Source organism: Nonomuraea longicatena (assembly GCF_039525605.1).
In the GTDB taxonomy this organism is placed as follows: domain Bacteria; phylum Actinomycetota; class Actinomycetes; order Streptosporangiales; family Streptosporangiaceae; genus Nonomuraea; species Nonomuraea longicatena.
The window spans coordinates 170,627-228,297 of record NZ_BAAAHQ010000035.1 but is presented as its reverse complement, the minus strand read 5'-3'; the positions used below and the strand labels follow the sequence as shown (position 1 = coordinate 228,297).

The following is a 57,671-nucleotide window of genomic DNA, read 5'->3' as shown; positions in this document are numbered from 1 at the left end:
GCCTCTGTGAACACCTGGTACGGGTGTGCCGCCTCGGGCACGTAGAAACCGGTCTTCCTTCCCGTGTCGCCCAGCTCCGCGTGGCTGGTCAGCACGAGCAGAATCTTCGTCATGATGGCGTCCCTTCGGATAGCGGTGGTGGTGACCGGGCCTCAGACGACGAGGTCGGGGACCTCGGCCAGGTCCAGCGGATGGATGTCGGGGTGCGCGCCGTCCCTGAGGTCCTCCGGCGTGTGGTAGCCCCAGGTGGCCCACCTCGCCCGGACCCCGACCGCCGCGACCCGGCGGACGTTGGTGAGACTGTCGTCGACGAAGACGGCCTGCGCCGGCCGGATCCGGCGCCGCGCGCACAGGTCGCGCACGGCCCCGGCCTTGTCGGCGCACTCGCCGACGACCTCCGTGACGGTGTGCTCCAGGCCGTGCCGGCGCAGGATGTCCCGCACCGACTCCTCGTCCTTGGCGGTCACGACGGCGACCCGGCCGGAGTGCCGTTCGAGCAGGGCGGAGATCCCCGGATAGAGCGTGTGCATCCCGAGCCAGAAGTCGGGCTCCTCCTCGCGGATCCTGCGCCGGGCGGCCGAGGCCGCCGCCGTGAAGTCGCGGACGTAGTCGCGGGGCAGAGCTCGGAAGATCCGCTCGAAGTCGCGCCGCTCCCTGATCCACTGCGCGTCCGGCAGATGCGCCAGCACGAAGTGGTCCAGCGTGCGCGCGTAGTCGCGGATCATCCGAAAGCGCCGCACGAACGACGGTGGTACCCGCCTGAGCTCGGTGCGGCCGGGCGACCACGGCCGGTCCCGGTGGCCGCCCAGCCAGGTGACGAGCGCGCACTCGGCCAGCGCGTCGCACACCACCCCGTCGAAGTCGACGATCAGCACTGGCTCTTGTCCACGGTCTCGAAGACCGCGCGCATGAAGGCCCCGACGTATGCGAAATACGAGCAGGTGATGATGTTGCCGTCCACGATGACGTCGCTGTCGACGACCTCCGCGCCGGCGTTGACCACGTCGTCGCGCAGGCCGATGTAGGCGCAGGCCCGGCGGCCCTTGAGCACCCCGGCACTGACCATGATCCAGGGGCCGTGGCACAGGCCAGCGACGACCTTGCCCCCGGCGTCCATGTCCCGGACGAAGCGCAGGACGTCCGCGTCCTGGCGCACCCGGTCGGGCGCCTCGTGCCCGCCGGTGAGCAGCACCGCGTCGTAGCGGGCGGCGTCCAGGTCGTCGAAGGAGACCAGAGGCTTGGCGGTCTTGTCCATGGGCAGCGGTACACCGTACTTTCCGGTGACCTGCTCGCCGCCCTTGGTGGCGACGTCGGCGTGCCAGCCCTCCTCCAGGAGGCGGTAATAGGTGTAGACGACGTCGTGGTCCTGGAAACCCGGCCCGGTGATGATGACCGCGCTGCGATTCATGAGCTCACGTCCTTTCGTCAGTGGTTACGGGTGATCGAGAGGTAGTAGTTGTCGGGATTGGGACGGCGACCGTCCCCGGGCAGGCTGGTGAGGATCTCCACGTCCGACAGCACGACGCCGGACAGGCAGAGCGGGACGTAGAACAGGTCCGCATCACGACGGCGGTAGAAGACGTCCATGCCGGTGCGGATCTCGAAGGCGAACCGTCCGTCCGGCGTGCTCGGGCGCATGCGCGCGTGCGGCAGGTACGGCACCTTGCGCATCGGATGCTCGGCCGGGCGCGAACCGGACTCGTAGGATGTCCCCGCCCGGTTGTAGCCGTCGGCCAGCCGGATCAGGTCCAGCTTGTTGCGCGGCGCCTCCACCTCGATGAGCACCAGCTGCTCGCCGCCCGTGTTGCGGGTGAGATGGAACGCTCCAGGAGCGATACGCAGGATGGATCCGGCGGAGACGCCGACGTCGCCGTTGAGCGTCGCGGTGACACCGCGGCCGGCGAGGCAGAGCAGATAGGTCAGTTTCCTCGGGTGGACGTGCATCGACGTCTCGTGCGCGGGCTCCAGATGCAGCGTCCAGAAGTCGAAGAAGTCGTCGACGTAGGCGCGATACTCATGGCCCCACGGCTTGGGAATCACCTCGTCGAGATGTGCGTCCTCGTCGAACTGCTCGTTGTACGAGCGGACACCGCTCCGGACGATTCTGTTGAGTTCTGAAACGTCGGCCGGACCGGCGGATATGGAGACGACCTGTGGTAAGGCCGTCCTGGGTGTGGCAGGTACGAGAACCGGCATGCGAAACCCCCTGATTCTTTGTGCAACCCCGTGTGAATAGGAATAGCAATCCCGGCTCCGCCTGAAAAATAACCAGACGGTGGTCCAGCCATAAGTTCTCCGATGCCCCCGGGTCAGGCGTTGAGCAGCGGGCACAGACCGGCTTTCGTCAGCAGATGTGAGTGCACGCTGGACAGCACCCCGTTGGTCGCCGCGCCGCTGCGTACCGCGAGGAAGAGCGTGTTGAGCGGGCGCAGTTCGGGCTCGTGCAACACCTCGATCTCGCCGCGCTCCAGCTCCCCGGCGCACAGGTAGGCGGGCAACACCGACACCCCCGCACCCGCCTTCACGGCGGCGAGGACCGCGCGCAGGTCGGGCACCACCACCTGCGCGCTGAAGTCCGGGCGCTGCTGGAAGACCGTCATCCAGTAGCGCCGCACGATCGGCAGGTTCTCGGCGTAGGACAGGATCGGGACGTGGTCGAGGGCCTGCGGCCCCAGCGCGTCGATCAGCTCCGGGGCGATCCGCCGCGCCTCCTCCGGCGAACCGACGAGGGAGAACTCCTCGTCGATCAGCGGTGTCGCGACGATGCCCGCTGTCCTCGGCTGCTTGGTGGCGACGACCAGGTCGTGCAGGCCGACCTGCAGGCCGTCCAGCAGTTCGTCCGTCAGGCCCAGTGTGACGCGCAGCCGCAGGCCCTCCCTGATCAGGTCGGCGAGCGCGGGCAGCATCCACACCGAGATCACCTCCGCCGGACCGGCGAGGGAGATCGTGCGCTCGCTCAGGTCCAGTGGCTCCTTCCTGCGCACCAGGGCCGCCTCCAGGGCGTCGAGGTGCGCGCCGGTCTCGCGGGCGAGCTCGTGCGCCGACTCCGTCGGCACCGCGCCCCTCGGGGTGCGCAGGAAGAGCAACTGGCCGAGGTCCTGCTCCAAGTTGCGGATCTGCGACGTGACCGCCGGCTGTGAGATGGACAGCAGCGCCGCCGCCTTGGTGAACGAGCCTGTTCTGTGTACGGCGAGGAACGAGCGGAGCAAGGTCAGGTCCACCAACCTCTATCCTTTCGCATGGCGAGATCTGCCTTCCGGGCACACGGCCCGTCCGGTGTCTTTTCCGGAGCCGGGCGAAACGGCCACGGGGCCGCGAATGCGCACGCGAATGAGACCCCCGTCGCCCGGACCTCCGGGCGTCGCCGCTTCCGGCGGATGCGCGTCAGCGCATGAAATGCACGTGAGATGCCCGGCCGGTTCTGGGCACGCACCCCCGCGCCCGGCCGCGCCCTCGTCAGGTCGTAACCCGCAGCCTCCCCCGCAGCGTCGTCATAACCGTGCTCACTGCCCCCAGCGGACGGCGGATGAGGACCTCGCCCCAATGGCTCCTCGCCGAACCCATTGACATTCTGGCAAGAATTAAACTGAACCTACAAGTAGGCGGCATATCTGGTTATATCGCTGGACTCTGCGATTTTTCGGGTATGGGGGATGGGGTGGGGTCTGTTTCAGGACAGGCCGTATTTCCGTCGGATCGAGATGGCCTGTTCCTCGGTCACCTCGCTCGGGGTACGCATCAGGGTCTCACGCAGTTCGTCCATGATCGCGCGGGCGGAGGTGCGGGCGCGGGTGCTGTAGTGGGTGAGCTGGGCGTCGAACCGCGTGGCGGCCGGGCCGGTCCAGACCCTGCCGGTACGGAACATCCGGCTGGGCCGGTCGAGGTCGGCGTCGATCTGCTCGATCATCGGGCCGATAGTACGGATGGCCTGTTGAAGCGCTTCGTGGAGCGGGTTGCGGACCATCTCGGCCATGGCTCAGCCCTTCGCCTTCTTCGCGGGAAGCAGTTTCGGAGCGACCAGCCTCATCAGAGCGACCACATCGGCGGCGTTGTCCCGCCCCTTGACGCCTCGAACCAACTCAACGATCAAGCGGTCGTTGTCTCGCATCAGCACCGCGATGGCCTGGGTGTTGTCGGCGCTGCCGTCCTGGAAGTAGAAACCGGCCGCACCTGGAACCATGTCCGGCAGACGCTTGGCGCCTCTTTGGATTCGATACTCGACCTCCTGCTTCGACCCGGCCGGTGAGAGGTTGACGTCCAGCACCCGGGGCCTGCTACCGGTCCGCTGGTAGGCGAAGCAATTGCCGCTTCCCCAGTTCCCGCTGGTCAGGTCGAAGTTCCCGGTGACGATGGGCTCGTTCACGCCGGTCATGAGCCGCACCGCGTCAAGAGGTATGTGGTCGCAGATGTACGGTGCGTTGGCGACCGGCGGCAGAGGTGTCCGGTTCACCGGAGTCTCCTGCTGGCATGCGGTCAGCAGGAGCGATGCGCTCAGAATCACGCCATGGAATGCGAGGAGTGCCTTCTTGGTCACTTGTACTCCGAGAATCCTCGTTGAAAGCCGGAGTCCAGCTCGCGACGAGTCCTTTCCCACTGCTCTCCGGCGAGTTGGTCGTTGAGCCAGGTCTCGTAGGCTTGGAGCCGCGGGTGATTGCCATGGTCATACGGTGCCATCTCCTGCCGGGTCATCAGGGATTTCCCGTCCTTCAGGAAGTTGAAGCGTGATTCTTGCGGGTCGCCCCCCTTGCTGACCCCCGGTAAGGACGCCCATGGGTGGCTATCAGCAGGCGGGTCGGCGCTACCGAACAAACCATGTCTGAGCATGGCGTCCGCCGCCAGCTGATCGAGCAAGAACTTCGCCTGGTCCTTCGCGGTATTGGCATCGTATGTCGCCTTGACCGTATTCTTCTCGCTTTTAGCCAGGCTTTCGATCAGGCTGCTCCACGCGCTCGTTGCCCCGGCTGTTATCGCCCAAGGGGGCGTCTGCGGAATCGCGAGCCCGGTGTTCACCACCGCCAGGAAAATCTTCAGGTTGCGCTCCTGGCTCTCATCCAGGTCCTTGCCCTTCTGAATGGTGGCAAGCCCGCTGGCATCCGTGATCAAGCCGAAGCCCGCGCCGACTTCTCTCGCGTTGACCGCCAGGGCCCTGCCGCCTTCGGGGCCGGTCGCCTGGGCGGCGCCATGGTCCAGCAACTCTCTCGACCACGCGGTCTGCGCCGCCGTGACCGTGGCCAGCGCCTTCGGGTCGGACGCGAACGCGTCTTTCATGACGGCACGCAGATCCTCCTTCTGAAACTGCGCGCCCCAGACCTGATGTTCTTTCGGCATGTTGGCCCGGGTCATCTCGAAGACAGAGGAGCCGTCGCGACTCGTCGCGTCGGCGACGCGGTTGACGTCGTTGATGTAGGCGCCCAAGATGCGGGCCGTGGTGGCGGTGGTGGCGAAGGACGGGCCTGCGGTGCCGGCCATGACGCGCTGCGCCTCCCAGCGGATGAAGTCGGCGGCGATCTTGGCCGAGACGAAGCCGGGCGACGGGTTCTGCGGTGTCCCGTCCCGATCCCGGTACGTCATCGTCGCCGCCTCCAGCGCCTTCCCGAACGCCGCCCCGTCGTCGTACATGGCCCGCTCGGTCACGAAGCGCTTCAGCACGCCGGGATCCCCGCCGAAGAAGTCCTGGGCCGCCTTCGGGTGGGCGGCGAGCGCCTTCATCACGCCGATCAGCGGATCGTGCGGCACCCCGCCCAGCAGGTTGTCCTGCGTCGTCCGCCGGTCCAGCGCGTCCAGGGTTCTGGCGGCGGCCACCAGGAACTCGCGGTTGAACGTCCCGAACGGCAGCAGTTCCGCGAGCGCGTGCTGATCCACCGGCACCCGCAGGCTCTTGAACAACTCCTCCCGCCACGGCGTGCTCAGCCGCGAGCTGGCCGAGCCCAGCGCCTTGCCCAGCGCCGCCTGCAGTCGCTGCCTGCGCTCGTCCTTCTGGTACACGAGCGCCGCCATGAGGTGACGGAACCGCTGGGTTCCGAGGGCGTACAGGAACCGGGTGGCGAAGGTCGGGTCGTCAGCGAGGCGTTCGAGTGCGGCGACGGTCTTCTCGTCCGGCTTGCTCGACGGCTGGAGCCCGCCCAGCCGGGACGCGGCCGCGTACACGTCGGCGTCGCCGGCCGCGTCGTGGAAAAGGGTCTCGTCGAAAGGCCGCATTCCGTCGGGAGCCCGCGGCCCCCATTCCGTGCCGACCGCCTGGATGGATTCGTTGCGGCGGCGTAATTCCGGTCGGGTGGAGCCGATCCAGTCGCGCAGTTCCTGAAACGCCGTCAACCGGGAGGTGTCAAGATCGAGGTTTTGCAGAGTGCGGCGGATCTGCGGCTCGTTCCGGCCCAGTACGGTCTCCGCCCGCCCCAGCCCGCGCTCGAAATCGCTCATCAGTTTCGGGTCGATTCCCGAATATCCCCAGTCGGGCGCCGCCGGCGCGGGAACCGGCGGTTGCTGGGGAGCCGGTGAGGGCGTGGTCATCATGGCGGGTCTCCGGCATGCTCGACGACAAGCCGGATCCTTTCACAACCGTATTCACGCGGCGAGGCGTCACTCCCAGGCGCGGCTCGATTGCGCGCGCAGCAACGGCAGCGGGCTGTCGCTTTCGTCGCGCAGGCGTTCGTCGAGGCGGATCAGAGTTTCGCATCGGGCGAGGAATACCCCGGCCGCGACGGTTTCCGGGGTGTGGCCCGCCCCGGCCGCGATCAGGGCCGCCGCCCGCGCGCCGACGGAGATCGCGAGACCGGCCACGTCCAGGGCCGGGTCGGCCACGAGGGCGTCCGTCCAGTCGAGGACCCCGGCGAGGGTGCCGTCCGGCCGTACCAGCAGGTGTTCGCCCTTCAGGTCGGCGTGGACCAGCACGGGCGGGACGGCCGGCGGCGCGGGCGCGCGCAGCGGTTCCCGGTGGTCCAGGCGGTGGCGAGCGGCCTCGGCGTCGGCGGCGAGCCGCTGCCAGGGGATCGGCTCACCGGCGGGTACGCCGAGTTCGGCGAGCGGGCCGGCGGGGATCGTGCGCAGCGCGCGCAGCAGTGCGGCGAGTTGCCGCGTGCCGTCAGGGGAGAGTGGGCGGTCCTCTCCGGACGCGCCGTCGAGCCGGGTGTCCACGGTGAAGTCGCAGCCGGGCGCCCATTCGCCGTGGCCAGCCGAGCGGGGGAGGGGGACGTCCGTGTACGGGCGGATCAGGTCGCGGAGCGCGAGTTCGCGCCGCAGGCGGAGGCCGGCCTCGCGGTCAGGGGCGAGCCGGGCCACGTAGTGGTCGTCTACCCACCACGAGTGGTGCTCACCGCCCTCGCCGATCGGACGGAGGACAGGCGGCCGGTCGAGGCCGAGGGCGGACTGGATGAGGGTGGCGACCGACATCCCCGCATTCTGCCGAACGCGGCGGGTGGTCTCACCCGGTTTTCCCGGCCGACGCGGGAGGTCGCCTGCGGGCCTGCCGGTGGGAGGCGATGCGGTGGTCGCGGGGAGAGCACGGTTCCATGCTCGCGGACGATGACCGCGACGAGGCGCTGTGGCCCTGGAGACCCGTCGCGGCACCAGGGCGAGATCGACGCTCTCCGCACCCTCGCGGAGCTCGAATGGAGGAGGCCGGCGGGCCGCCGATCGATCGGCGGCCCGCCGGAGAGGGGTCAGTTCACGGCGTAGGCGCGTGTGATCGTCTGGGTCGTGCGCACGCCGTCACCCTGGACGAGGTTCGCCCTCAGCGAGACGAACCCGGCCGTGTCGGGGTTGCGGACGCTCGCCCGGTAACCGGCGGACGTCCTGACGAGCTTGACGGCCTGCCAGGTGGCGCCGTCGTCGGCGGAGACCTCCAGTTTCAGCGAGCGCACCGAGTTCTTGGAGCCCGGGTTGTGCTCCAGCCACACCGGCACCCGGGTGGTGGTCCCGGCCTTGGCGCGGTTGTGGTCGTCGAGGCCCTCCGGCGCGTACCGCACGGCGGTCAGCGGCAGCGCCTCGGCCGCCCGGGTGCGCGCGGACGGGAACGTCCACACCGCGTCCACGCCGGTGGACAGCGTGCTGTGCGGCACCTGGCGGCGGGCCGAGGCGGTCAGCGTGTAGGTGGCGCGATCCTGAGGCAGGTCGGCGCTCAACCGGCACCAGAGCGTGACGAACACGGTGCAGCCGGCGAGGTCGGCGCGGGCGAGCACCCGGCCGTCCTCGGCGAGGGTGACCGTGCCGGTGGCGGCGGTGTCCGAGCCGTGGCGGCCCTTCACGCCGTCGCTGAACAGGTTGCCCGCGTGGAACGTGAGCGCGTCCCCCGTCCGCTCGCCGGCGCGAACCGGGAAGGCCGGTCCGGAGACCGCGGCGTTCCACACCTCCCGCGTACGGCCCGGCCGGGACTCGACGGCCTCGCCGACGATCTCGCCGGAACCGGAGAAGAGCCCGCCGTGCCAGCTCACCCCGGGGCTGCGCAGATAGGTGACGGTCGCCGGAAGCGGGACGGTGCCGACGGTGGAGTGCAGATAGCCGAAACCCATGCGGAGCGCGACGGTGGACATGGGCTCGCCCTCGCTCGCCACGCCGGAGGCGCGGTAGGTCGCGGTCACCTCCGCCAGTTCGGCCCGCTTGGCGTGGTAGGCGGGATCGTCGGGGATGCCGTTCTCGTCCCGGTGGGCGAGCTCGTAGACCTTGTCGCTCTTCCAGACCGTCTCCAGCGTGTAGCGAAGTCCCCGTTCACGCCGGGGGACGACGAACAGGTCCCGGTTGGGGTCCAACCCGAACCAGCCGCCGGCGCTGCTCCACTGGCCGTGTTCTACGCTGAGGTTGTACGCGCCGACGCGGGTAGCGGCTGTGTCGTCCACCGTGCTGCGAACCTGCCGCCCCTGCCGGGTGTCCAGAACCACGCGTCCGCCTGCGCCTTCGACGGGTACGGCCAGGGCGGCGTAGGTGAGGGTGCGGCCTTCGCGGACCTCGGCGAACAGGTTCCAGTCGCCCTTGTTGAGTCTCGCCTGGGCGCGTCCGTCGCGGAGGGTCAGGTGGATCACCTCGCCGGTGTCCGCCCGGTACAGTTCCGCCTGCGCGTTTGACGTCCGCTGCCCCTGCCTGTCCAGCACCTCGATGGCGACGTCGTGCGACTCCGGCTCGACGTAGGCGCCGGCCAGCGTGCGGACCACGGTGTCGCCGGAGGTGGCGGTGACCGTACCGGGGTATTCACCGGTGGGCTTGCCGGTCGCGTCGATCTGCAACGTCAGCGTCGCCTGACCCTTGGCCGGGACGTCGAGGCGGTCGGCGGACAGCTTCAGCACCTCGCTCCGCACGCTCAGGTCGAGCGTGAGCGGTGTGTCGGAGCTGTTGCGGTAGGTGATGGTCTTGGTCGCGGTCCGCTCCGCGGTGTCCCAGCGGAACGGGGCCCACACGTTCGCGGGCTCGGCGATCACCGGCTGGCGCACTCCGCGCACCAGGTCGATCAGCCCGGCGCCCTGGTCGAACTGCGTCCCTTCCGACAGCGGCGCGGCGCTGCCGGTCAGCGCGGCCTTGAGCTGCTCGCCGGTCCAGTCCGGGTACCGCTGGGCCAGGATCGCCGCCGCCCCCGCGACGTGCGGCGCGGCCATCGAGGTGCCGTCGAGCGACTGGTGGCCGCCGCCGGGCTTCGCGGCCATGATGTTCTCGCCCGGCGCCACCACGTCCGGCTTGACCGCGTGGTCGCCGATCCGGGGGCCGGGGCTGGTGAAGTCCGTGAGGCCGCCCGCCTCGGTCACCGCGCCCACGGTGAGCGCCGCTTCGGCGGATCCGGGGCTGCCCACTCGGCCGCCCTGCCATCGGCTGTTGCCCGCCGCGATGACGAACAACGCGTCGGTCTCGGCCGACAGCCGGTTGACCGTCTCCTCCAGCGGATCGATCTCGCTCCCGTCGGGATCGCCCAGGCTGAGGCTGACGACGTCGGCCCTGATGTCACGGGCGGCCCACTCCATGCCCGCGATGATCGCGGACTCGGGGATCGACCTGCGGTTGCCGACCTTGCCGATGGCCAGGTCCACCCCGGGCGCGACGCCCCGGTACTTCTCGTTGCGGCTCGCGACGATGGAGGCGACGTGCGTGCCGTGGTTGGCGTCGTCGGTCATGTCCGGGTCGCCGTTGAAGACGCGTTCGTGCTTGACGGCCGGCTTCAGGTCGGGGTGCTCGCGGTCGTAGCCGGAGTCGAGCACCGCGACCGTGACCCCCTGGCCGGTCAGCCCCTGCGCCCACGCCTGCGGCGCGCCGATCTGCCTGGTGCTGTGGTCGAGGAGCCAGGAGCGCTGGCCGTCCAGCCAGAGCCTGCCGCCGCCCTCGGTCAGCGCGCGCTGCCCGGTCAGCTCCTTCCACGACTGCGCGGCCGAGCCCTTCGGCACCCGCAGCGCGCTCATCCCGACGCCGCCCAGGTCCTGGGTACGGCGGGCGTGCCGGGGCTCGGGCACCGCGCCCTGCCTGATGACCGGGATGTCGGGGGTGTGGGCGTCGCCGTAGTTCCAGGCGAGCAACCGGGTGACGTCGAACAGCCGCTCGTCCAGTACGCCCTGCGCCACCAGGGGCGCGGCGTCCGACGGGATCACGTACAGATGGCCCTTACGGGTCTGGCTGCTGAAGGCCGCCGTACGCCCCGGGCCGGGCTCCACCCGGTGGGTGCGCCCGACGACGGTGACCCGGTCGCCGGTGATCAGGGTCACGGTGCTGGCTGATGTGCTGGCCGGTGGCCGGGCCTGTTGCCCGGCGGGCGGTGCGGTGACCGTACTCGCCAGGAGTACGGCCAGCAGGGAGGTCCCTAAAGTCACGTGCTTCCTCTCGAATGTCAACAAAGATCAACAATCGACCTTACCGAGGAAGATCACGAATGTGTCGCGGATCGCGCGATCCCTTGCGGAAACGGAGGTTCCGGTCAGTGGAACACCGCATTCAACTTTCGGTAGCCGGGCGATAACTTCGCGTAAGTGTCAGGAGCTTCCCTCCGAAAGGCAGGCCAGATGTCCGTGGTCATCACCAGTCCGTACCAGCACTCCGTTGCTGACTACTGGAACCACGAGAAGAACCCGGTCAACCTCCGCCTGGGCGAGGTGACAGGCACGTACCACCACCACTACGGCATCGGCGAGGTCGACTGGACGGTACTGGAGGGGCCGGACGAGACCCGCGAGGCGCGGATGATCGCCGAGATGCACCGGCTGGAGACCGCCCAGGCCAACCTGCTGCTCGACCACCTCGGGCCGATCCAGTCGACCGACCGGCTGCTCGACGCCGGGTCCGGCAGGGGCGGCAGCAGCTTCATGGCCAACGCCCGCCACGGCTGCCACGTGGACGGCGTGTCGATCTCGCAGAAGCAGGTCGACTTCGCCAACGAGCAGGCGCGGCTGCGCGGCGTCGAGGACCGGGTCCGCTTCCACTTCCGCAACATGCTGCAGACCGGCTTCGAGCCCGGCGCCTACCGCGCCATCTGGAACAACGAGAGCACGATGTACGTGAACCTCGCGAAGCTGTTCGCCGCACACGCGCGGCTCCTGGCGCCCGGCGGTCGCTACGTCACGATCACCGGCTGCTACAACGACGTGTACGGCCTGCCGTCCAAGGCGGTCAGCGAGATCAACGCCCACTACATCTGCGACATCCACCCGCGCAGCACCTACTTCAGGGCGATGGCCGACAACGGGCTGGTGCCGGTCAGCGTGATCGACCTGACCGAGGCCACGATCCCGTACTGGGAGCTGCGCGCCAAGTCGTCGGTGACCACCGGCATCGAGGACGCCTTCCTCACCGCCTATCGCGACGGCAGCTTCCAGTACCTGCTGATCGCGGCCGACCGCGTCTGACCCGCCCGTAAAGAGAGGAACGTCATGCCGTACCCCTCCACGTTCCTGCCCGGACCCACCGGGTTCGGCACCTCGGCCGCCCGCCTGTTCAGCGAACTCGCGGGCGGCCACCCGGCCGGTCGGGCGCCGGGCTGCGCACCCGGCCCCAGGTCGCTGCGCCAGCCTCCGCTCACCTTCGCCTTCCGCCCGTGGGTGGAGAGCATGCCGCCGCTGTACTGCCCGCTCACGGTGCGGGTGAACGAGGCACTCGGTGAGGAGGTCGACGACCGGCTGGTGGAATGGGCCGAGGGGATCGGCCTGCACGAGGGCCGGATCGAGCAGTTCAGAAAGGCGGGCTTCGGCAGGCTGGCGATGCTCACCCACGCCGACCTCGACGACCCCGACCGGGTGTTCCTGGCGGCGCAGATGAACGCCGCCTGGTGGGCGTGCGACGACTACTACGCCGACGAGACCGATCTCGGCGCCGATCCGGCCCTGCTGGCGGGCCGGCTGGCGCTGTGCATGTCGGCACTGGACGCGCCGCCGCCCGCCGACGAGTTCACCGCCGAACTCGACGAGCGGCTGGGCGCCGACCCGGTGCTGGTCGGGCTCGCCACCGCCCGTGAGCACGTGGCCAGGCACTCCACCCCGGCGCAACTGGCCCGCGTCAACATGACCTCCTTCCAGATGTGGGTGAGCTGGAACGCCTACGGCGCCTGGCGGCAGAGCGGCGAGCCCGTCGAGGCGTGGCGCTATCTGGCCGCCCGCCAGCACGACAGCTTCTACACCTCGATGACGCTCATCGACGTCTGCGGCGGCTACGAGGTGCCCGCCAACCTGTTCTACGAGGAGCGGGTGCACCGAGCGGCGATGCGGGCGGGCACCGCCGCCGTCATCGTCAACGACCTGTACTCCGCCATCCACGAGGCCGAGGACGAACTGCCCGACTGCAACCTCGTGCTGCTGGTGGCCGCCGAGCGCGGATGCTCGCTGCCCGAGGCCGCGCAGCGGGCGGTCACCCTGCACAACGACCTGGTCGCCGCGTTCGAGGCCGACTGCCACGAGCTGCGGTCGCTGGGCTCGCCCGAACTCCAGCAGTTCCTGTGGGGGCTCGGTGCGTGGCTCGGCGGCGGCTTCGAGTGGCACGCGGGCAGCGGCCGCTACACCCTGACCGCCGGCTGACGGCGGGCCCGGCGGACCAGCCGCACCAGCGGCCACAGCAGGATCGCGGCGATCACCAGGTACACCGCCCACGAGACCGGCCCGCCGACCAGCCCGGACAACTCGCCGCCCGACAACTGCAGGGCCCGCCTGCCCTGCAGTTCGGCGCGCGGCCCCAGGATGACGCCGACGACCAGCGGCAGCACCGGGAAGCCGAAGCGCCGCATCCCGAACCCGAGCAGCCCGAGCAGCAGTACCAGCAGCAGGTCGAGCGGCTGGGCGTTGACCGCGTAGGCGCCCATCGAGGCGAAGAACAGGATCCCGGCGTACAGGTGGTGCCGGGGCAGGCGCAGCAGCCGCGCCCACACGGGGGCCAGCGGCAGGTTGAGCACGAGCAGCAGCAGGTTGCCCAGGAACAGGCTGGCGATCAGCGTCCACACCAGCACGGGCTCGCGCTCGAACAGCAGCGGCCCCGGCTGGATCCCGTACGACTCGAAGGCCGCCAGCATCACGGCGGACACGGCGGTCGTGGGCAGCCCGATGGCCAGCATCGGCACCAGCGTGCCCGCCGCCGACGCGTTGTTGGCCGCCTCCGGCCCGGCCACGCCCTCGATGGCGCCGTGGCCGAACTCCGCGCGATGCCGCGACAGGCGCTTCTCCATGACGTACGAGAGGAAAGTGGGGATCTCCGCGCCGCCTGCGGGCAGCGCGCCGAACGGGAAGCCGAGCGCGGTCCCGCGCAGCCACGGCTTCCACGAGCGCGCCCAGTCGGCGCGGCCCAGCCACGGCCGCCCGACCGGCACCACGCTCACCGGCCCCCGCCGCAGGTGGGCGGCCACCCACAGCGCCTCTGCCACCGCGAACACGCCGACGGCGACCACGACCACGTCGATGCCGTCGGCGAGTTGCGGCAGGCCGAGCGTGAGCCGCTCCTGCCCGCTGACCCGGTCGATGCCGACGAGCCCGATCGTCAGCCCGACGAGCAGCGCGGCGAACCCCCGGATGCGGGAGCGGCCGAGCACCGCCGCCACCGCCGCGAAGGCCAGCAGCATGAGCGCGAAGTAGTCCGGGGCGCCCAGGCTGACCGCGAAGTCGACCACGAACGGCGTCACCAGCACCAGCGCCAGTGTCGCCAGCGTGCCCGCGACGAACGAGCCGAGCGCCGCCGTCGCGAGCGCCTGCGCGGCCCGGCCCGCCTTGGCCATCTTGTTGCCCTCGATCGCGGTCACCACCGACGAGGACTCGCCCGGCGTGTTGAGCAGGATGGAGGTCGTGGAGCCGCCGTACATGCCGCCGTAGAAGATCCCGGCGAACAGGATGAACGCCTGGGTCGGCGCGAGCCCGTAGGTGAGGGGCAGCAGCAGCGCGACCGTCATCGCGGGCCCGATGCCGGGCAACACGCCCACGGCGGTGCCCGCGACCACCCCGACCAGCGCGACGAGCAGGTTGGCCGGCGCCATGACGTGGACGAAACCGTCGAGCAGGTTCCCCACTACAGGATCCCCCGCAGGACGCCGGCGGGCAGGTTGACGCCCAGGCCGACGGCGAAGGCGTAGAAGGTGCCGACCGACAGCCCGGCGGCGATCAGCAGGCCGCGCAGGTGGTGCCGGTTGCCGAGCGCGAACGCCGACACCCAGAACAGCAGCGCCCCGCTGATCGCCCAGCCGAGCGGCTCGATCAGTGCCGCGTTGGCGAGGACGGCGCCGATCAGCAGCAGGACCGTGCGCCAGTCGATGCCGGTGCCGAGGTCGACGTCCTCGCCGGACTCGGGCTCGCCCCTGCCGCCCCTGGCCACGTCCAGGCCGTACAGCAGCGCCACCAGCAGCAACGCCGCGCCGAGCAGCAACGGGACCGGGCGCGGCCCGATCGGGTCGTTGCTGCTCGCCAGATGGACGATCCGGACGGCGTCGGCGATCACCGCGACGCCGGTGAGCGCGAGGAAGGCGCAGACGCCGTACTGCGCGCGGTCCTTCACGACAGGCCGAGCTCGGACAGGATCGCGGCGACCGCCCGGTCCTGCTCGGTGAGGTAGGCGGCGAAGGCGTCGCCCGCGAGGAAGGCATCGGTCCAGCCGCGTTTGGCCAGTTCGTCCTTCCACTGCTGGGTGGCGTGCATGCGGGTGAAGGCGTCGATCCACGCCTTCTTGTCGGCCTCGCCGATGCCGGGCGGCGCCACGACACCCCGCCAGTTGGTGAAGACCAGGTCGATACCGGCCGACTTCAGGGTCGGGACGTCCTTCAGCACGTGGATGGGCTGCTCGCTGGTCACGGCGAGGATCCGCAGCTGGCCCGCCTTCACCTGGTCGAGGAACTCGCCGTAGCCGCTCGCCCCGAAGGCGATCTTGTTGCCGAGGATGGCGGGCAGCAGTTCGCCGCCGCCGTCGTACGACACGAAACCGACCTTCCTGGGGTCGATGCCGACGGCCTTGGCCAGCCGCATCGGCAGCAGGTGGTCGGGGCCGCCGGGAGAGGAGCCGCCGCCGACGGCGAGCTTGCCCGGGTCCTTCTTCCACGCCTCGATCAGCTCGCCGATCGTCCGGTACGGCGAGTCCTTCGACACCACGATCGCCCCCGCCTCCTCGATCAGCCGCACCAGCGGTGTCGTCTGGTCGAGCGTCGCGGCCGACCTGCTGGCATGGGAGGCGCCGACGACGCCGAGGCCCATCTGCATGGCCAGCTTGCCGTTGCCCTTCTCGTTGATCGTGCGCTGCAGTCCGACGGTGCCGCCCGCCCCCGGCAGGTTGAACACCTGGACGCCGGCGGCGATCCGCGCCTCCTCCATGACCTTGGCCGCCGTTCTGGCGGTGGTGTCGTAGCCGCCTCCCGGCGTGTTGGGCACCATCAGCCGCAACCCGCTCAGCGGGGCGCCTTCGGCCGTCGGCCGCTCCACGGCGGTGGCGCCGCAGGCCGTGACCCCCATCAGGGCCACGACCGCCACCAGGGCTCGTACGTTCACAACTGGTCTCTTCCGCGTCGGTTACTCCGGCGCCATGATTGTGCGAACCCGGAAACATGCCGGTCACGCTTGTGTGACCAGCGGAGATTGAGTTCATTGTGGTCGTGACGCGCCGACAGCTGACGCTCTCCGGCGAGCTGCTGCTCCTGCAGCTGGCCATCGTCGTGCTGGTCCTCGGGGCGGTCGGGGTGATCTCGCTGGCGCAGTCGGCCGCCACCTTCGACCGGGTCGAGGGCCGCAGGGTGAGCGCACTGGCCGAGCAGGCGGCCTGGAACCCGCTGCTGCGCGCCCGCATCCAACAGCCCGCGCCCGCCGAGGTGCTGGCCCCGCTCCTGCATTCCACGCTCACCCAATCCGGCGTCTCGTCCGTGACCGTCGCCGACGTCCACGGGAAGATCGTCAGCGCGACCAACACCACGATCGTCGGGACCGCGCTGCCGCTCGGGCACGAGGGCGTGGCGCGGGGCCGGGGCTGGTCGGGGTACCTCGTGCTCGACGGCGAGCGGGAGCTGTCCGCCCAGGTGCCGGTCCTGAGCACCCAGGGTCGCCACCTCGGGACCGTGATGATCGGGGTGCGGGCGCCGACGGCGTGGCAGCGGCTGTCGGGGGCCTCGCCGTACCTGGTGGTGCATCTGGGGACGGCCAGCCTCATCGGCGGGCTCGGCTCGTGGCTGCTGGCCCGCCGGATCAAACGGCAGACGCTCGGCATGGAGCCGCGCGAGATCACCGGGCTCGCCGAGCACCGCGAGGCGATGCTGCACGGCATCGCGGAGGGCGTCGTGGCGCTCGACCCGCAGCTTCGGCTCACGCTCGTCAACGACGTCGGCCGCAGGCTGCTCGACCTGCCGGAGAGCGGCGTCGGCCGGAGCCTGTCCGCCCTCGGCGTGAGCGGCCGTCTGTACGACGTGCTCGCCGGGGAGGGCGACTCCCGTGACGAGATCGTCATCCACCGGGGCAACGTGCTGGTGATGAACCGGATGGCGATCGTCAAGGACGGCCGCCGCCTCGGCACCGTCACCACCCTGCGCGACCGTACCGAACTCGCCCAGCTCGAACGCGAGCTCGGCGCCTTCCGCGGCACCACCGAACTGCTGCGGGCGCAGGCGCACGAGTTCGCCAACCAGTTGCACATCATCTCGGGACTGAGTCAGACCGGCGAGTACGACGAGGTCGTCCGCTACATCAGGGCGCTGCGCAGGCACAAGGAGTCGCTCGACGTACGGCTGGCCGCGACGGTCCGCGACACGGCCGTGGCCGCGCTGCTCATGGCCAAGTCGTCGCTGGCCGCCGAGCGGCACGTGCGGCTACGGCTGTCCGAGCGCACCGCCCTCGACCGGCTCGACCCGATGGACGCCGCCGACCTGGCCACCGTCGCGGGCAACCTGGTCGACAACGCGATCGACGCGGCGGCGGGCGGCGAGGCCGCGTGGGTGGAGGTCGAGCTGCGCCAGGACGCCGCCAGCGTGGAGATCGTGGTGCGCGACTCCGGGCCCGGCGTCGCCCCCGAACTCGACCAGGAGGTCTTCACCCGGGGATTCACCACCAAGGCCGCGCAAGGCGGCGAACGGGGCATCGGCCTGGCGCTGACCCGGCTGGTCTGCCACCGGCGCGGCGGCGAGGTCGCGGTGACCAACACGGCGGACGGGGCGGTCTTCACCGCCCGGATGTCGATCGGCCGCCCGGCCGACGAGGCGATGGAGACGACACGATGATCGACGTGCTGGTCGTGGACGACGACTTCATGGTGGCGAAGGTCAACAGCACCTTCGTCGAACGGGTGGACGGCTTCCGGGTGGTCGGCACCGCGGGCACGGGGGAGCGGGCCCTCGCCGCGGTCGGCGCACTGTCGCCCGCGCTGGTGCTGCTCGACCTTTACCTTCCCGACCTGTTCGGCCTGGACGTCCTGGCTCGGATGCGCGCCCGGGGGCACGACTGCGACGTGATCGTGATCAGTGCCGCGCGGGAGCTGGACACGGTGCGCCGGGCCGCCAGGCGCGGCGTGAGCGACTACCTGCTGAAGCCGTTCGACTTCGACGACCTGCGGCTGCGGCTGGAGCGCTACGCCGCCCAGCGGGAGGACCACGGCCGCGCGGTCATCAGCGGCCAGGCCGACGTGGACCGGCTGCTCGGCGGCCCGTCGCACCCGGCCGTCCTGCCCAAGGGGCTCAGCGTGGAGACCTCGGAACTGGTCGGGCGGGCGCTGCGGGAGGCCGAGGGCAGCCTGTCGGCCAGCGAGTGCGCGGCCGTGGTCGGCCTGTCCCGGGTCAGCGCCCGCCGTTACCTGGAGCACCTGTACGCGGCCGGGCTGGTGCAGGTGTCGCTCAAGTACGGCGGCACCGGCCGCCCCGAGCGCCGCTACCGGCACCGGGGCTGACCGGGCGGGCACACGCCGTCAGCGGCGGCGGGTGGCCAGCCACGCTCCGACACCGAGCACCACGAGCAGTGCGCCGACCACCCACACCCACGTCGGCAGCCCGCCGTCCGACTCCTCGGCGGAGGCGGGCGTGGCGTCGGCGGCCGGCTGCTCGGCGGCGGGAGCGGGGGCAGGGGAGACGGACGTGGCCGGCGCGGCGCTCTCGGACGCGGCCGGGGCGGAGGTCTCCTCGGACGGCGTCGGAGTCGGGTCCGCGGCCTTCACCGTGAAGGGGATCTCACCCGTGATCGGGTGGCCGTCGGAGGAGACCACCCGCCAGCCGATCACGTACGCCCCGGAGGGCAGCGGCTCGGTCACCTCCGCCGTGACGGTGCGCTCGTCGACCTCGGCCTTGCCGAGCTTGACGGACTCGCCGCCCTTCGTGCGCAGGACGACCACCGGGACCTGCACCTTCGAGGTGAACTCCAGCTCGATCGTCTCAAGGGAGCTCACCTTCGCGTCCTTGGCGGGTGAACTCGACTTGAGCGCGTCATGGGCGAGCGCGGCGGGGGCGGACAGCAGAAGCAGCAGGGCGCCGCACACAGTGATGAGGAATGAACGTACAGCCATCGGAGAACTCCAGCGGGAAATACCGGATGAACAGGGGACCTGAACGCGTCGTCAGCCGACGCCGATGGCTGCGGGCGGCCCCCGCCGGTGGACGGCCGCCGCGAACTCCCGCGACCGGGGCGGTGAGATCTCACTGGACGGCACCGCGGGCCGTACCCTCGACGGGCTTCCGGGCGGCGTCGGCAGCAGCAGCCGGACCGGCCGGAGCGGGGCGGCGCCCCACAGCCTGAGCATGGTCCACACCGCGCTCTCGCCCCGGTGCAGCCACCAGCCGGTGAGCAGCGCGACCATGAGGTGCGCGGCGGTCATGCCGAGGTGGCCGTGCGCGTCGTCGGCGGGATGGTCCCGGGAGGTCTGCGCGAACAGCTCGTGCAGCGCGAGCTGGGTGCCCGCGGTCGCCGTGAGGACGGTCTCCCGGGCGCGCTCGCGGCCGATGAGCGTGTAGGCGAGCGCCAGGGCGGCCAGGGCGGCGGCGGCCAGCGCGGCGGGTGAGATGGCGGAGCCGCCCGCGAACAGGTGCCCTCCTGCGGTGACCGCGACACACGCCGCCGCGAACACGGCGGCGCGGCTCAGGCGCAGAATCGGATCCCGGGGGGACACACCAGACATCCTGCCAGCGTCCTCCCCACCCTTCCAAACGCCCCTGCCCGCTCCACCCTGCAGCCCACCCCCGGCCACCGCATCTCCTGCCATGCCATTCGGATCCGCCTGCAACGGGAAGAGCGTGATCCGCACGCCGGAGGCTTCCCGGAGAGGTCCGCGTGTTGAGAAGGTTACGGACGGCGCACACGCGGCACAATGCGGCATATGGCCGACAGTCGAGCTCAGCGGGCGCTCGCCGTGTGCCTGGTCGCGGCCTTCATGGCGGGACTCGACGTCAGTATCGTCAACGTCGCGCTGCCGTCCATCCAGCGGGGTCTCGGCGCCACCACCGACTCCCTCCAGTGGATCATCTCGGGGTACGCGCTCTCGTTCGGGCTGGTGCTGGTGCCGGGCGGCAGGCTCGGGGACGCGCGCAGCCGCAGGGCCGTGTTCATGCTGGGCGTCGCGCTGTTCACGGTGGCGAGCGCGGTGTGCGGGCTCGCGCCGGGCGTCGGGGTGCTGATCGGGGCGCGGGTGGCGCAGGGGTTCGCGGCGGGGCTGCTCAACCCGCAGGTGTCCGGCCTGATCCAGCAACTGTTCCAGGGGCCGTCGCGGGGGCGGGCGTTCGGCTGGTTCGGCGCCACGATGGGCGTCTCGACGGCGGCCGGTCCGGTGATCGGCGGCGCGCTGGTCACGGCGTTCGGCCCGGAGCACGGCTGGCGGTGGGTGTTCCTCGTGAACCTGCCGATCGGGCTGGTCCTGCTGCCGGTGGCGCGGCGGGTGCTGCCGCCGCCCGAGCGGGAGCGCAAACGGCAGGAGAGCATGGACCCGGTGGGGGTGCTGCTGCTGGGGCTCGGTGCGCTGTTGCTGCTGCTGCCGTTCATCCAGGTGCAGCAGTGGCCGGGGCCGCAGAAGTGGCTGCTGGTGCCGGTGGCGCTGGGGTTGCTGGCCGCGTTCGTGTGGTGGGAGCGGCGCTATCCGCGCGAGCCGCTGGTCTCACTGGCGTTGTTCGAGAAACGCTCCTACAGCCTGGGCTCGACGCTCGGGCTGCTGTACTTCGCCGGGTTCACCGGGATCTTCTTCATCTACACGATCTACCTGCAGATCGGTCACGGCTACAGCGCCCTGACGGCCGGGCTGTCGATCATGCCGTTCGCGCTGGGGTCGGCGGCGTCGGCCGTGGTGGGCGGGCGGCTGGTCACCACGATCGGCCGCCGCCTGACGGCCGCCGGGCTCGTCGTGGTCCTGGCCGGTCTGCTGCTGACGATCCTCGCGCTGTGGCTGGTGCCGGGGGAGTACGTCGGCCTGGCCACGGCGCTGCCGCTGCTCGTCGCGGGCATCGGCAGCGGGCTGGTGATCGCGCCCAACCAGGCCCTCACCCTGTCGGAGGTGCCCCCGGCCAAGGGCGGCAGCGCGGCCGGGATGCTGCAGACGGGGCAGCGGCTGGGGTCGGCGATGGGGGTCGCGACGGCCGGCTCGGCCTTCTTCGGCACCCTGCGGCTGGGCTGGTCGGCGGCGATCACGTTCGGCTTCGCGGTGGTGGTCGCCTTCATCGCCGCCGCCCTCGCCGCCGCCCTGTACGACGTGTGGCGCGGCCCCACCGGCTGACACCCGGCCGCGCCTCGCTTCCCGAGGCGTGGCCGGTCCGGCCGGACCCGAACGCCCCACCCGCTGACCGTGCCCCCGTTCCCGGCGTTCGGCCGGGTCCGGCCGAACGCTTCGGCTACGCCCGTACGGCCTGGCGCGGGTAGGCGTAGACCGAGGCGGCCTCCTTGCGGGCCGGCCGGGTGAGCAGCGACTGGGCCAGCGTGGCCCTGACCAGGGCGGCGATGCGCACCATCGGCATCAGCGTCGCGGCGAAGGCCAGTCCGAGACCGGTGTTGAAGAGCACGAACATCGTCGGGCTGTCGCTCAGGCCGAGCAGGGCGGGCAGGCTCGCGTTCACGCCGACGGTGTCGGCCAGGATCCAGCCGTACAGGGGGAAGGTCAGTCCGGCGATCGTGCCCGCCCACCAGACGGTGGTCAGGACGAAGGAGACGATCGCGAACGGCAGGGAGATGATCGCGTGCAGGATGTCCAGGACCGCCTGCCCGGTGCCCAGCGGGGTCATCGTGCGCCGGAACCAACCGGCCCAGATGGGCGCCTCGGCGTACTCGGGACGGCCGACGGGACGGCCGAGCACCTCGGGCAGTTGTCCGCGCTCGGTGTCGGCGAGCCTCCTGGCGAGCAACGCCGTCATGGCCAGGATCGGCAGGCCGACGAAGACGGCCGCGCTGCCGAGCCCGGCCGCGACGCCCGCCACGACGAGGACGAAGCCGACGACGGTGGTCATGAAGCCGGTCATCACGTAGCGGGTGTCGGCGACGGTGCGCTGGAGGAGGGTCATACGGACGAATCTAGGCTCGCGCCCGCCCCGGTTCGATCCTGCCCGCTGGCCGCCCGGGGGTAGGGCTGTCCCTACCCCTGGTCGCTCTCCTCGGCCAGGCGCATGGCCTCCTCGATGAGGGTCTCGACGATCTGCGACTCCGGTACGGTCCTGACGACCTCGCCCTTGACGAAGATCTGGCCCTTGCCGTTGCCGGAGGCGACGCCGAGGTCGGCCTCGCGGGCCTCGCCGGGGCCGTTGACGACGCAGCCCATGACCGCGACGCGCAGCGGGAACGGGAACCCGTCCAGACCCGCCTCGACCTCTTCGGCCAGCCGGTAGACGTCCACCTGGGCACGTCCGCACGACGGGCAGGAGACGATCTCCAGGCGCCGCTGCCGCAGGCCGAGCGACTCCAGGATGCCGATGCCGACCTTGACCTCCTCGACCGGCGGCGCCGACAGCGAGACCCTGATCGTCTCGCCGACGCCTTCGGACAGGAGCACGCCGAAGGCCACCGCGGACTTGATCGTGCCCTGCATGAGCGGACCGGCCTCGGTGACGCCGAGGTGCAGCGGGTAGTCGCAGCGCTGGGCGAGTTGCCGGTAGGCGCTGATCATCGTGAGCGGGTCGTGGTGCTTGACGGAGATCTTGATGTCGCGGAAGCCGTGTTCCTCGAACAGCGAGCACTCCCACAGCGCCGACTCCACCAGCGCCTCGGGGGTGGCCTTGCCGTACTTCTGCAACAGTCTGGGGTCGAGCGACCCGGCGTTGACGCCGATGCGGATGGGCACGCCCGCCTCGCCCGCCGCCTTGGCGATCTCACCCACCTTGTCATCGAATTTCTTGATATTTCCGGGATTGACCCGTACGGCCGCGCAGCCGGCGTCGATCGCCGCGAACACGTACTTCGGCTGGAAGTGGATGTCCGCGATCACCGGGATCTTGGACTTGCGGGCGATCTCCGGCAGCGCGTCCGCGTCGTCCTGCGACGGCACGGCCACCCGGACGATCTGGCAGCCCGCCGCCGTGAGCTCGGCGATCTGCTGAAGGGTCGCGTCGACGTCGGCCGTGACGGTCGTGGTCATGGACTGCACCGACACCGGCGCCCCGCCGCCCACGGGGACGTCGCCGACCATCACCTGCCGCGTGACCCGCGCCCGTTTGACCGGCATCCCCAGATCGACCATCGCGTCTCCTTCGTTCCGCTCGGACTTTGACGAATCTTGGCCCCGACTTGGCAATTTCGTGAACCTGATGTTCCGGTGAGTGGAACAGGCGATTTAACTCTCTGTGCCCGTGCCCTAGCTTCTCGTGTGTATTCGATGATCTCGATCGACTGGGGGACGCTCATGACGGCGGAGATCGTGGAGGCACCCGTAAAGAGAACCGTCGAACGCATGAAGGAACAGGTCGACGCCCTGCTCAAGGCACACCTGGAGGTCCACGGAGCCCCGGTGGACGACGCGGAGCTCGCCGAGGGGTACGGCCTGCTCGCGCAGTTCGTGCTCAACGGCGGCAAGCGCATCCGGCCCCTGCTGTGCGCCCTGGGGGCACGCGGCGCCGGCCACACCGACGAGCGGCAGGCCCTCACGGCCGGCGCGGCGCTGGAGTGCTACCACGCCGGCCTGCTCATCCACGACGACATCATGGACAGCAGTGAACTGCGGCGCGGCCGTCCCACCATCCACCGCGCGCTCGCCCACCGGGGCGAGCTGTTCGGCCAGTCGGCCGCCACCCTCCTCGGAGTGCAGGCGCTCGCCTGGGCAGACGAGCTGCTCGACGCGGCGGGGGCGCAGGGGCAGGCCAGAGCGCTGTTCCACCGGATGCGGGCCGAGGTGATCGCAGGCCAGTACCTCGATATCCGGGCCCATCGCTTCGAGGACCCGAGCATCGACCGGGCCCTCACCGTGATCCGCTACAAGACCGCGAAATACACGGTCGAGCGCCCGCTGCAGATCGGCGGCGCGCTGGCCGGAGCGCCGCCCGAGTTGATGGACTCCTACGCGGCCTTCGGGCTGCCGCTCGGCGAGGCGTTCCAACTGCGCGACGACATCCTGGGCGTCTTCGGCGACCCGACGCAGACCGGCAAACCCGTCATCGACGACCTGCGCGAGGGCAAGTCGACCGTCCTGGTCGCCCACGCCTTCGCCGAGGCCACCGGGCCGCAGCGGCAACTGCTGCGCGCCTGGTACGGCAACCCCCGGCTCGACGACGAGCACGCGGCCGAACTCCGCCAGGTGATCGTGGACACCCAGGCGCTGGCCCACGTCGAGGACATGATCGAGCGCCGGGTGGACACCGGCCTGAAGGAGTTGCGCGCCTGCGCCATGGATGAGGACGCCCGCGCGGCCCTGGTCTTCATGGCCGACCGGCTCACCCACCGAAACAGCTGACAGGAGACCTCTCATGGGCAGAGTGTTGCTGGCGGCTCCACGCGGCTACTGCGCCGGCGTCGAGCGTGCCATCCGCACGGTGGAGGAGGCGCTGGGCCACTACGGCCCGCCTGTCTACGTGCGAAAACAGATCGTCCACAACACCTTCGTGGTCGCCGACCTGACCCGGCGCGGCGCCGTCTTCGTCGAGGAACTGGACGAGGTGCCCGACGGCGCCCTGGTGATCTTCTCGGCCCACGGCGTCTCGCCCGCCGTCAAGGCGGTTGCGGCCGAGCGCGGGTTACAGACCGTCGACGCCACCTGTCCCCTGGTCACCAAGGTGCACAAGGAGGCCGTCCGCTTCGCGGAGGCGGGCTACGAGATCGTGCTCATCGGCCACGCCGAGCACGAAGAGGTCGAGGGCACCCTCGGAGAGGCGCCCGGCCGGATGCACGTGGTGGACCCCGCCACCCCCGAGACCCTCACGATCCCCGCCGACCGCCCCGTCGGCTGGCTGTCGCAGACGACGTTGTCCGTGGACGAGACCATGGCCGCCGTCGGCAGCCTGCGCGCCCGATACCCCGGGCTGGTGGACCCGCCCAGCGACGACATCTGTTACGCGAGCCAGAACCGGCAGGAAGCCGTCGTCGCCCTCGCCGCCCGATGCGACCTCGTCCTCGTGGTCGGCTCGGAGAACTCCTCCAACTCCCAGCGCCTGGTCGAGGTGGCGCTCGCGGCCGGTGCCCGCGCCGGCCACCTGATCGACCGGGTCGAGGAGGCCGACGAGAGCTGGCTCGACGGAGCCGGCACCGTCGGCGTCAGCTCCGGCGCCTCCGTGCCCGAGCACCTCGTCACCGAACTCCTGGACTGGCTGGCCCGCCACGGCTTCGCCGACGTCGAGACCGTGACCCACACCCGGGAGACCTTGACCTTCGCCCTTCCGCCCGAACTGAGAACCCAGATTGGTGGTGTGCTGTGACCGAACCCAACCTGCCCAGCAACGAGAGCCCGCTCAGCCTCGGTACCAAGGCCGCGCGCAACCTCGCGACCACGACCAAGACCCAGCCGCAGATGCAGGAGATCACCTCCAGGCACCTGCTCAAGGTCCTTCCGTGGGTCGAGGTCGTCGGCGGCGCCTATCGCGTCAACCGGCGCCTCACCTACACCGTCGGCGACGGCCGGGTCACCTTCGTCAAGACCGGCGCCGCCGTCCGCGTCATCCCGGCGGAGCTGTGCGAGCTACCGCCGCTGCGCGGCTACGACGACCTCGATGTGCTGACCGCGCTCGCCGACCGGTTCGTCCAGCGCGAGTACGAGCCGGGCTCGGTGATCGTCGAGGCCGGCGACCCCGCCACCGAGGTGGTGCTCGTCGCGCACGGCAAGGTCAGCAAGCTCGGCGAGGGCGCCTACGGCAAGCAGGCCGAGCGCGGCGTGCTCGCCGACGGCGACCACTTCGGAGACGGCAGCATCGTCGGCGAGACGGGCACCTGGGACCTCACGATGAAGGCCGTCACCGCGTGCACCGTGCTCGCGCTGCCGCGCACCGCCTTCGACGAGGTCGCCGCCGAGGCCGAGTCGCTGCGCGCGCACGTGGAGAACTGGGCCGCCGACCCCGACACCGCCCTCAACGTGTACGGCGAGGCCGAGATCGCCCTCGCCTCCGGCCACATCGGCGAGCCGACGCTGCCCGGCACCTTCGTCGACTACGACGCCGCCCCCCGCGAGTACGAGCTGAGCGTCGCCCAGACGATCCTGCGCGTGCACACCCGGGTCGCCGACCTGTACAACGAGCCGATGAACCAGACGCAGCAGCAGTTGCGGCTGACCGTCGAGGCGCTGCGCGAGCGGCAGGAGAACGAACTGGTCAACAACCGCGAGTTCGGCCTGCTGCACAACGCCGACTTCAAGCAGCGCATCCACACCCGCACCGGCCCGCCCACGCCGGACGACCTCGACGAACTGCTCGCCACCGTCTGGAAGAACCCGTCGGTCATCCTGGCCCACCCGCGCGCCATCGCGGCCTTCGCCCGTCAGTGCACCGCGCACGGCATCTACCCGCAGAGCGTGGAGTTCAACGGGCAGAAGGCGCCCTCGTGGCGCGGCGTGCCGATGCTGCCGTGCAACAAGATCCCGGTCAGCGACACGGGTCTCAGCTCGATCCTGGCCATGCGGGTGGGCGAGTCCGACCAGGGCGTCGTCGGCCTGACCCGCACCGGGCTGCCCGACGAGTACGAGCCGGGCCTGTCGGTGCGGTTCATGGGCATCAACGAGAAGGCGATCATCTCCTACCTGGTCACCGCCTACTACTCCGCGGCGGTGCTCGTGCCCGACGCCCTCGGAGTGCTGGAGAGCGTCGAGGTCGGCTGATGCCCTACGAGCTCCCCGACTTCTACATGCCGTATCCGGCCCGGCTCAACCCCCATGTGGACGCCGCCCGCGCCCACACCAGGGGCTGGGCGGCCGCCATGGGCATGCTGGACGACCCGGACATCTGGACGCTCGACGACCTTGAGTCCCACGACTACGGGCTGCTGTGCGCGTACACCCATCCCGACTGCTCGCAGGAGGCGCTCGACCTCGTCACCGACTGGTACGTCTGGGTGTTCTTCTTCGACGACCACTTCGTCGAGATCTTCAAACGCACCGGCGACGTCCAGGGCGCCCAGGCGTACCTGGACCGGCTCGAACTGTTCATGGACGACAACCCGCCGGAGCCGACCAACCCGGTCGAGCTGGGGCTGAAAGACCTGTGGGCACGTACGGTCCCCAGCATGTCGCTGAACTGGCGCGAACGTTTCGTGGAGGTCACCCGCGACCTGATGCAGGAGTCGATGTGGGAGCTGTTCCACATCCAGACCGGCGAGGTCTCCAATCCGATCGAGTACATCGAGGAGCGCCGCAAGGTCGGCGGCGCGGGCTGGTCGGCCTGCCTGGTCGAGTACGTCGCGGACGCCGAACTGCCCGCCCGGATCGCCCGCACGCGGCCGGTGCGGGTGCTCGGCGAGTCCTTCGCCGACGCGGTGCACCTGCGCAACGACCTGTTCTCCTACCGCAGGGAGGTCGTGCAGGAGGGGGAGCTGTCCAACTGCGTGCTGGTGTCCGAGCGGTTCTTCGGCTGCGGCACCCAGGAGGCGGTGGAGATCACCAACGACCTGCTGACGTCGCGGATGCACCAGTTCGAGCACACGGTGCTGGCCGAATTGCCGGCGTTGTTCGCCGACGAGGGGGTGCTGCCGCACGAGCGGGCGCGGGTGCTCGCCTACGTGAAGGGGCTGCAGGACTGGCAGGCCGGGGGGCAGGCGTGGCACCTGGCCTCCAGCCGCTACACCAAGGCGAGCCGGAGGACCGGGCCGCTCAACGTCTCGCCCGCCCACGTGGCGAGCGGGCTGCGCAACCACGGGCACCGGCCGTACTCGGCGGTGAGCACGCCGGCGCCCGACGTCGCGGTGCCGTACGAGGTGAGGGACAACCCGCACCTTGCGGCGGCGCGCGAGCACACGGTCGCCTGGTGCGCCGAGATGGGGCTGTTCGACGGCCTGCCGGGGCTGCCGTCCGCCGCCCTGTGGACGCGCGAGCAACTGGTCGGCGCCGACTTCGCGCTGTGCGCGAGCGGCATCGACCCCGACACGGACGCGGACGGGCTCGCCCTGTCCACGAACTGGCTGGCCTGGGGGACCTACGCCGACGACTACTACCCGAGGGTGTACGGCGCCGGCCAGGACCTGGCCGGGGCGAAGCTGTCCAACCTGCGGCTGCGCGAGCTCATGCCGCTCGACCTGGTGCAGACCCTGGTCCCGGTCAGCGCCCTCGAACGCGGGCTCGTGGACCTCTGGAACCGGACCGCGCCGCCGATGGACCCGCGGACACGGCGCGCGTTCCGCAGGTCGGTGGACGACATGTTCGGCAGCTGGCTGTGGGAGCTGGCGGGCCGGATCCAGAACCGGGTGCCCGACCCGGTCGACTACCTGGAGATGCGGCGCAGCACCTTCGGTTCCGACCTCACCATGGACCTGGCCAGGATCAAGGCCACCCGGCCGGTCCCGCCCGAACTGTTCCGCACCCGCGAACTGCGCGGGCTGGTGCTCGCGGCCCAGGACTACGGCTGCATGGTGAACGACCTGTACTCCATGCGCAAGGAGATCCAGTACGAGGGCGAACTGCACAACTGGGCGCTCGTCATCGGCAACTTCCTCGACTGCGGGCAGGCGGAGGCCGTGGACGTCGTCCACCGGCTGATGACCTCGCGGCTGCGCCAGTTCGAGGCCATCTCGGCGAACGACCTGCCGGTGCTGCTCGACCGCATCGGCGCCGACGCCGCCCTGCGCGAGGCCGTCGCGGAGTTCGTGGCCAAGCTGCGCGACTGGATGGCGGCGGTGGTGCGCTGGCATCGGCGCACCCGCCGCTACGACGAGTCCGAGCTGCGCCGCGCCCCCGCCGTCCGCTGGACGCAGGGGCCGACCGGACTCGGCACCACCACCGCCCGCATCGGCCACCTGCTGCGCGCGGCGGGCGGCTCCACCGTCAACTCTCTCAGCCCCGAAACGGCAGGTGCCCTGTGACCGAAACGCTGAGCCTCGGGACAGCCGCCGCCAGACAACTGGCGACGACCACCAAGACCGTCCCGCAGATGCGCGAGATCACCCCTCGGCACCTGCTGCACGTGCTGCCGTGGGAGGAGGTCGTCGGCGGCGCGTACCGGGTCAACCGGCGCCTCACCTACACGATCGGCGACGGGCGGGTCAGCTTCACCAGTGTCGGCTCGGCCGTGCGGGTCGTGCCCGCCGAACTGTGCGAGCTGCCGTCGCTGCGCGGGTACGAGGACGAGGAGGTGCTGGAGGCGCTGGCCGACGGCTTCACGCAGCACGAGCTGGCCGAGGGGGAGACCGTACCGGCTGCGGTCGTGGTGCTCGTCGCGCACGGCAAGGTGGCGAGGACCGGAACCGGCGAGTACGGCGCGGAGACCGTGCTCGGCGTGTTCGCCGACGGCGACCACGTGGGCGACCTCACCTCGCGGGAGCCCTCACCGGCGCGGGCGCTCACGCCGAGCATCGTCCTCACGCTCGACCGGGCTGTGCTCGACCGGATCGCCGGCCGGTGGGAGAGCCTGCGCGAACATCTGGAGCGGCCGCTGCCGCCGCCCGGCGAGGCGAAGATCGCGCTGGCGTCCGGTCACACGGGCGAGCCGACGCTGCCCGGCACGTTCGTCGACTACGACGCCGGGCCGCGCGAGTACGAGCTGAGTGTCACGCAGACCGTGCTGCGGGTGCACACCCGCGTGGCCGACCTGTACAGCGAGCCGATGGACCAGACTCGCCAGCAGTTGCGGCTGACCGTCGAGGCGCTGCGGGAGCGGCAGGAGCACGAACTGTTCAACAACCCGGAGTACGGGCTGCTGCACAACGCCGACCTGAAGCAGCGCATCCACACCAGGACGGGGCCGCCGACCCCCGACGACATGGACACCCTGCTCGCCCGCCGCCGCAGCACCCACTACTTCCTGGCGCATCCGCGCGCCATCGCGGCCTTCGCCCGGCAGTGCACCGCCCACCGGGTGTATCCGGACACGATCGAGGTGAACGGCTCGCGCGTCATCGCCTGGCGCGGTGTGCCGATCATGCCGAGCGACAAGATCCCGATCACGGACCAGGGGATGAGCTCGATCCTGGCCATGCGTACGGGCACCGAGAAGCAGGGCGTCGTCGGGCTGCGGCGGACCGGGCTGCCGGACGAGTACGAGCCCGGGGTGTCGGTGCGGTTCATGGGCATCGACGAGAAGGCGATCTCCACCTACGTCGTCTCGACGTACTCGTCGGTGGCCGTGCTCGTCCCCGACGCGCTCGGCATCCTGGAGCACGTCGAGATCGGCTGATGCCGGGCGGGCCCCGGCGCGGTGCCGGGGCCCGCCCGCCGGTGCGGGATGAGAGCCTGGGGTCTGTGCACGACGATCTCGAAGGACTGGCCGCCCGGCTGCGCGGCTTCGCACAGGAGCGCGACTGGGAGCGGTTCCACACGCCGAAGAACCTGGTGATGGCGCTGTCGGGCGAGGTGGGCGAGCTGGTGGCGGAGTTCCAGTGGCTGACGCCTGAGGAGGCCGGCGACCTCGACGAGCAGACGCTCGCCCGGGTGCGCGACGAACTGGGCGACGTCACCGGCTATCTGGTACGGCTCGCCGACGTCCTGGGCGTCGACTTGGTGGCCGCCGCGCACGCGAAGCTCGACGACAGCGCCCGCCGTTACGACCCGGAGGTCTACCGGGGCTCGGCCCGCAAGGCCCCGCCGCTTCCGCCGTGACGCCGTAAATGGTTGGCCTCCTCGCCTCGCCATGCGCTGTCATGGACCCATGTCGTTGACCATCGATGTCGATCTCGTACGGCGGCTGCTCGCCGCGCAGTTCCCGCACTGGGCCGACCTGGACGTGGTGCCGGTCCCCAGGCCCGGCATGGACAACGCGACCTTCCGCCTGGGCGGGGAGCTGTCGCTGCGGCTGCCGCGCTACGAGCGGTGGGTCGGGCAGGTGGAGCGTGAGCACACGTGGCTGCCCAGGCTGGCGCCGCAGCTGCCGCTGCCGATCTCGCAACCGGTGGCGAAGGGGGAGCCAGGCGAGGGTTACCCGTTCCCGTGGTCGGTCTACCGGTGGCTGCCCGGCGAGACCGCCACGCCCGAAGGGCTGGCCGACCCGGTGGAGGCCGCGGTCCGGCTGGCGGAGTTTATCCTCGCGCTGCAGGCGATCGACGCCACGGGCGCGCCGGGACCGGAGTGGAGCAACGCCTTCCGGGGCGTGCCGATGGGCGATCCGCGCGACTCGATCGCCGTCGAGTCACGGATCCGGCCCAAGATCGAGAAGCTGGGCGGCCTGGCCGACACCGGCCGGCTGATGGCGCTGTGGGAAGAGATACTGGCGGCGCCCGCGTGGGCGGGGCCGCCGGTGTGGGTCCACGGCGACCTGGCGGTGGGCAATCTGCTGTCGGTCGAGGGGCGCCTGAGCGCGGTCATCGACTTCGGCACCCTGGCCGCCGGGGACCCGGCGGTGGACATGCTGCCCGCCTGGCTGTTCCTGCCGAAGCGGGTGCGGGAGGTGTTCAGGGAGAAGGTCGGCGCCGACGAGGCGACCTGGCTGCGCGGGCGCGGCTGGGCACTGGCCTCGTCGCTGCCCACGCCGGACGACCCGTTCTTCGCCGACCACCCCGAGCGGGTGGAGCTCGCGCTCACCAGGCTGAACGAGATCCTCGAAGGTTGACGGTCCGGTCGGTTCGCTGCTGCTGCGGCCACGGGATCGTGGAGCGCTGACGCCGGCTCGCACGCACGGAGGCGACGCTTCTGCTACATGGCCTGCGACAGGGCCAGGAGGCGGTCGGCCAGGCCGGTGTTGCGGCGGTGACCGAGCCGGTGGACGGCCAGTTCGAGGGCCTTGCGCTGGCCGACCAGCACCACCCAGGAGCGGGCGCGGGTGAGCAGCGTGTAGAGCAGGCGGCGGCGCAGCATGATGCCGCCCGCCTCCACGACCAGCGGGGCGACCACGAACGGGTACTCGCTGCCCTGCGCCCGGTGCACGCTGATGGCGTAGGCGTGGGTGAGGTCGTCGAGTTCGTCGAAGGTGTAGGTGACCGTGGCGCCGTCGTCGATGAGCACCTCGGCCAGCCGCTCTTCGGGCACCAGCCGGGTGATCACCCCGGTTTCGCCGTTGAAGACGCCCTTGTCGTAGTTGTTGCGGATCGGCATGACCCGGTCGCCCGTACGGAACAGCGTGGCGCCCGACCAGTGCTCCGCCTTGTCCTCGGCGGCCGGGTTGAGGCGTTCCTGCAGTCTGCGGCCGAGCTCGACGGTGCCCGCGTCGCCCTTGCGCATCGGCGCGAGCACCTGCACCCGGCCCGGATCGACGCCCTGCTTGCGCGGGATGGCGACCGTCGCCAGGTGGACCACCCGCTCGGCGACGGCGGCCGGGTCGTCGAGCTCCTCGAACCAGAACCCGCCGCCGCCCGGCACCGAGGGCAGCTCGCCGCCGCGCACCCGGTGGGCCGCCTCGATGATCGCGCTGCCCTCGGCCTGCCGGAAGACCCGGGTGAGCCGGACGCGCGGGATCTCCTCGACCCGCAGCAGGTCGGCCAGCACGTTGCCGGGGCCGACACTCGGCAACTGGTCGCCGTCGCCCACCAGGAGCAGATGGCCGCCCGACGGGATCGCGGCGGCCAGCCGGGTCGCGAGGCCCAGATCGAGCATGCCGGCCTCGTCGACCACGATGAGGTCGGCGCGCACCGGGGTCTCGTCGAACAGCGCGTCGGGGTCGGGCTCGTGCGCCAGCACCCGATGGACGGTCGTCGCCGGCTGGCCGGTCAGCTCGGACAGCCGCTTGGCCGCCTTGCCGGTGGGCGCGCAGAGCGTGACCCGCCCGCCCATCGCGCGTACGGTCGCCGCGAGCGCGCGCACCGTGTGGCTCTTGCCGCAGCCGGGCCCGCCGGTCAGCACCGAAACGGTGCTGGTGAGCGCCATCGTGACGGCCGCCCGCTGGTCGTCGTCGAGCGAGGTGTCCTCGCGGTAGTCGCGCAGCCGCAGCGTCGAGCGGGCCCGCGACAGCCGGGTCAGTTCGGCGGCCAGCCTGACCTCGCGGGCGTGGGTCTCCTTGGTGTAGACGGCCTCGGCCTCGCGGACCACCCGCAGCTCGGACACGAGCGCGTCGAGGGCCCGCTCGATCGGCTCCTGGTCCTGCTGGAGCAGTTCGACCGTGCGGGTGACCAGGGCGGTCGGCGACAGGAAGCAGTGGCCGCCGCCGCTGGCCGCAGTGTCGAGGCGGTCGAGCAGTGCGGCCTTCAGCCGGGCCGGGCTGCTTTCGGGGGTGCCGGAGCGCAGTGCGATGCGGTCGGCGGTCGCGAAGGCGATGCCGCGCACGCGGCCGATGAGCCGGTAGGGGTCGTCCTTCAGCACCCGGCCCGCGTCGGTGCCGAACACCTGGTAGATCTTGGTGGCCAGCAGCGGGCTGACGCCGAAGCCCTGGAGCACCACCATCAGCTCGGCGACGGCCTTCTGCTCCTGCCACGCCTCGACGATCTGCGCCTGGCGCACCGGCCCGATGTTGATCACTTCGCGCAGCCGCTCGGGCGCGGCGTCGATGACGGCGAGACTGCTCTGCCCGAAGTGGTCGACGATGGCCTGGGCCAGGCGCGGGCCGATGCCCCTGATCAGGCCGGAGCCGAGGTAGAGCCGGATGGCCCGGACGGTGGAGGGTGTGACGCGTTCGCAGCCGGTGACGGCCAGGCGAAGGCCGTGGCGCGGGTGTTCCTCCCACTCGCCGGTCAGCTCGACGGTCTCACCCGGTTGCACCCCGGCCAGCGCCCGGCCCGCCGCGACGAAACCGGGCCGCCCCTCGGCGCTCATGCGGGCCACGGTGTAGGCGTCGTCGCGGACGTACACCAGTTGCTCGACGGAGGACTCCACGCCGCTGGAACCCGGCCTTTCGGAAGAAGACGATGACAGGCAGCCTAGGGGTACGGACCGACAGTCCCCGGTGGCCTCCTACCATGATGCGGTGAGAATCCTTGCCGAGCCGGAATGGCGCGCGCGGGCCCAGGCCCACGCGCGGCGCGTGGGCGCCTGGATCGAGCCGCACCTGAGCAGGCGCCAGGACGGGCACCCGCACCCGGTCGAGGACTTCCTGTTCACCTACTACAACTTCCGCCCGGCGCGGCTGCGGCGCTGGCATCCCGGCGCCGGGGTGGTGCTCGCCGGGGCGCGGGAGTTCGGGCCCGAGTACGTGGACACGCCGGACGGGGCGGTGCTCGACGTCGCGACCTGGCGGGCGCGGCGGGAGGCCACCCTGGGCTGGACCGCCGCCCTGCTGCGGGCGACGGCGTCGCGGGCACCGCACTTCGGCTGCTTCGGGCTGCACGAGTGGGCGATGGTCTACCGGACCGAGGAGGTCAGGCACGCGGCGCAGCCGCTGCGGCTGGCGCCGGACGAGGTCGCCGCCGTGGTCGAGGCGCGCGGGGTGCGCTGCAGCCACTTCGACGCCTTCCGGTTCTTCACCGAGCCCGCCCGGCCGCTGAACGTGCTCCAGCCGAGCCGGGAGCGGCAGACGGAGCTGGAGCAGCCGGGCTGCCTGCACGCCAACATGGACCTGTACAAATGGGCCTACAAGCTGACGCCGCTGGTGCCGAGCGAACTGGTGGCCGACTGCTTCGCGCTGGCCAGGGAGATCAGGGCGGTGGACATGCGGGCCAGCCCGTACGATCTGCGGCACCTCGGCTACGAGCCGATCGAGATCGAGACGGTGGCCGGCCGCGCGGTCTACGCGAGCGCCCAGCGCGACTTCGCCGAACGGGCGGCGGACCTCCGCCTGCGCCTGCTCGGCGTGATCGACGCGGTGACCGCGGGCTGACCGCGACCTGGCTGGGACCTGATTGCGGTCAGGTCTTGGTGGCCAGGCGGTCCCACATGCGGGTCGGCAGCAGCCGGTACAGACCGACCACCGGTTTGGCCCGCGACCCCACGACATACCTCGGCTTGGGGCGTGCGACCTCGGCGGCCCTGCGGATCGCGGCGGCGACCACGTCCGGCCCCGAGGCCCGGCTGTTCTCGTCGAAGGCCGCCTCGCCGCCCGCCGCCATCCGCTCGGCCATCGCCCGGTACGGCCCGCGCCCGGAGACCTCGCGCAGGTCGTCCATGGTGCCGTGGCCGAACTCCGTACGGATCAGCCCCGGCTCGATCAGCACGACATCGATCCCGAAACCTCCGACCTCCTGGCGCAGGCAGTCGGAGTACGCCTCCAGGGCGTGCTTGGCCGCGTGGTACCAGGCGCCCATCGGCAGCGTGATCACCCCGCCGATCGACGACACGTTGACGATCCGGCCGAAGCGCCGCTCCCGCATGTACGGCAGCACGAGTTGCACCAGCCGCGCCGGGGCGTAGACGTCCACTTCGAAGCAGGCGCGGGCCCGCTCCAGCGGCACTTCCTCCGCCGAGCCGTACAGGCCGATGCCGGCGTTGTTGACCAGCACGTCGACGCCGCCGTGCGCGGCCGAGACGGTGTCGACGGCACGGCGCACCTCGGCCTCGTCGGTGACGTCCATTCGCAGCGCGTGGCCGCCCGCCGCCTCCAGCGGGGCCATGCGCTCGACGCGTCTCGCGGCGCCGTACACGGTGTGGCCGGCGCGGCGGAGTTCGAGCGCGGTGGCCAGGCCGATGCCGGAGGAGGCACCGGTGACGAGGCAGACCTTAGACATCGGCGTTCCCCAATCGGTAGCGGAGCAGGTGCATGCCCTCGCGCAGCGCCCGGATCCGGTAGGCGAGCCGGAAGAGCGGGCCGGTGACGTGCTCGACCGACCAGATCGTGGGGATCTCCTCGATCAGGTGCAGCCGGGCGTCCCAGCGTTCGAGCCGGCGTGGGTCGGCGAGGGGCCAGAGGGTGAAGCCGAACAGGCGGCCGGTGGCGGCCATCCACGGCGAGAGCGTGTCGAAGACGACCTGGCCGGTCGGGTAGCGGGCGGCGACCTGCTGGAGCAGCCGCCTGATGTCGCCTTCGCGCAGGTACATGAACAGGCCCTCGGCGACGACCAGCACGGGCCCGCCGGCGGGCAGGCGCTCCAGCCAGCCGGGCGCGGTGACGGACGTGGGGACGGTCTCGGTGCCGGCGCGCTCGGGGTAGAGTTCGCGGCGCAGCGCGATCACGTCGGGGTAGTCGACGTCGTACCAGCGCACGGTGGGCGGCGGGTCCAGGCGGAAGACGCGGCTGTCGAGGCCGCAGCCCAGGTGCAGGACGGTCGTGTCCGGGTAGGCGGCCAGATGGGCGCGGGTCCAGTCGTCGATCTTGCGGGCGCGCAGGATGCCGAGGAAGCGGTCGCCCGCCGCCATCCTGATCTTCCACGGGGAGTGCTCGACGCGGGCGAGCACGTCCTCCGCCCACGCGTCGCCGACGATCGGGTGCGCCGAGCGGGCGTCGAGGGCGCGGAAGTACAGCGTGTAGAGCAGGGTCCGTTCGACCCCTTTCAGCTGCGCCTTCATCGTTCGTAGATCCACTTCTCGTACTGTGGGACCAGTTCCTCCGCGATGGCGACGACCTCGGCCGCCGCCTCGGCGAGCGTCCGCTCACCGGGCTCACCCGGAGGCTCGAAGGCCGCCCGCACGACGTAGGCGAAGGACTCGGCCTTCGCCTCGGTTCCCCTGGCGTCCTCCGGGTCCATCGCGTCGAGCAGGTAATACCCGGCGCTGATCGTCTTCAGCGTGTACGGCAGGTCGGGCACGTCGGAGCGCAGCAGCCCGTGCCTGACGAGCACGTCGTGCAGACGCGGCCAGGCCATCAGCTCCTCCCTGCGCATCCCGTCGCCGTCGCCCCCGCTCTGCAAGGGGGCGCCGTCGCCGGTGAGGAGCGCCCGCAGCACCGGCCTGCCGGTGACGCTCAGATAGGTGTACGGCAGCAGCCGGTGCGGGCGGACCGAGGCGGGGTCGCGGCGCATCTCGGCGGCGAGGAGCCGGACATAGGCGAGGGCCTCACGGGTGTACAGGGCGGCGAACAGCCGGTGCTTGGTGGGCCAGTGCAGATAGAGCGTGCCCTTGCCGACCCCGGCGCGCAGCGCGATGTCGTCGACGGTGACCTTGCGGGCGCCGTGCCGTACCAGCAGTTCGGCTGCCGCGTCGAGGACGCGGTCGGCCCGCTCGCGGTTGGACTCGCTCACCGGGGCGCCTCCGAGTGACTGGATGACCAGATTTGAATTCTGGTCACGAGCGTACGCCCCGCTTGACCGCCCCGCAAGCGCTTGTAATCATCGGATGTCTGGATCTCCCCCCGTCCAGCAAGGGAGCAACGCCGTGCGGCTACGCGTCCTATGCTTCGGCGCCCGGGTGCCGCTGGAGGCCGAACACGCCTCCCGCTCGCGCGGCGTCAGGGTGGAGCCGTGCCGGGCCTGCTCGGGAAGCGCCCAGGTGACCGGTGGGGAGGTGACCTACCGGGACGTCACCGTGGCCGAGGCGGGCACCTACCGGCTGCAACTCGACCACACCGGGCCGTCCCGGGTGAGCGTCAACGGCGGCGCCCCCGTCGGCGTCCCCGGTGCGGCGGTGCGGCCCGACGTGCCCGCCGTCTCGGCCCTCGCCGTCCCGCTGGCGGCAGGGGCCAACACGATCAGGATCGCCGCCGAGGGGGCGGGCCTCGACCGGATCTCCGTCGGGCCGATGCCGCCCGCGGCGTCCGTGCCGGCCACCACGCTCACCGTCGAGCCGGGCGGCCTGCAGTGGGTCGGCCGGGGACAGCAGTCGATCAAGGTCGCCGCGAGCCTGCGCCTGGACGTGGACGACCAGCTCGATCAGGTCAGGCTGGCCCCGACGGCGCCGCAGGGGTGGACCGTCGAGGGAGAGGCGGCCACTGCCACGAGCCTGCGGATCGGCCGGACCCTGACGGCCACCTGGACGCTGACCTCGCCTCCCGGGCAGGACCCGGCGGCCGACGTCCCGATCACCGCCGCGTTCCAGGTGCTCGGGCGTGAGGCGCGCACCGTCAAGCAGTTCCGCGTACGGCAGCGCCCCGCCGATCGCCTGTTCGTCCGCGAGGCGGAGGACACGGCCAACCGGCTCGGCAGCTCCGGCGTCACCGGCTGCGGAGCCTGCTCCGGCGGGCAGAAGGTACGCAACATCGGGGGCGAGCCCGAGGCGTATGTGTTGTTCGAGAACGTGGTGGTGCCGCAGGGGCCGTACACGCTGGTCGCGGACTTCACCGTGAACGGGCCGCGCTCGTTCTTCGCGACCGTCAACGACGCGGCCCCGGTCGAGGTGCGGGTGGACGGCGTCGGCAACAACCGGCCGTACATCGTGGAACTGCCGGTCACGCTCAGGGCGGGCGCCAACACCATCAAGATCCACAACGACACCGAGGTGGCCCCCGACCTGGACCGGCTGTCCATCGGGCCCGCCGCGAGCGTCTCGGACCGGAAGAGTTAGGGAGCAGCATGCACGACGACCCGGCCCTCGTGACCCGCCGCACCCTGCTCGGCGCCGCCGCCGGGGCGCTGGCGACCCCCACCCTGGCGACCCCCACCCTGGCGACCCCCACCCTGGCGACCCCCACCCTGGCGACCCCTGCCCTCGCGGCCCCCGCCCGAACCGAGCCCGTCCGCGCCGAGGCGGCGTCCTATGAGGGGAACTCGCCGAAGGACACCTCCGAGGTGTTGCTGCGGCAGTGGGCGCGGGCGCCGGGCGCGCACCCGCTGGTGCCCGACGTCTCCCACGCCGGATATCGGGGCGGTGCCCGTCTGCCCAGGCCGGAGCGGGTGGCCGTCCGGGTGACCGACCACGGCGCCAGGGCCGACGGCGTCACCGACTGCGCCCCGGCCTTCAACGCCGCGATCAGGGCGGCCGGCGAGAGCGGCGGGGGAGCGGTGCTGGTCCCCGCCGGGACGTACCTGCTGGGCGCGCCGGTGTTCGTGCACTGGTCGAACGTGGTGCTGCGCGGCGCGGGCCGCGACACGACGGTGCTGCGCTTCACCAGGCCGCTCGACGACGGTTACCGGCAGGCCAGGCAGTCCAACGGCAACAGTCGCTGGTCGTGGACGGGCGGCCAGATCTGGTTCGTCTCGCAGGAGCGCCGGGCCAGGTCGGAGGCCGAGGACTACGCGGGCACCGAGAACTGGCTGATGGGGGAAGTGCTCGCCGAGGTCGCCGCCGCGACCAGAGGCAGCACCACCCTCTTGGTCTCCGATACGGCGGGGCTGCGCGTGGGCGACACCGTCGTGCTGGAGACCGAGAACCGCCCGGACGCCGGCCTGCTCAAGCACCTCGCCGGGGACGTTCCAGGCGCCCGCGCCTACGACTGGCCGCGCCGCGCGCCGCAACTCGTGACCGGGTCCGGCGGGCAGTACGTCCAGTACTCCTCCTTCCAGTGGCCGGTACGGGTGGCGGAGATCGTCGGTCCCCGGCTGGTACGGCTGGCCCAGCCGATCAGGTACGACCTGCGCCCCGACTGGCCCGCCCGGTTACGCGCCATCGGGCCGACCGTGCACGACAGCGGGGTGGAACGGCTGACCGTGAGCAACGTCCCGGCCCCGATGACCGCGCACAACAGGCACCCGGGCGCCAACGGCGTCTGCTTCCAGGCGGTGCACGACTGCTGGGCCTTCGACGTGCGGGTGGAGAACTGCGACCTCGGCTTCGGCTTCACCACGGCCAAGTCGGTCACGCTGCGCCGGGTGGCCGTCGGCGGACGGGCCGCCCACCACAGCTTCGCCTGCCGCATGCAGTCGCACGACAACCTGGTCGAGGACTTCGAGATCGAGGCGTTCACCGTGCCGGTCCCCGCCGGTGCCGTCCACCACGGCCTCAACCTGGAAGGGCTGTCGTCCGGCAACGTGTGGCGGCGTGGCCGGATGGCGGAGGGCACCTTCGACACCCATCGCGGGTTGCCGTTCGAGAACGTCAGGACCGACATCACCCTGGTCAACAACGGCCGCGTGGGCGGCTCCGGCGCCTCGGGGCCGCTGTTCGGCGCGCGCATCGCCCACTGGAACGTCCGCGTCACCGGCGGCAGCCCGTACGCTCTCACGATCGCCGACGCCGCCCCCCGCAGCCTGACGGTAGGGGTCCAGGGCGCCTCCGGCACCGGCAGCGGGCTGGGCCCAGACTTCACCGGCGATCTGGAGTCCCTGACGGCCGACCACGGCGTGCGCCCGCACGTCACGGACCTGTACGCGGCTCAACGGGCGCATGTTGATAATTGACAGCCGCAGTCACGGAGAAGAAGCTTTCTTTCGTGACAGCAGGTCGAAGCGTCTTAGCCGTCCTAGCCCTTCTTCTCACGTCCCTTCTGAGCCCCGCGCAGACCGCCGCAGCGGCCGCCTGCGCCACCGATCCCGCCACCCCCAAACGTCAGTTCCGGGCCATGTGGGTGTCCAGCGTGTCCAACATCGACTGGCCCAGCCGCACCGGGCTCGGCGTCGCCGCCCAGCAGGCGGAGTTCCGGGCGTGGCTCGACCTCGCCGTGCAGCGGCGGATGAACGCGGTCGTCGTGCAGGTCCGGCCGACCGCCGACGCGTTCTGGCCCTCGCCCCACGAACCGTGGTCGCAGTGGCTCACCGGCACCCAGGGCGGTGACCCCGGCTACGACCCCATGGACTTCATGGTGAAGGAGGCCCACGCCCGCAACCTGGAGTTCCACGCCTGGTTCAACCCGTACCGCATCGCCAACCACGCCGACCCCAACCGGCTGGTCGCGAGTCACCCCGCGCGCAGGAACCCCGGCTGGCGCTTCGCCTACGGCGGCAAGCTCTTCTACAACCCGGGCATCCCCGCCGTGCGCTCCTTCATCCAGGACGCCATGATGGACGCGGTCACGAAGTACGACATCGACGGCGTGCACCTCGACGACTACTTCTACCCGTATCCGGTCAGCGGCCAGAGCATCCCGGACTCCGCGACGTACGCGCAGTACGGCGGCGGCTTCGGCAACGTCCACGACTGGCGGCGCGACAACGTCAACAAGCTCATCCAGGAGCTAGACCAGCGTATCCACCAGGCCAAGCCGCACGTGCGCTTCGGCGTCAGCCCCTTCGGCATCTGGCGCAACGCGAGCACCGACCCGCTCGGCTCGCGCAGCTCCGGCCTGCAGTCCTACGACGCGATCTACGCCGACTCCCGCCGCTGGGTCAAGCAGGGCTGGATCGACTACGTCACCCCGCAGATCTACTGGCACATCGGCTACAGCGTCGCGGACTACAAGGTGCTCACCGCCTGGTGGGCCGACACGGTCAAGGGCACCGACGTGCAGTTGTACGTCGGCCAGGCCGCCTACCGCGCCGGCACGGACGCCTCCTGGCAGCGTCCCGCCGAGTTGTCCGACCACCTCACCTACAACAGGCAGCACCCCGAGGTGGGCGGCGACGTCTTCTTCAGCGCCAAGGACGTGAAGGCCGACCGGATCGGCAGCTTCTCCACGCTGGCCGCCGCCCACTACACCAGGCCCGCGCTCGCCCCCGAGTTCGGCACCGCGCAGGCGCCGCCCGCGCCGTCCGTCACCTCGGCCACCCGGGGAACCGGCGGCGTCGCCGTGGCCTGGCAGGGCACCGGTACGTCCTACGCCGTCTACCGCGTGGACGGCTCGCCGGCCGCCGACCCCTGCCAGTTCGCCGACGCGCGCAACCTGGTCGGGACCACGCGCGGCACCACGTTCACCGACACCACGGCGGGCAGCGGCACCTACACCTACTACGTGAGCGCGCTCGGCCGCGCCCAGCACGAGAGCCCGCAGAGCCAGGGCCGGGTCGTGGCCGGCAGCGGCGGGCCGTTCAGCGTGGTGATCGACAACGCGGGCGCCGGGTTCACGGCCGGGACCGCGTGGGGCACCTCCACCTTCTCCAGCCAGCGGCACGGCGCCGACTACCGCTACGCCCCGCCGGTCGCGGCCAGCGACCCGGCCTGGTTCAGCGCCGACCTCCCGGCGACCGGCTCCTACCGGGTCGAGGTCTGGTACCCGGACGATCCCGGATACAACAGCTCGACGCCGTTCCTCGTCGCGGGTCAGACCGTCAGGGTGGACCAGCGCTCGGGCGGCGGGCAGTGGCGCTCCCTCGGCACCTTCACGTTGCAGGCGGGCGCGGGCAACGTCGTCGGCGTCAGCCGCTGGACCTCCACCACCGGCTACGTCGTGGCCGACGCCGTACGCATCACCGAAGTCTGAGAGTTGCGGGCGCGGCCGGGCGGGCTTTTGAATGAGCTCCTGATGGCTTGATCTAGGAGGCGCCATGCGCGGCTTACGCGCCGCAGCAAGTGTCCTGACCCTCACCCTCACCACCGCCCTGTTGGCCACCGCTCCAGCCGGGCCCGCGACGTCGAATGCTCTCGCGGGCCCGGCGGCGGAGCCGGAACCCGCGTCGTTGCTCACCCTGTCGGTGCCGGACCGGGCGGCGTTCGCGCAGCTCGTGGCCCGTGGCACCGACCTGACCGAGCGGGTGCGGCCGCAGGCGGACGGCAGCATCCAGGTGGACGCCGTGCTCACCCCGAGCCAGTTGGCGGAACTGCGTGGCCTCGGGGTGACCACGCCCGACCTGGCGCAGGCCAAGCAGGCGCCCAAGACCACCACCGCCGCCGACCGGATCGTCATCGAGCGGGCCGTCTGGTTCAAGACGCGCGACGGCTACTTCCTGTCGGTCGAGGCGAGCAGTTCGGCGGGCGCCGCCGCCGCGCTGAGCACGACCTGGCGCGGCCCGAAGGGCGGCGGCGAGGTGGCGATGGTGCCCTACGAGGACGCCGGAGCCTATCTCGGGCACCAGTTCGCCACCCCCGTCCCCGCCGAGTCCCGGCCGCAGTGGGTCACCGTGACCTCGGCGGGCGGCGGCAAGGCGCAGGCGAGGGTGCGGGAATGGCCGGACGGCGAGCGCCCCGACCGCACCGCGCCCGGCTACCAGAAGGACTTCGTCTCCCAGTACATGACCCCGGCGCAGCTCAACGCCCGGGTCAGGGACCTGCACCGGCGCTTCCCCGAGCTGACCGACCTCATCGAGCTGCCCAACAAGACCAACGGGTACCGCAGGCACGCGCAGGCGCAGTTCGGCACCGTCGTCGTGACCTCGCTCGCCTACGGCTCCGAGGGCGGCAACGACGTGGCCGTCGAACTGGTGGACCCGGGCGCCGCCGAGCGCCCCCTCCAGGTCGCCGTCGAGGGCGGGACCGTCACGGTCAGTCTCGCCACCGGGCCGGGCGGCGCGCTGGCGAGCACCGCCGCGCAGGTCGTCGCCGCGCTCAACGCCCAGGCCGGGCACCTGGTCAAGGCGACGCCGTACCGGGGCGACAGCGGTCAGGGCATCGTGGCCGCCGCGCCGAGGACCGCGCTCAGCGACTCCCTCAAGGCGCCCGCCGACGTGTCGCGGGCGCCCGCGACCGTGCTGGCGCTGCGCATCGGCGCGCACCGGGACGGCTCGCGCACCGGCGTGCTCGCCTACGCCCAGGAGCACGCCCGCGAGTGGGTGACGCCGCTGGTCACGATCGAGGCGGCCGAGCGGTTGCTGCGCAACCACCGGCGCGACCCGGCCACCCGGCGGCTGCTCCAGCGCACGGACGTGTTCATCGTGCCGACCGTGAACCCCGACGGGGCCAACTACAGCTTCTACGACTTCCCGATGCAGCGGAAGAACCTGACCAACCACTGCCCGGCGCAGCAGTCGGACCCGGCGCTGCGCAACAGCTGGGGCGTGGACATCAACCGCAACTACGCCAGCGGGTCGCTGAGCGACGGCTACTTCGGCGCCTCGGCCAACTGCCAGAGCGGCAGCTTCGCCGGGCCGGGCGAGCACTCCGAGCCGGAGAGCCGCAACGTCATGTGGCTGGCCAAGACCTACCGCAACATCAAGTTCGCCATGAACGTGCACAGCTACGGCGGCTTCTTCATGTGGCCGCCCGGGGCGTACAAGCTGGACGGGCGGGTCACGCTGCCCCGGCCGACGGCCGAGCAGGAGGCGTACTTCATGCGCTCGGCCCGCACGATCGAGCAGGCGATCGCCGCCCATCGCGGCACGGTGACCTGGCCGCAGCAGACCGGGCCGGTCACGGACGTGCTCTACTCGGCGGCGGGTAACTCGGCCGACGAGCTCTGGTACGAGTACGGCGTGTTCGGCTGGGACTTCGAGGTCGGTGCCGACCTGTGGGATCCGGCGGCCAGGACCTGGCGGGCGGTGGGCTTCCAGCCGCCCTTCGAGGAGGGCCACCAGGAGGCGCAGGAGTTCGCGAACGGCCTGATCAGCCTCATCGGAGTGGCAGCGGACTACCGGCCGAAGGGCTGACCCTGCCGGAGGAGTGCTCATACCGCTTGGTATGGGCACTCCTTTTTTCATCTCTTGATTGATTTCCGGCGTGCATGATACGAATTGCGCAAATATCGGTCAGGTCCGAAAAAGTCTCCTCTCAGGGAGTGCCATGAGGCCAGCCTTAACCGCGTTGCTCCTCGTTCTCGTCACGCTCGCCGTACCCGCGTCGGCCGACACCCTCATGACCAACCACGGGTTCGAGAACGGCCTCACCGGGTGGACGCAGAGCCACGGCACCGGCGGCACCGCCGCTTCGACCGACCAGGCCTGGCGCGGCACCGCCAGCGCCCTGCTCACCGACACCTCGGCCACCGAACCCGTCGGACTGGAGAGCGGGCAGGTGCCCGTCACCGCGGGCACCGCCTACGTGGCCTTCGCCAAGGTCTTCCCGGTCAGCGGCCGCGCCGACCTCTACCTCCGCTTCTGGTCCGGCGCAGCCCTGCTCGGCTCCGGCTTCACCCCGGTGAGCGCCCCGGCGGGCCGCTGGAGCGACATCCAGGTCAAGGCCACCGCGCCCGCGGGCGCCACCCGGGCCAGCGTGGTGCTCTACTCGGCCAACGCGGTCACCGGCGTCACCCACTGGGACGAGGTGGCCTTCACCCCGGAGATCGCGAACCTCGGCGTCCAGGTGGAGAACTCCACGCCGAACGCCGTCACCTTCGGCACCGACGCCCACCGGGGCGTCGCCTACACGGTCTTCACCGGCACCCAGGACGACGACGCCCGGTTCGTCGCCATCGACACCGCCACGGAGAAGGTCGTGCTGTCGCAGCCCCTGGAGGGCGCGACCGGCGGCTGGGCGGCGGCCACCGCCACCGACGGCTCCGTCTACGTCGGCACCTACACCAACGCCGGCATCTACCGCCACGTCCAGGGCACGAACACGGTCACCTGGAGACACAAGGCGAGCGGCAACCAGGTCTGGGCCATGACCCCCGGCCGCGACGGCAAGATCTACGGCGGCACCTACCCGGCGGCGGGCTTCTTCAAGTACCGCGAGGGCAGCGGCTACCAGGACCTCGGCGGCGTCCCCGTCTGGCCGGGCAAGAAGTACGTGCGCAGCATCGCCTACGACGACGTCGCCGACGTCACCTACCTCGGCACCGGCAGCAACGCCGCGCTCATCCGCTTCGACAACGGCGACGCGCAGGCCCGGAAGGTCGACATCCTGCCCGCGAGGTTCCGCGACATGTCGATGGTGACCTCGCTGAAGTGGACCGGCGGGCGGCTGCTGGCCCGCGTCGAGGGCACGCTTCTGGTGTTCAGGATGTCCGGCGCCACCGCCACCCTGGAGGCGGAGATCCCGGGCACCGCGCCGCACTTGTCAGACGCCCGCGACGGCAAGGTCTACTTCGTCAAGGGTACGGCCCTGCACGCCTACGACATCGCCGCCAAGACCGAGCAGCCGACCGGGGTGGACCTCGCCATGGAGGTCAGCGGGTTCGGCTGGGTCGACGACACCCTCGTCGCGGTCGGCGGCGCAGAGAACCGGGCCCGGCTGTTCAAGTACACGCCCGCCACCGGCGCGACCCGCGCCGCCCCGGTCGCCGGGGCGCCGATCATGCCCGCCGCGATCAACACCATCGCCGGAGGACCCGACGGCAGGATCTACAGCGGCGCCTACCTGACCGGCGGGATGGGCGTCTACGAGCCGATCGGGGGCGACGGCGACGACGGCCGTGCGGACCTGATGCACCGGGGCACGATCTCGCAGACCGACGGCATGCTGAACCACAACGGCAAGCTCTACATCGCGACCTACCCGGGTGCGAAACTCTACGAACAGGACCCGGCCCGCCCTTGGGCGCCTCGCGAACTCCTGAACCTGGCCGGGGACGAACAATCACGCCCGTACGCCCTGGCCGGGGCGCCGGACGGCCGCGTCTTCATCGGCACGGTCCCCGACTACGGCCGCTACGACGGCGCCCTGACCGTCTACGACCCGGCCACCGGCGGGCATCGTGTCCACCGCGACCTCATCCCCGACCAGTCGATCGTCGCCCTGGCCTACCACAACGGCCGCGTCTACGGCGGCAGCTCGATCCGGGGCGCGCTCGGCACCACGAGCGCGCGGGCCACCGCCACCCGCTTCTTCGTCTTCGACCCGGCGACCGGCGCCGTCGCCCACCAGGCGCTGCCCGCGGCCATCGCGGGCAAGAGCACGATCACCGACCTCACCGTCGTGGACGGCAAGATCTGGGGGTTCGCCGAGGGCGCGCTGTTCGTGTTCGACCCCGACACCTCCAGGTTCCTGCACGTCTCGGAGAAGTTCGCGGACGTCAACCCGGCCTACGAGTCCTCGGCCCAGTGGCGGGACGCGGACCTGCGCACCGTCGCCAAGGACCCGGCCCACGTGTACGGGACCGTCGGAGACCGGCTGTTCAAGATCGCCAAGTCGAACTACGCCCTCACCACGATCGTCCAGAAGCCCGCGAACCGGGCACTGGACGGCCTGGCCACGGACGACCTCGGCAACATCTACTACAAGATCGACGGCCGGCTGTTCCGGTACGCCGTCTGACGCACCCGTCACGGGTTCCGGCCGAGAGGGGCTCGGCCGAAACCCGTGAACATCACACCCGGGCGGTGGAGGTGTCGCTGTCCAGCGAGTCCACGAGCGCGTCGGACTCGGCGTTCCGCCACGGGGCCACCAGGCCGCCGAGCACGAACACCACGACCGAGCACATCACCGGGCCGCCCACCTCAAGCCAGGTGTCGACGTCCACGACGTACTTCACCAGGACGAACACCACGAGCCCGGTCGCCCAGGAGGCGATGGCGGCCGTCGGTCCGCACCGGCGGAAGGCCGGGAGCATGCCGAGCAGCATCGGGATCGCGATCGGCCCGACCAGCGCGCCGAACCACATGATGATCAGCCCGAGGACGCCGCCGAAACTGTCCGCGGTGAGTGCGATGCCCATCGACAGGGCGATGAACAGGAACGTCGAGACCCGCCCGGCGAACAGCTCGGTCGACGACGACATCCGGCCCGCCCGCTTCCAGACCGCCGGGATGATGTCGCGGATCACCACGGAGGAGATCGCGTTGGCGTCGGAGGAGGTCATCGCCATCGTGTGCGCGAACATCCCGGCCAGTACCAGTCCGATCAGGCCGCCGGGCAGCAGCGCCTGCGTGATCAGCGCGTACGACTGGTCGGGCCGCTCCAGCCCCGGCATCAGCACCGGCGCCGCCCACATCGGGAAGAACAGGATGAGCGGCCACACCAGGTACAGCGACGCCGACAGCAGGGCCGCGCGCCGCGCCGAGCCGCCGGTGGGGGCGGCGATGAAGCGCTGGGCGAGGTTCCACGTGCCACCGTTGTACGACAGCGTGTTGATCAGCAGGTACACCATGACGAAGGCCATCGTGAAGTTGCCGTTGAACGGCTGCCCGTGGCCCTCGGGCAGGCGGTCCCACAGTGTCCAGATGCCGGAGACGCCGCCGAGCTGGCCCAGCACCGCGACGAAGAGGACCAGTCCGGCGATGAGCTGGATGACGAACTGGCCGAGGTCGGTGAGGGCGTCGGCCCACAGCCCGCCGATGGTCGAGTAGATGAGGGTGACGCCGCCGGTGAGCAGCACGCCCCAGAAGATGGGCACCCCGGCGAAGACCTGGAGCATGAGCGCGGTCGCCGCCCACTTGGCGCCGACGTCGAAGACCTTCAGCGCGGTGCCGCTCCAGGCGAGCACCTGCTGGGTGGGAACGTTGTAACGGGTGGCGAGGTACTCCAGCGGTGAGATGATGCCCAGCCGCTGCCGCAGCCGGGGCCATCGTGGGGCGAACAAGGCGGACCCGATCAGCATCGCGATCGTGATGCCCAGCGCCCACCAGACGTAGAGGGTGAATCCTGCGGTGTAGGCGATGGCCGCGTTACCGACGAACACCGCGGCGCTGTATCCGGACATGTGGTGCGAGATGCCGGACAGCCACCAGGGCATCCGGCCACCCGCGGTGAAGAAGTCCTTGGCGTCGTGGATCCGCTTCTTGGCCCACCAGCCGATCGCGAGCATGACCACGAAGTAGCCGCAGATGACCAGCCAATCGAGAAAACCCATGGTGACTCCTAACAGGGGGGTGACGCCGGTTCAGGCGTGGAAGACCACCTCGCCGTTGACGTACGTGCGGCGTATGGACAGGTCTGGGGTGGCGACGACCAGGTCGGCACGTGCGCCGGGGGTGAGACGGCCGAGATCGGTACGGCCGAGCAGACGGGCGGGTGCGGTGGTGGCGAGGGTGACGGCCTCGGCGAGCCCGAGGCCGGTGGCGGCGGCCCAGGCGACGCAGTCCATGAGGCTGCTGCCCGACCCGGCGAGCAGGTCGCCGCCGGGGAGGGTGAGTCGGCCGTCGGGGTGCGCGGTGATCCGGCCGCCCACGGGGGTGTCGTAGTCGCCCGGCGCGCACCCGGCCAGCGCAACCGAGTCGCTGACGAGCACGCTCCGGCCGGGTCCTTTGGCGCGGAGCATCGCGGTGAAGGTGTCCGAGGGCAGGTGGTGGCCGTCGGCGATGAGGCTCGCGGTGAGCCGGTCGTCGGCCAGTTGGGTCCACAGGTGGTTGGGGTGGCGGGGCAGGAGCCGGTGGGCGCCGTTGCCGAGGTGGGTGCTCAGCCGGGCGCCCGCCGCGACGGCGGCCGTGACGCGTTCGGGTGTGGCCGCCGTGTGGCCGATCGCGACGATCACCCCGCGCCGGGACAACTCCTCGATGTAGGCGAGGGCACCCCTCCGTTCCGGTGCGAGGGTGACGATCCGCACCAGACCGCCGCACGCCTCCTGCCAGCGGTCGAACTCGGCCAGGTCGGGGTCGCGCAGTGCGGCGGCGTCGTGCGCGCCGCGCGGGCCGTCCTCGTGCGACAGGTACGGTCCCTCGACGTGGATCGCCGGGATCGCCTGCCGGATCAGCGGATCCCGCTCGCGGGCGCGGGCGATCGCCCGCAGGGAGGCGAGGATCGCCGCCTCCGGCGCGGTGATGACGGTGGGGCACAGGGTGGTCGTGCCGCGCCGCCACAGGGCCCGCACCGCCTCGGCCGGTTCCGCGTCCGCGCCGTTGAAGTCGTGCCCGCCGTACCCGTTGACCTGGAGGTCCACCAGGCCGGGCAGGAGCAGCAGGTCGGGGGCGGTCCGCAGCGGGGTGACGGCGGCGATCCGGTCGCCGGCCACCTCGACGCGGACCGGTGCGCCGCCGGCCGTCCGCCCCTCGATCACAGCCAACGCACCCGGTCCCTGAAGCGGTGCAGGAACAGCGCGTTGGCGGCGTCGCCGCCGGGGGCGTTGCCGCTGCGCCAGATGTCGGGGTCGGCGCCCGCGCCGGTCAGCCGGTCGATGGCGGCGGCCATCAGGCAGTTGAGCGCGTAGGCGTTGGCGAAGGTGGAGATCGCGCCCACCCGCTCGCCCGCCCCCTCGATCTCCAGTACGGCGTCGCCCACCGGCACCTTGGTGTCGATGTGCAGATCGACCAGGTCGTGCAGGTTGCGCCGCGACGGATGCCGGGCCGGGTGGTCGGGCGCCGTGGAGTCGGCGTGGACGCGGGAGGACACGCCGACGACCGTGGCGCCGCGCTCCTTGGCGGTCAGCGCGGCGTCGATCAGCGCCGCGTTGATGCCGTAGGCGTTGACCAGGATGAGCAGATCGCCCGCCCCGACCCGGTTGTCCTCGATGACGAGGCGCCCGTAGCCGGGGGTGCGCTCCATCGCCATCGAGCGCAGCGCGCCGCCCGACAGCAGTGTGCCCTCGTCCAGGATGGCGCTGACGTTGACCAGGCCGCCCGCGCGGAAGAAGACCTCCTGGGCGGCCAGGTTGGAGTGGCCGCCCGGGCCGTACACGTAGACGAGCCGGTCGCGGGCGGCGTGCTCGGCGACCAGCTCGGCGGCGGCGTCGATGGCCGCCGCCTCCTCGGCTTCGATCCGGGTGAGCAGATCGACGATGTTCTGGAAATAGGTGCGCATGAGCGCGGAGGATCCGGTCACGGAGGTCTCCTCAGCCTGTCGGCACGGGTTCCCTGGGACGGGGGGTGAGTCCACGGCGCGGGTGGGGCGCGGTGGTGCCGATCGGAATGGGTCCGGCTGCTGGGTTGATGTAAGCGATTGCAGGGAATCTAGGCCGAAGCCTGGGCCCCGGTCAAGGGGCCGGTGGAGGCCCGCCGGGTAAAAACACCGGGCAGCACCTTGGCGACCGGCTCCGCGTCAGGAGCCTCGATCTGCCTGATCAGGACCTCTACGGCGGTGCGGCCGAGATCGTCAAGAGGCGCGGTCACGGTGCTGAGGCTGGGGGTCACGGTCTGCGCGAGCAGGACGTCGTCGCAGCCCACGATGCTGCGCTCACCCGGCACCGAGACGCCGTTCTCGGCGAGTTCGGCGATGACGCCGCAGGCCATGAGGTCGTCGAAGGCGAAGGCCGCGGTGGTGTCCGTCGCGAGGAAGGCGGCGCCCGCCTGCCTGCCGCCCTTGAAGGAGGAGCGGAAGGGGCCGAGTTCGGCCAGCCGTACCCCGCGCCCGCGCGCCCAGCGCCGCACCGCCTTGGAACGCCGCCCGGCCGCCCAGGACGCGTTGGGGCCCGACAGCAGTGCGAAGTCGCGATGGCCCAGCTCGTAGAGGTGTTCGCCGGCGTCGAACAGCGCGGCGGTGTTGTCGCAGATCACCGAGGACAGCTCGCGCAGCGTGCGGTTGACCAGCACGCACGGCAGACCTCTGGCCGCCTCGCGGAGGGCGGCGGCCGAGGCCCGGGGCGAGGCGACGATGACGCCGTCCACGCGCCCGCGCAGCTTGGTGACCAGCCGGATCTCGGCGGCGGCGGACTCCTCGGCGTCGATGAGCATCAACGAGGTGCCCGCGCGCTCCGCCGTGCGCTGCACCGAGCGCACCAGCAGCGGGAAGAACGGGTTGGTGATGTCGGGCACCAGCAGCGCCACCAGGCCCACCCGGCCCGTGACCAGGCCGCGCGCGGCGGAACTCGGCTGGTAGTCGAGCTCGGCCGCGACCCGCAGCACCCGCTCGCGCACGCTTTCACGCACCAGCTCGGGCCGGTTGAACACCCGCGAGACCGTCGCCGCTGAAACGCCGCAACGCTCGGCGATGGAGTAGATCGTCGCACGTGCCACTTCGCACCCTCCCTTGACGGGTAACTCTAGCGAAGCCAGAATCCATGCAATCGCTTTCATTTCAACGAAGGGGTGGCATGGGCCCAGACCTGATCGCACGGCGGCAACTCGAAGACGTCATCTTCCCCTTCTGGCTCGCCAACGGCATCGACGAGACCAACGGCGGCTTCTACACCTGCTTCGACAACCGGGGCAGAAGCCGGCTGTCGACCGACAAGTTCACCTGGTCGCAGGGCCGCTTCGTGTGGCTGCTGGCCCGCGCCGCCCACCTGGCCGAGCGCGGGCTGCTCGCCCTCGACCGCGCCGAACTGCTCGCCCACGCCCTGCGCGGGGCGCGCTTCCTCACCGAGCACGCCGTCCGTCCCGACGGCACCTGCGCCTACCTGCTCGACGAGCGCGGCGCCGAACAGCCCGCCGCGCGCAGCGTCTACGCCGACTGTTTCGTCGCCATGGGCCTGTCCGAGCTGACCAGGCACACCGGCTCCGACGAGTGGCTGCCCGTGATCGACGCCATCGTCGCCCGCGCCGCCGCCGACATCGAGCGCGGCGACCCGCCCACCCCGCCGTACCCGCTGCCGCCCGGCCACCAGGGCTTCGGCGCGGCCATGATCCTGCTCAACACCCGCCTCGACCAGGTGCGGGCCCACGAGGCCGTCCACGGCCCCGACCCCGTGCTGCGCGAGCGGCTCGGCGCCGCCGTACGCGGGGTGCTCGCCCACCGGGAGCCCGGCGGGCTGTTCACCGAGATGCTGGTCGCCGACCCGGCCGCCCGCGACACCGTCCTCGCCCGCCACCGCAACCCCGGCCACGCGCTCGAAGGCGCCTGGATGGTCCTCGAAGCGGGCGAACTGCTCGGCGACGACAGTGCGGACGCCGCCGTCCTCGCCAGTGTCTCCGCACTCTGCGCGGAAGGCTGGGACGACGAGCACGGCGGCCTGCTGCGCTACACCCGCGCCGAAGGACGGCGGGGCGGCGGGCCGTACGAGGATCTCATCGCCCGCACCTGGACCACCAAGCTGTGGTGGGTCCACTCGGAGGCGTGCTACACCACCCGCCTGGCCGCCGTACGCCACGGCGACGCCGCCGCAGGTGCCTGGTTCGAGCGCCTGTGGGCGTACACGCTGGACACCTTCCCCGGCGGCGACGACGGCGAGGAGTGGATCCAGATCCGCGACCGCGCCGGGCGCCCGCTCGACGAGGTCGTCGCGCTGCCCGTCAAGGACCCCTACCACGTGGCGCGCAACCTCATGCAACTGGTCGAACTGGGGGAGGAATGATGCGGGTCACCGTCCACGCCGACCGGGCCGCCGCCGGTGCCGCCGCCGCCGTCGAGGCGGCAGCGGCCCTGCGCGAGACCCTCCACCGCCAGGAGAACGCCAGGGTCGTCTTCGCCGCCGCGCCGTCGCAGCTCGGCCTGCTGGCCGGGCTGCGGGACGCGCCCGGCCTCGACTGGTCGCGGGTGAGCGTCTTCCACCTCGACGAGTACGTCGATCTGGCGCCGGAATCGCCCGCCCGCTTCTCCCGTTTCCTGCGCACCCACCTCTGGGACGCCGTACGGCCCGGCCAGGTCCACGCCATCGAACCCGGCGCCGACCCCGAGGCCGAGTGCGCCAGGTACGCCGAACTGCTGGCCGCCGCGCCGCTCGACCTGATCTGCCTCGGCGTCGGCGACAATGGCCACCTGGCCTTCAACGACCCGCCGGTGGCCGACTTCGCCGACCCGCTGCCCGTCAAGATCGTCGCGCTCGACGCCGCCAGCCGCAGGCAGCAGGTGGCCGACGGCTGCTTCGCCGACCTCGACCAGGTGCCGCGTGAGGCGGTCACGCTGACGATCCCGACGCTCATGGCGGGGCGGCGGCTGGTGGTGACCGTACCGGGGGCCAGGAAGAAGGCCGCGCTGCGCGCGGCGCTGGACGGGCCGCTCACCACGGACTGCCCGGCCTCCGTGCTGCGCACCCACGCGCACTGCGCGCTGTTCGCCGACCAGGAGGCACACGGATGAGGATCATCGACGCGAAGGTCATCGTCACCTGTCCGGGACGCAACTTCGTCACCCTGAAGATCACCACAGACGAGGGCGTCACCGGGCTCGGCGACGCCACCCTCAACGGGCGCGAGCTCGCCGTCGTCTCCTACCTGCGCGACCACGTCTGCCCGCTGCTCATCGGCCGCGACCCGGCGCGCATCGAGGACATCTGGCAGTACCTGTACCGGGGCGCCTACTGGCGGCGCGGGCCGGTCACCATGACCGCCATCGCCGCCGTGGACACCGCCCTGTGGGACATCAAGGGCAAATACGCTGGAATGCCCGTCTACCAGCTCCTCGGCGGACGCTCGCGCGACGGCGTCACCGTGTACGGCCACGCCAACGGCGAGAGCATCCCCGAAGTCCTCGACGAGGTGGCCCGCTACGTCGAACTCGGCTACAAGGCCGTCCGCGTGCAGGCGGGCGTGCCCGGCCTGGCCAGCACCTACGGCGTCAGCGCGGACAAGATGTTCTACGAGCCCGCCGACGCCCGCAGGCCCACGGAGAACACCTGGTCCACGCCGCAGTACCTGCGCATGGTGCCCGAGCTGTTCGCGGCCGTGCGCGAGCGCTTCGGCCCCGACCTGCACGTGCTGCACGACGTGCACCACCGGCTCACGCCGATCGAGGCCGCCAGGCTCGGCGCGTCGCTGGAGGAGTACCACCCGTTCTGGCTGGAGGACCCGGTGCCCGCCGAGCTCCAGGAGGGCTTCCGCCTGATCAGGCAGCAAACCACGACGCCGATCGCGGTCGGCGAGGTCTTCAACTCGATCTGGGACTGCCAGCGGCTCATCACCGAGCAGCTCATCGACTACATCAGGACCACGGTCGTGCACGCGGGCGGCATCACCCACCTGCGGCGGATCTTCGACCTGGCCGCCCTCCACCACGTGCGCACCGGCTCGCACGGCGCCACCGACCTGTCGCCCGTGTGCATGTCGGCCGCGCTGCACGTGGACCTCGCGGTGCCGAACTTCGGCATCCAGGAGTACATGCGGCACTCGACGCTCACCGACGAGGTCTTCCCGCACGGCTACCGGTTCGAGGACGGCTACCTGCACCCGAGCGAGGAGCCCGGCCTCGGCGTGGAGATCGACGAGGAACTCGCCGGCCGCTACCCCTACGACCCCGCCTACCTGCCGGTCAACCGGCTCACCGACGGGAGCATGCACAATTGGTGAGACTCAGCCGCACCACGTACCCGGGCGCCCGCCGCCCGTCGGCCGTCGGCGTCGTGCACCTCGGCCTCGGCGCCTTCCACCGCGCCCACCAGGCCGTCTACACCGAGGAGGCCATGGCGGCCACCGGCGACGACCGGTGGGGCATCTGCGGCGCCACCCAGCGCAGCACCACCGTGGCCGACCAGCTCGGCCCGCAGGACGGCCTCTACACCGTCTCCACAGGCGGCCCGCCGCAGGTGGTGGGCGCGATCACCGAGGTGCTGCCGCCCGGTGACGAGCGGCTCACCGCCGCCCTCGCCCATCCGGGCACGCGCGTGGTGACGCTCACGATCACCGAGAAGGGGTACGCCCCGGGCAGCCCGGCCGTCGCCGCGCTCGTCGCTGGCCTGCGCGCCCGCGCCCGTGCGGACGCCGGTCCGATCACGGTGCTGAGCTGCGACAACCTGCCGGGCAACGGAGCCGTGCTGGCCGGGCTGGTACGCGCCGCCGCGGGCGACGGACTGGCGGAGTGGATCGCCGGCCAGGTGCGCTTCCCGAGCAGCGTCGTCGACCGGATGGTCCCCGCCACCACCCCGGAGGACCTGGCCGAGGTCGCGCGGCGGCTCGGGCTGGAGGATCGCGGGGCGGTCGTCGCCGAGCCGTTCAGGCAGTGGGTGATCGAGGACGACTTCGCGGGGGAGCGGCCCGCGTGGGAGCGGGCGGGCGCGTTGCTCGTCGCCGACGCGGAGCCGTACGAGCGGATGAAGCTGCGGCTGCTCAACGGCAGCCACTCGATGCTCGCCTACCTCAGCCGCCACGAGTACGTCCGAGACGCCGTCGCGGAACTCGCCGAGCCGGTCGCGGGCCTGATGGAGGAGGTCACCCCGACGCTCGGGGCACTGCCCGGCTTCGATCTGGACGCCTACAAGGCGTCGCTTCTGGAGAGGTTCGCCAACCCCCGGCTGCGGCACCGCACGGCGCAGATCGCGGCCGACGGCTCGCAGAAGCTGCCCCAGCGGCTGCTCGACCCGGCCCGCGAACTGCTCGCGGCGGGGAGGGAGCCGAGGTGGATCGCGCGGGCGGTGGCTGGGTGGATGCGGTATGTGACTACCGCATCCACCCTGGACGACCCCCTCGCCGACCGGTTGCGGGTGCCCGAACCGGACAAGGTCGTCCTTACCGTGGACCGGCTCCTCGCGGTGTCCGCCGTGTTCGGTGAGGACCTGCCCGCCGACCAGGTGTTCCGAGACCTGGTCACGGAGTCGCTCGCCGAACTGATCGCCGACAGCACCGGCTGAGCGGGCCGGTCAGGCCGGTTGGGTGGCCCGGCGCAGCACGAGCGCCGTCACCACCGCCAGGCTCAGGAACACCAGGGCTCCCACCGCCGCCACCACGTTGAGGCCGCTCGTGAAGGCCGCGCGGGCGGCCTCCATGACCTCGGGCGGGCCGACCACCGAGGTGATCGTGTCGGCCCGCACGCCTTCGGGAAGCTGGGTACGGAACACCGCCGCCCCCAGGCTGCCCAGGGCGGCGATGCCCATGGCCACCCCGAACTCGCCGCTGGTCTCGGACAGCGACGCCGCCGAGCCCGCCTTCTCGGGCGGCGCGGCCGTCATGATGATGCCGTTGCCGACCGTCATCGGCAGCGCGATGCCCGCCGAGGCCAGGACCAGCCCGGCCACCAGCAGCGGCAGCCCGCCGACCGCCGGGACCTGCGTGTGCAGCACCAGCCCGGAGGCGCCGAGCACGAGCCCGGCCGCCATGACCCACGTCGGGCTCATGCGCTGGGCCAGCATCGGCCCCGCCGACAGCGCCACGATCATGACCAGGCTCTGCGGCAGCAGCCACAGCCCGGCCGCCAGCGGCGACAGGCCGACCACCGACTGGAGGTACATGGTGGCCATCAGCGTCGTGCCCGCCATGACGACGCCGCCGAGCAGCAGGATCGTCAGCGTGGCGGCGAAGGTCCGGTTGCCGAACAGCCGCATGTCGAGCAGCGGGCTGGGCAGGCGGCGCTGCCGCTGGACGAAGATCACGCCGACGACCACGCCGATGAGGACGCTGGCGATGTTGACCGGGTCGAGGCCGTTCCTGGCGATCTCCTTGAGCCCGTAGACGACCGGCAGGATCGCCGCCAGCGAGAGCAGGACGCTGAAGGGGTCGAGCCGTCCCGCGCCGGTGTCACGGTATTCGGGCAGCAGGAGCGGACCGGTCACGAGGACGACGACCATGAACGGCACGCCGAGCAGGAACGCCGAGCCCCACCAGAAGTACTCCAGCAGCAGGCCGCCGACGAGCGGGCCGAGTGCCATGCCGACCATGAACGCGCTGAACCAGACACCGATGGCCGCGCCCATCTGTTTGGGGTCGGTGAACATGTTGCGGATCAGCGCCATCGACGACGGCATCAGCGTGGCGCCCGCCACGCCGAGCAGCGCCCGGTTGACGATGAGCATCTCGGCGCTGCCGGAGAAGGCGGCCACCACGGACACGACACCGAAGGCCGCCGCTCCGACCAGGAGCAGCTTCCTGCGGCCGATCCGGTCGCCGAGCGTGCCCATCGTCACCAGGAACCCGGCCAGCAGGAACGAGTAGATGTCCACGATCCACAGCTGTTGCGAGGCGGTGGCGCCGAGTTCGGCGCTCATGTGCGGCAGCGCGAGGTACAACACGCTGACGTCGATGGACAGGAGTAGCGCGATCGAGGCCAGCACCGCTAGCCCGATCCATTCGCGCCTCCCGGCGGGTGCTTCGGTCGTCGTCATGGGACTACAGTCGGCTACGGCGGTTCTGGTCTTCTTCTCGTGTTCTTAAGGTCGGTCGTATGCGTTTCGGGATACTGGGGCCGCTCACCGTGTGGACGGACTCCGGGGAGGTCGTGGCCGTCCCCGGGTTGAAGGTGCGCGCGCTCCTCGCTGACCTGCTGGCCCACGAGGGCCGGGTGGTGTCCGTCGACCGCCTGGTCGACGACCTGTGGGGCGACGACGCGCCCGCCAACCCGGCCGCGGCGCTCCAGGTCCGCGTCTCGCAGTTGCGCAAGGCGCTGGAGGACGCGGAACCGGGTGGCAGGGACCTCATCGTCTCGCGGGCGCCCGGCTACCAGCTCCGGGTATCGTCCGACCAGGTGGACGGGCTGCGTTTCGCCAGGCTGGCGGCCGAAGGGCGGCTGGCGGAGGCGCTGGAGCTGTGGCGGGGGGCGCCGTACGCGGACTTCGCCGACGCCGAGTTCACCCGCGCGGCCGGCGCGCGGCTGGAGGAGCAGCGCCTGGCCGCGCTGGAGGAGCACGCGGAGGCGCGGCTGGCGGCGGGCGAGAGCGTCGACGTGGGCGACCTGGTCGCCGCCCACCCGCTGCGCGAGCGGCTGCGCGCCGTCCAGATGAAGGCCCTCTACCGGTCGGGACGGCAGGGCGAGGCCCTGGC

49 protein-coding genes (2 of these 49 running past the window's edge) are annotated in these 57,671 nt (G+C 71.4%); 23 read left to right on the top strand and 26 right to left on the bottom strand.

The window, feature by feature from the left end; genetic code table 11:
* From ABD120_RS28590 to ABD120_RS28545, 10 genes are all read right to left on the bottom strand, one after another.
* Positions 1-113, bottom strand: the start of a protein-coding gene (locus ABD120_RS28590) for a type 1 glutamine amidotransferase domain-containing protein (RefSeq protein ID WP_343953230.1). Its footprint begins 616 nt before the window's first position; 113 of the gene's 729 nt are visible here — the first part of the coding sequence; its start codon is at positions 111-113; the stop codon falls past the left edge of the window.
* 39 nt (positions 114-152) lie between these two features.
* A complete protein-coding gene (locus tag ABD120_RS28585; RefSeq protein ID WP_343953229.1) occupies positions 153-875 on the bottom strand; it encodes an HAD family hydrolase in 723 nt (240 codons plus the stop codon).
* A complete protein-coding gene (locus tag ABD120_RS28580; RefSeq protein WP_343953228.1) occupies positions 869-1,408 on the bottom strand; it encodes a type 1 glutamine amidotransferase domain-containing protein in 540 nt (179 codons plus the stop codon). The genes ABD120_RS28585 and ABD120_RS28580 overlap by 7 nt, the downstream gene beginning before the upstream one ends.
* Before the next feature lie 17 nt (positions 1,409-1,425).
* Positions 1,426-2,196 carry a cupin domain-containing protein gene (locus ABD120_RS28575; protein ID WP_343953227.1) on the bottom strand — a complete coding sequence of 257 codons (771 nt, stop codon included), beginning with the start codon at positions 2,194-2,196 and terminating at the stop codon, positions 1,426-1,428.
* A 113-nt stretch (positions 2,197-2,309) separates the two neighbouring features.
* A complete protein-coding gene (locus ABD120_RS28570; RefSeq protein ID WP_343953226.1) occupies positions 2,310-3,221 on the bottom strand; it encodes a LysR family transcriptional regulator in 912 nt (303 codons plus the stop codon).
* A gap of 449 nt (positions 3,222-3,670) precedes the next feature.
* Complete coding sequence (locus tag ABD120_RS28565) at positions 3,671-3,907, bottom strand: hypothetical protein (protein ID WP_343953225.1); 237 nt, start codon at positions 3,905-3,907, stop codon at positions 3,671-3,673.
* 69 nt (positions 3,908-3,976) lie between these two features.
* Positions 3,977-4,534: a hypothetical protein gene (locus ABD120_RS28560; protein ID WP_343953224.1), complete on the bottom strand. Its 558-nt coding sequence runs from the start codon at positions 4,532-4,534 to the stop codon at positions 3,977-3,979.
* Positions 4,531-6,513 (bottom strand): DUF6571 family protein, encoded by a 1,983-nt coding sequence (locus ABD120_RS28555; RefSeq protein WP_343953223.1) that lies wholly within the window; start codon positions 6,511-6,513, stop codon positions 4,531-4,533. The genes ABD120_RS28560 and ABD120_RS28555 overlap by 4 nt, the downstream gene beginning before the upstream one ends.
* A gap of 66 nt (positions 6,514-6,579) precedes the next feature.
* Positions 6,580-7,389, bottom strand: a complete 810-nt coding sequence (locus ABD120_RS28550) for a phosphotransferase family protein (RefSeq protein WP_343953222.1) — start codon at positions 7,387-7,389, stop codon at positions 6,580-6,582.
* A 269-nt stretch (positions 7,390-7,658) separates the two neighbouring features.
* Entirely contained in the window at positions 7,659-10,778 is a 3,120-nt protein-coding gene (locus tag ABD120_RS28545) for a S8 family serine peptidase (protein WP_343953221.1), read from the bottom strand.
* A gap of 189 nt (positions 10,779-10,967) precedes the next feature.
* On the opposite strand from ABD120_RS28545, the gene ABD120_RS28540 reads away from it, so the two are divergent.
* The gene (locus tag ABD120_RS28540) at positions 10,968-11,807 is read left to right on the top strand and encodes a geranyl diphosphate 2-C-methyltransferase (RefSeq protein WP_343953220.1); all 840 of its coding nucleotides are present in this window, start codon (positions 10,968-10,970) and stop codon (positions 11,805-11,807) included.
* 24 nt (positions 11,808-11,831) lie between these two features.
* On the top strand, positions 11,832-12,968 hold the full coding sequence (locus ABD120_RS28535; RefSeq protein ID WP_343953219.1) for a family 2 encapsulin nanocompartment cargo protein terpene cyclase: 1,137 nt from the start codon (positions 11,832-11,834) through the stop codon (positions 12,966-12,968).
* Here ABD120_RS28535 and ABD120_RS28530 read toward each other — a convergent pair.
* From ABD120_RS28530 to ABD120_RS28520, 3 genes are read right to left on the bottom strand one after another with little or no spacing between them, the layout of a single operon-like run.
* The gene (locus ABD120_RS28530; protein WP_425564053.1) at positions 12,947-14,407 is read right to left on the bottom strand and encodes a tripartite tricarboxylate transporter permease; all 1,461 of its coding nucleotides are present in this window, start codon (positions 14,405-14,407) and stop codon (positions 12,947-12,949) included. The genes ABD120_RS28535 and ABD120_RS28530 overlap by 22 nt on opposite strands.
* 32 nt (positions 14,408-14,439) lie before the next feature.
* Positions 14,440-14,922: a tripartite tricarboxylate transporter TctB family protein gene (locus tag ABD120_RS28525; RefSeq protein WP_343953215.1), complete on the bottom strand. Its 483-nt coding sequence runs from the start codon at positions 14,920-14,922 to the stop codon at positions 14,440-14,442.
* Entirely contained in the window at positions 14,919-15,902 is a 984-nt protein-coding gene (locus ABD120_RS28520; RefSeq protein WP_343953214.1) for a Bug family tripartite tricarboxylate transporter substrate binding protein, read from the bottom strand. The genes ABD120_RS28525 and ABD120_RS28520 overlap by 4 nt, the downstream gene beginning before the upstream one ends.
* A gap of 104 nt (positions 15,903-16,006) precedes the next feature.
* Here ABD120_RS28520 and ABD120_RS28515 point away from each other — a divergent pair, with 104 nt between their 5' ends.
* Complete coding sequence (locus ABD120_RS28515) at positions 16,007-17,614, top strand: sensor histidine kinase (RefSeq protein WP_343953213.1); 1,608 nt, start codon at positions 16,007-16,009, stop codon at positions 17,612-17,614.
* Positions 17,611-18,276 carry a response regulator gene (locus ABD120_RS28510; RefSeq protein ID WP_343953212.1) on the top strand — a complete coding sequence of 222 codons (666 nt, stop codon included), beginning with the start codon at positions 17,611-17,613 and terminating at the stop codon, positions 18,274-18,276. The genes ABD120_RS28515 and ABD120_RS28510 overlap by 4 nt, the downstream gene beginning before the upstream one ends.
* Positions 18,277-18,294: 18 nt before the next feature.
* Here the strand turns inward: ABD120_RS28510 and ABD120_RS28505 are convergent, their stop codons facing one another.
* Entirely contained in the window at positions 18,295-18,885 is a 591-nt protein-coding gene (locus ABD120_RS28505) for a copper resistance CopC family protein (RefSeq protein WP_343953211.1), read from the bottom strand.
* Positions 18,886-18,936: 51 nt separating this feature from the next.
* Complete coding sequence (locus ABD120_RS28500; protein WP_343953210.1) at positions 18,937-19,485, bottom strand: MFS transporter; 549 nt, start codon at positions 19,483-19,485, stop codon at positions 18,937-18,939.
* A 207-nt stretch (positions 19,486-19,692) separates the two neighbouring features.
* On the opposite strand from ABD120_RS28500, the gene ABD120_RS28495 reads away from it, so the two are divergent.
* Positions 19,693-21,075, top strand: a complete 1,383-nt coding sequence (locus ABD120_RS28495) for an MFS transporter (RefSeq protein ID WP_343953208.1) — start codon at positions 19,693-19,695, stop codon at positions 21,073-21,075.
* A 115-nt stretch (positions 21,076-21,190) separates the two neighbouring features.
* Here ABD120_RS28495 and ABD120_RS28490 read toward each other — a convergent pair whose 3' ends face one another.
* Both ABD120_RS28490 and ispG read right to left on the bottom strand, forming a co-directional pair.
* The gene (locus tag ABD120_RS28490) at positions 21,191-21,853 is read right to left on the bottom strand and encodes a sensor domain-containing protein (RefSeq protein WP_343953207.1); all 663 of its coding nucleotides are present in this window, start codon (positions 21,851-21,853) and stop codon (positions 21,191-21,193) included.
* 71 nt (positions 21,854-21,924) lie between these two features.
* Positions 21,925-23,022, bottom strand: coding sequence for a flavodoxin-dependent (E)-4-hydroxy-3-methylbut-2-enyl-diphosphate synthase (ispG, locus tag ABD120_RS28485; RefSeq protein ID WP_343953206.1), 1,098 nt, complete (start codon positions 23,020-23,022; stop codon positions 21,925-21,927).
* A gap of 135 nt (positions 23,023-23,157) precedes the next feature.
* Between ispG and ABD120_RS28480 the strand changes: the two genes are divergently transcribed.
* The 7 genes from ABD120_RS28480 to ABD120_RS28450 all read left to right on the top strand — a co-directional run bounded on the left by ABD120_RS28480 (position 23,158) and on the right by ABD120_RS28450 (position 31,444).
* Positions 23,158-24,228, top strand: a complete 1,071-nt coding sequence (locus ABD120_RS28480) for a polyprenyl synthetase family protein (RefSeq protein ID WP_343953205.1) — start codon at positions 23,158-23,160, stop codon at positions 24,226-24,228.
* A gap of 22 nt (positions 24,229-24,250) precedes the next feature.
* Positions 24,251-25,186 (top strand): 4-hydroxy-3-methylbut-2-enyl diphosphate reductase, encoded by a 936-nt coding sequence (locus tag ABD120_RS28475; protein WP_425564052.1) that lies wholly within the window; start codon positions 24,251-24,253, stop codon positions 25,184-25,186.
* The gene (locus tag ABD120_RS28470) at positions 25,183-26,574 is read left to right on the top strand and encodes a family 2B encapsulin nanocompartment shell protein (RefSeq protein ID WP_343953203.1); all 1,392 of its coding nucleotides are present in this window, start codon (positions 25,183-25,185) and stop codon (positions 26,572-26,574) included. Before ABD120_RS28475 ends, ABD120_RS28470 begins: the two co-directional genes overlap by 4 nt.
* Positions 26,574-28,766, top strand: a complete 2,193-nt coding sequence (locus ABD120_RS28465) for a terpene synthase family protein (protein WP_343953202.1) — start codon at positions 26,574-26,576, stop codon at positions 28,764-28,766. Before ABD120_RS28470 ends, ABD120_RS28465 begins: the two co-directional genes overlap by 1 nt.
* Positions 28,763-30,076, top strand: a complete 1,314-nt coding sequence (locus ABD120_RS28460; RefSeq protein WP_343953201.1) for a family 2B encapsulin nanocompartment shell protein — start codon at positions 28,763-28,765, stop codon at positions 30,074-30,076. The genes ABD120_RS28465 and ABD120_RS28460 overlap by 4 nt, the downstream gene beginning before the upstream one ends.
* Before the next feature lie 65 nt (positions 30,077-30,141).
* Positions 30,142-30,498 carry a nucleotide pyrophosphohydrolase gene (locus ABD120_RS28455; protein ID WP_343953200.1) on the top strand — a complete coding sequence of 119 codons (357 nt, stop codon included), beginning with the start codon at positions 30,142-30,144 and terminating at the stop codon, positions 30,496-30,498.
* A 49-nt stretch (positions 30,499-30,547) separates the two neighbouring features.
* Positions 30,548-31,444 (top strand): aminoglycoside phosphotransferase family protein, encoded by an 897-nt coding sequence (locus ABD120_RS28450; protein WP_343953199.1) that lies wholly within the window; start codon positions 30,548-30,550, stop codon positions 31,442-31,444.
* Positions 31,445-31,527: 83 nt separating this feature from the next.
* Here ABD120_RS28450 and recD2 read toward each other — a convergent pair whose 3' ends face one another.
* Entirely contained in the window at positions 31,528-33,636 is a 2,109-nt protein-coding gene (recD2, locus tag ABD120_RS28445) for an SF1B family DNA helicase RecD2 (RefSeq protein ID WP_343953198.1), read from the bottom strand.
* Between the two features lie 91 nt (positions 33,637-33,727).
* Here recD2 and ABD120_RS28440 point away from each other — a divergent pair, with 91 nt between their 5' ends.
* Positions 33,728-34,576: a 3-methyladenine DNA glycosylase gene (locus tag ABD120_RS28440; RefSeq protein WP_343953197.1), complete on the top strand. Its 849-nt coding sequence runs from the start codon at positions 33,728-33,730 to the stop codon at positions 34,574-34,576.
* A 28-nt stretch (positions 34,577-34,604) separates the two neighbouring features.
* Here ABD120_RS28440 and ABD120_RS28435 read toward each other — a convergent pair whose 3' ends face one another.
* The 3 genes from ABD120_RS28435 to ABD120_RS28425 are packed head-to-tail and all read right to left on the bottom strand — an operon-like array spanning position 34,605 to position 36,869.
* Positions 34,605-35,420, bottom strand: coding sequence for an oxidoreductase (locus tag ABD120_RS28435; protein WP_343953196.1), 816 nt, complete (start codon positions 35,418-35,420; stop codon positions 34,605-34,607).
* Positions 35,413-36,213, bottom strand: a complete 801-nt coding sequence (locus tag ABD120_RS28430; RefSeq protein ID WP_343953195.1) for a class I SAM-dependent methyltransferase — start codon at positions 36,211-36,213, stop codon at positions 35,413-35,415. Before ABD120_RS28430 ends, ABD120_RS28435 begins: the two co-directional genes overlap by 8 nt.
* The gene (locus tag ABD120_RS28425; protein WP_343953194.1) at positions 36,195-36,869 is read right to left on the bottom strand and encodes a TetR/AcrR family transcriptional regulator; all 675 of its coding nucleotides are present in this window, start codon (positions 36,867-36,869) and stop codon (positions 36,195-36,197) included. Before ABD120_RS28425 ends, ABD120_RS28430 begins: the two co-directional genes overlap by 19 nt.
* 133 nt (positions 36,870-37,002) lie before the next feature.
* Between ABD120_RS28425 and ABD120_RS28420 the strand changes: the two genes are divergently transcribed.
* The 5 genes from ABD120_RS28420 (at position 37,003) to ABD120_RS28400 (ending at position 46,497) form a co-directional block, all read left to right on the top strand.
* The gene (locus ABD120_RS28420) at positions 37,003-38,127 is read left to right on the top strand and encodes an NEW3 domain-containing protein (RefSeq protein ID WP_343953193.1); all 1,125 of its coding nucleotides are present in this window, start codon (positions 37,003-37,005) and stop codon (positions 38,125-38,127) included.
* An 8-nt stretch (positions 38,128-38,135) separates the two neighbouring features.
* Entirely contained in the window at positions 38,136-39,899 is a 1,764-nt protein-coding gene (locus ABD120_RS28415; protein WP_343953192.1) for a glycosyl hydrolase family 28-related protein, read from the top strand.
* A gap of 32 nt (positions 39,900-39,931) precedes the next feature.
* Positions 39,932-41,854 carry a family 10 glycosylhydrolase gene (locus ABD120_RS28410; RefSeq protein WP_425564048.1) on the top strand — a complete coding sequence of 641 codons (1,923 nt, stop codon included), beginning with the start codon at positions 39,932-39,934 and terminating at the stop codon, positions 41,852-41,854.
* Between the two features lie 64 nt (positions 41,855-41,918).
* Entirely contained in the window at positions 41,919-43,952 is a 2,034-nt protein-coding gene (locus ABD120_RS28405; protein WP_343953190.1) for a M14 family zinc carboxypeptidase, read from the top strand.
* A gap of 133 nt (positions 43,953-44,085) precedes the next feature.
* Positions 44,086-46,497, top strand: coding sequence for a hypothetical protein (locus tag ABD120_RS28400; protein WP_343953188.1), 2,412 nt, complete (start codon positions 44,086-44,088; stop codon positions 46,495-46,497).
* Positions 46,498-46,549: 52 nt separating this feature from the next.
* Here the strand turns inward: ABD120_RS28400 and ABD120_RS28395 are convergent, their stop codons facing one another.
* From ABD120_RS28395 to ABD120_RS28380, 4 genes are all read right to left on the bottom strand, one after another.
* Positions 46,550-48,031: a sodium:solute symporter family protein gene (locus ABD120_RS28395; RefSeq protein ID WP_343953187.1), complete on the bottom strand. Its 1,482-nt coding sequence runs from the start codon at positions 48,029-48,031 to the stop codon at positions 46,550-46,552.
* Between the two features lie 30 nt (positions 48,032-48,061).
* Positions 48,062-49,174 carry an N-acetylglucosamine-6-phosphate deacetylase gene (locus ABD120_RS28390; RefSeq protein WP_343953247.1) on the bottom strand — a complete coding sequence of 371 codons (1,113 nt, stop codon included), beginning with the start codon at positions 49,172-49,174 and terminating at the stop codon, positions 48,062-48,064.
* Positions 49,171-49,935: a sugar isomerase domain-containing protein gene (locus ABD120_RS28385; RefSeq protein ID WP_343953186.1), complete on the bottom strand. Its 765-nt coding sequence runs from the start codon at positions 49,933-49,935 to the stop codon at positions 49,171-49,173. Before ABD120_RS28385 ends, ABD120_RS28390 begins: the two co-directional genes overlap by 4 nt.
* A 128-nt stretch (positions 49,936-50,063) precedes the next feature.
* Positions 50,064-51,065, bottom strand: coding sequence for a LacI family DNA-binding transcriptional regulator (locus ABD120_RS28380; RefSeq protein ID WP_343953185.1), 1,002 nt, complete (start codon positions 51,063-51,065; stop codon positions 50,064-50,066).
* A 77-nt stretch (positions 51,066-51,142) separates the two neighbouring features.
* On the opposite strand from ABD120_RS28380, the gene ABD120_RS28375 reads away from it, so the two are divergent.
* From ABD120_RS28375 to ABD120_RS28360, 4 genes are read left to right on the top strand one after another with little or no spacing between them, the layout of a single operon-like run.
* Positions 51,143-52,342 carry an AGE family epimerase/isomerase gene (locus ABD120_RS28375; RefSeq protein WP_343953184.1) on the top strand — a complete coding sequence of 400 codons (1,200 nt, stop codon included), beginning with the start codon at positions 51,143-51,145 and terminating at the stop codon, positions 52,340-52,342.
* A complete protein-coding gene (locus ABD120_RS28370) occupies positions 52,339-53,067 on the top strand; it encodes a 6-phosphogluconolactonase (protein ID WP_343953183.1) in 729 nt (242 codons plus the stop codon). The genes ABD120_RS28375 and ABD120_RS28370 overlap by 4 nt, the downstream gene beginning before the upstream one ends.
* A complete protein-coding gene (manD, locus tag ABD120_RS28365) occupies positions 53,064-54,272 on the top strand; it encodes a D-mannonate dehydratase ManD (RefSeq protein ID WP_343953182.1) in 1,209 nt (402 codons plus the stop codon). The genes ABD120_RS28370 and manD overlap by 4 nt, the downstream gene beginning before the upstream one ends.
* A complete protein-coding gene (locus ABD120_RS28360) occupies positions 54,269-55,549 on the top strand; it encodes a mannitol dehydrogenase family protein (RefSeq protein ID WP_343953246.1) in 1,281 nt (426 codons plus the stop codon). The genes manD and ABD120_RS28360 overlap by 4 nt, the downstream gene beginning before the upstream one ends.
* Before the next feature lie 9 nt (positions 55,550-55,558).
* On the opposite strand, the gene ABD120_RS28355 is transcribed toward ABD120_RS28360, so the two are convergent.
* The gene (locus ABD120_RS28355) at positions 55,559-57,016 is read right to left on the bottom strand and encodes an MFS transporter (RefSeq protein WP_343953181.1); all 1,458 of its coding nucleotides are present in this window, start codon (positions 57,014-57,016) and stop codon (positions 55,559-55,561) included.
* Between the two features lie 59 nt (positions 57,017-57,075).
* Between ABD120_RS28355 and ABD120_RS28350 the strand changes: the two genes are divergently transcribed.
* On the top strand, positions 57,076-57,671 hold the beginning of the coding sequence (locus tag ABD120_RS28350; protein WP_343953180.1) for an AfsR/SARP family transcriptional regulator. Its footprint extends 2,488 nt past the window's final position; the window shows 596 of its 3,084 coding nt (coding positions 1-596); it begins with the start codon at positions 57,076-57,078; its stop codon lies beyond the right edge, outside the window.

Excerpts from the sequence above, each read along its gene's own strand:
- ABD120_RS28370 (WP_343953183.1), top strand. The coding sequence starts at position 52,339 with ATGATGCGGGTCACCGTCCACGCCGACCGGGCCGCCGCCGGTGCCGCC.
- ABD120_RS28540 (WP_343953220.1), top strand. The coding sequence starts at position 10,968 with ATGTCCGTGGTCATCACCAGTCCGTACCAGCACTCCGTTGCTGACTAC.
- ABD120_RS28375 (WP_343953184.1), top strand. The coding sequence starts at position 51,143 with ATGGGCCCAGACCTGATCGCACGGCGGCAACTCGAAGACGTCATCTTC.
- ABD120_RS28400 (WP_343953188.1), top strand. The coding sequence starts at position 44,086 with ATGAGGCCAGCCTTAACCGCGTTGCTCCTCGTTCTCGTCACGCTCGCC.
- ABD120_RS28535 (WP_343953219.1), top strand. The coding sequence starts at position 11,832 with ATGCCGTACCCCTCCACGTTCCTGCCCGGACCCACCGGGTTCGGCACC.
- ABD120_RS28465 (WP_343953202.1), top strand. The coding sequence starts at position 26,574 with ATGCCCTACGAGCTCCCCGACTTCTACATGCCGTATCCGGCCCGGCTC.
- ABD120_RS28490 (WP_343953207.1), bottom strand. The coding sequence starts at position 21,853 with ATGACCCTCCTCCAGCGCACCGTCGCCGACACCCGCTACGTGATGACC.
- ABD120_RS28480 (WP_343953205.1), top strand. The coding sequence starts at position 23,158 with ATGATCTCGATCGACTGGGGGACGCTCATGACGGCGGAGATCGTGGAG.
- ABD120_RS28395 (WP_343953187.1), bottom strand. The coding sequence starts at position 48,031 with ATGGGTTTTCTCGATTGGCTGGTCATCTGCGGCTACTTCGTGGTCATG.
- ispG (WP_343953206.1), bottom strand. The coding sequence starts at position 23,022 with ATGGTCGATCTGGGGATGCCGGTCAAACGGGCGCGGGTCACGCGGCAG.
- ABD120_RS28505 (WP_343953211.1), bottom strand. The coding sequence starts at position 18,885 with ATGGCTGTACGTTCATTCCTCATCACTGTGTGCGGCGCCCTGCTGCTT.
- ABD120_RS28450 (WP_343953199.1), top strand. The coding sequence starts at position 30,548 with ATGTCGTTGACCATCGATGTCGATCTCGTACGGCGGCTGCTCGCCGCG.
- ABD120_RS28530 (WP_425564053.1), bottom strand. The coding sequence starts at position 14,407 with ATGGCGCCGGCCAACCTGCTCGTCGCGCTGGTCGGGGTGGTCGCGGGC.
- ABD120_RS28405 (WP_343953190.1), top strand. The coding sequence starts at position 41,919 with ATGCGCGGCTTACGCGCCGCAGCAAGTGTCCTGACCCTCACCCTCACC.
- manD (WP_343953182.1), top strand. The coding sequence starts at position 53,064 with ATGAGGATCATCGACGCGAAGGTCATCGTCACCTGTCCGGGACGCAAC.
- ABD120_RS28550 (WP_343953222.1), bottom strand. The coding sequence starts at position 7,389 with ATGTCGGTCGCCACCCTCATCCAGTCCGCCCTCGGCCTCGACCGGCCG.
- ABD120_RS28575 (WP_343953227.1), bottom strand. The coding sequence starts at position 2,196 with ATGCCGGTTCTCGTACCTGCCACACCCAGGACGGCCTTACCACAGGTC.
- ABD120_RS28435 (WP_343953196.1), bottom strand. The coding sequence starts at position 35,420 with ATGTCTAAGGTCTGCCTCGTCACCGGTGCCTCCTCCGGCATCGGCCTG.
- ABD120_RS28565 (WP_343953225.1), bottom strand. The coding sequence starts at position 3,907 with ATGATCGAGCAGATCGACGCCGACCTCGACCGGCCCAGCCGGATGTTC.
- ABD120_RS28495 (WP_343953208.1), top strand. The coding sequence starts at position 19,693 with ATGGCCGACAGTCGAGCTCAGCGGGCGCTCGCCGTGTGCCTGGTCGCG.
- ABD120_RS28415 (WP_343953192.1), top strand. The coding sequence starts at position 38,136 with ATGCACGACGACCCGGCCCTCGTGACCCGCCGCACCCTGCTCGGCGCC.
- ABD120_RS28580 (WP_343953228.1), bottom strand. The coding sequence starts at position 1,408 with ATGAATCGCAGCGCGGTCATCATCACCGGGCCGGGTTTCCAGGACCAC.
- ABD120_RS28355 (WP_343953181.1), bottom strand. The coding sequence starts at position 57,016 with ATGACGACGACCGAAGCACCCGCCGGGAGGCGCGAATGGATCGGGCTA.
- ABD120_RS28555 (WP_343953223.1), bottom strand. The coding sequence starts at position 6,513 with ATGATGACCACGCCCTCACCGGCTCCCCAGCAACCGCCGGTTCCCGCG.
- ABD120_RS28510 (WP_343953212.1), top strand. The coding sequence starts at position 17,611 with ATGATCGACGTGCTGGTCGTGGACGACGACTTCATGGTGGCGAAGGTC.